General features: G+C 68.8%; 45 protein-coding genes and 1 pseudogene. 27 read left to right on the plus strand and 19 right to left on the minus strand.

Annotated features, from left to right (window positions below):
- Positions 1-100 precede the first annotated feature (100 nt).
- Entirely contained in the window at positions 101-967 is an 867-nt protein-coding gene (gene rfbA, locus LI92_RS04800) for a glucose-1-phosphate thymidylyltransferase RfbA (protein ID WP_046316533.1), read from the plus strand.
- Between the two features lie 6 nt (positions 968-973).
- On the opposite strand, the gene LI92_RS04805 is transcribed toward rfbA, so the two are convergent.
- The 8 genes from LI92_RS04805 to LI92_RS04840 form a co-directional block, all read right to left on the minus strand.
- Complete coding sequence (locus LI92_RS04805) at positions 974-2278, minus strand: pyridoxal phosphate-dependent aminotransferase (RefSeq protein WP_046316536.1); 1305 nt, start codon at positions 2276-2278, stop codon at positions 974-976.
- Positions 2279-2343: 65 nt separating this feature from the next.
- Positions 2344-5184, minus strand: a complete 2841-nt coding sequence (locus tag LI92_RS04810; protein ID WP_046316538.1) for a (Fe-S)-binding protein — start codon at positions 5182-5184, stop codon at positions 2344-2346.
- A 235-nt stretch (positions 5185-5419) separates the two neighbouring features.
- Entirely contained in the window at positions 5420-5974 is a 555-nt protein-coding gene (locus tag LI92_RS22910; RefSeq protein ID WP_152665337.1) for a hypothetical protein, read from the minus strand.
- Positions 5975-6055: 81 nt separating this feature from the next.
- Positions 6056-6424, minus strand: a complete 369-nt coding sequence (locus tag LI92_RS04820; protein WP_046316540.1) for a DUF3054 domain-containing protein — start codon at positions 6422-6424, stop codon at positions 6056-6058.
- 25 nt (positions 6425-6449) lie between these two features.
- Positions 6450-7037, minus strand: a complete 588-nt coding sequence (locus LI92_RS23660) for a hypothetical protein (protein WP_046316542.1) — start codon at positions 7035-7037, stop codon at positions 6450-6452.
- Between the two features lie 107 nt (positions 7038-7144).
- Entirely contained in the window at positions 7145-7708 is a 564-nt protein-coding gene (locus LI92_RS04830; RefSeq protein ID WP_502691399.1) for a hypothetical protein, read from the minus strand.
- Positions 7709-7800: 92 nt separating this feature from the next.
- Positions 7801-7983 (minus strand): hypothetical protein, encoded by a 183-nt coding sequence (locus LI92_RS04835; RefSeq protein ID WP_046316544.1) that lies wholly within the window; start codon positions 7981-7983, stop codon positions 7801-7803.
- A gap of 23 nt (positions 7984-8006) precedes the next feature.
- A complete protein-coding gene (locus tag LI92_RS04840; RefSeq protein ID WP_046316547.1) occupies positions 8007-9488 on the minus strand; it encodes an amino acid permease in 1482 nt (493 codons plus the stop codon).
- A gap of 168 nt (positions 9489-9656) precedes the next feature.
- Here LI92_RS04840 and LI92_RS04845 point away from each other — a divergent pair, with 168 nt between their 5' ends.
- Together LI92_RS04845 and LI92_RS24275 are read left to right on the plus strand one after the other, a co-directional pair.
- A complete protein-coding gene (locus LI92_RS04845; RefSeq protein WP_046316549.1) occupies positions 9657-10817 on the plus strand; it encodes an FAD-dependent monooxygenase in 1161 nt (386 codons plus the stop codon).
- A gap of 139 nt (positions 10818-10956) precedes the next feature.
- Positions 10957-11112: pseudogene (locus tag LI92_RS24275) on the plus strand (cytochrome P450); the annotation flags it as partial.
- A gap of 79 nt (positions 11113-11191) precedes the next feature.
- On the opposite strand, the gene LI92_RS04855 reads toward LI92_RS24275, so the two are convergent.
- Positions 11192-11680 (minus strand): winged helix-turn-helix transcriptional regulator, encoded by a 489-nt coding sequence (locus tag LI92_RS04855; protein ID WP_046316554.1) that lies wholly within the window; start codon positions 11678-11680, stop codon positions 11192-11194.
- Positions 11681-11769: 89 nt separating this feature from the next.
- On the opposite strand from LI92_RS04855, the gene LI92_RS04860 reads away from it, so the two are divergent.
- The 8 genes from LI92_RS04860 (at position 11770) to LI92_RS04895 (ending at position 19283) form a co-directional block, all read left to right on the plus strand.
- The gene (locus LI92_RS04860) at positions 11770-12960 is read left to right on the plus strand and encodes a thiolase family protein (protein WP_046316620.1); all 1191 of its coding nucleotides are present in this window, start codon (positions 11770-11772) and stop codon (positions 12958-12960) included.
- 5 nt (positions 12961-12965) lie between these two features.
- Positions 12966-13943 (plus strand): nitrilase-related carbon-nitrogen hydrolase, encoded by a 978-nt coding sequence (locus LI92_RS04865; RefSeq protein ID WP_046316557.1) that lies wholly within the window; start codon positions 12966-12968, stop codon positions 13941-13943.
- Positions 13930-14433, plus strand: coding sequence for a DUF302 domain-containing protein (locus LI92_RS04870; RefSeq protein WP_046316558.1), 504 nt, complete (start codon positions 13930-13932; stop codon positions 14431-14433). The genes LI92_RS04865 and LI92_RS04870 overlap by 14 nt, the downstream gene beginning before the upstream one ends.
- Before the next feature lie 2 nt (positions 14434-14435).
- Entirely contained in the window at positions 14436-15020 is a 585-nt protein-coding gene (locus LI92_RS04875; protein ID WP_046316560.1) for an NAD-dependent epimerase/dehydratase family protein, read from the plus strand.
- Positions 15021-15226: 206 nt separating this feature from the next.
- On the plus strand, positions 15227-17074 hold the full coding sequence (gene dnaK / locus LI92_RS04880; RefSeq protein WP_046316562.1) for a molecular chaperone DnaK: 1848 nt from the start codon (positions 15227-15229) through the stop codon (positions 17072-17074).
- A complete protein-coding gene (grpE, locus tag LI92_RS04885) occupies positions 17071-17700 on the plus strand; it encodes a nucleotide exchange factor GrpE (protein ID WP_082109560.1) in 630 nt (209 codons plus the stop codon). The genes dnaK and grpE overlap by 4 nt, the downstream gene beginning before the upstream one ends.
- A gap of 21 nt (positions 17701-17721) precedes the next feature.
- On the plus strand, positions 17722-18915 hold the full coding sequence (gene dnaJ, locus LI92_RS04890) for a molecular chaperone DnaJ (RefSeq protein WP_046316564.1): 1194 nt from the start codon (positions 17722-17724) through the stop codon (positions 18913-18915).
- Positions 18912-19283: a heat shock protein transcriptional repressor HspR gene (locus LI92_RS04895; protein WP_046316624.1), complete on the plus strand. Its 372-nt coding sequence runs from the start codon at positions 18912-18914 to the stop codon at positions 19281-19283. The genes dnaJ and LI92_RS04895 overlap by 4 nt, the downstream gene beginning before the upstream one ends.
- 73 nt (positions 19284-19356) lie before the next feature.
- Here the strand turns inward: LI92_RS04895 and LI92_RS04900 are convergent, their stop codons facing one another.
- Genes LI92_RS04900 through LI92_RS04910 form a run of 3 tightly spaced genes read right to left on the minus strand, consistent with a single transcriptional unit; the run spans position 19357 to position 22128 of the window.
- The gene (locus LI92_RS04900; RefSeq protein ID WP_046316566.1) at positions 19357-20259 is read right to left on the minus strand and encodes an aldose 1-epimerase; all 903 of its coding nucleotides are present in this window, start codon (positions 20257-20259) and stop codon (positions 19357-19359) included.
- A complete protein-coding gene (locus tag LI92_RS04905; protein WP_046316568.1) occupies positions 20256-21422 on the minus strand; it encodes an FAD-binding oxidoreductase in 1167 nt (388 codons plus the stop codon). The genes LI92_RS04900 and LI92_RS04905 overlap by 4 nt, the downstream gene beginning before the upstream one ends.
- Positions 21423-21456: 34 nt before the next feature.
- On the minus strand, positions 21457-22128 hold the full coding sequence (locus LI92_RS04910) for a GAP family protein (RefSeq protein ID WP_046316571.1): 672 nt from the start codon (positions 22126-22128) through the stop codon (positions 21457-21459).
- Between the two features lie 109 nt (positions 22129-22237).
- Here LI92_RS04910 and LI92_RS04915 point away from each other — a divergent pair, with 109 nt between their 5' ends.
- A complete protein-coding gene (locus tag LI92_RS04915) occupies positions 22238-22708 on the plus strand; it encodes a hypothetical protein (RefSeq protein WP_152665338.1) in 471 nt (156 codons plus the stop codon).
- Positions 22709-22712: 4 nt separating this feature from the next.
- Here the strand turns inward: LI92_RS04915 and LI92_RS04920 are convergent, their stop codons facing one another.
- On the minus strand, positions 22713-23330 hold the full coding sequence (locus LI92_RS04920) for a TetR/AcrR family transcriptional regulator (RefSeq protein WP_046316574.1): 618 nt from the start codon (positions 23328-23330) through the stop codon (positions 22713-22715).
- A gap of 100 nt (positions 23331-23430) precedes the next feature.
- Here LI92_RS04920 and LI92_RS04925 point away from each other — a divergent pair, with 100 nt between their 5' ends.
- From LI92_RS04925 to LI92_RS04965, 9 genes are all read left to right on the plus strand, one after another.
- A complete protein-coding gene (locus LI92_RS04925; RefSeq protein WP_046316627.1) occupies positions 23431-24177 on the plus strand; it encodes a nuclear transport factor 2 family protein in 747 nt (248 codons plus the stop codon).
- 139 nt (positions 24178-24316) lie between these two features.
- Positions 24317-26863, plus strand: a complete 2547-nt coding sequence (clpB, locus tag LI92_RS04930; protein WP_046316577.1) for an ATP-dependent chaperone ClpB — start codon at positions 24317-24319, stop codon at positions 26861-26863.
- A 157-nt stretch (positions 26864-27020) separates the two neighbouring features.
- The gene (locus tag LI92_RS04935) at positions 27021-28268 is read left to right on the plus strand and encodes a PecA family PE domain-processing aspartic protease (RefSeq protein ID WP_046316630.1); all 1248 of its coding nucleotides are present in this window, start codon (positions 27021-27023) and stop codon (positions 28266-28268) included.
- 86 nt (positions 28269-28354) lie between these two features.
- The gene (gene ttfA / locus LI92_RS04940) at positions 28355-29206 is read left to right on the plus strand and encodes a trehalose monomycolate transport factor TtfA (RefSeq protein ID WP_046316579.1); all 852 of its coding nucleotides are present in this window, start codon (positions 28355-28357) and stop codon (positions 29204-29206) included.
- A 45-nt stretch (positions 29207-29251) separates the two neighbouring features.
- Complete coding sequence (locus LI92_RS04945; RefSeq protein WP_046316581.1) at positions 29252-30028, plus strand: SDR family NAD(P)-dependent oxidoreductase; 777 nt, start codon at positions 29252-29254, stop codon at positions 30026-30028.
- Positions 30015-30563 (plus strand): orotate phosphoribosyltransferase, encoded by a 549-nt coding sequence (gene pyrE, locus LI92_RS04950; protein ID WP_046316583.1) that lies wholly within the window; start codon positions 30015-30017, stop codon positions 30561-30563. Before LI92_RS04945 ends, pyrE begins: the two co-directional genes overlap by 14 nt.
- Before the next feature lie 17 nt (positions 30564-30580).
- A complete protein-coding gene (locus LI92_RS04955; protein ID WP_046316586.1) occupies positions 30581-31474 on the plus strand; it encodes a hypothetical protein in 894 nt (297 codons plus the stop codon).
- Positions 31471-32127: a TrmH family RNA methyltransferase gene (locus LI92_RS04960; RefSeq protein WP_046316632.1), complete on the plus strand. Its 657-nt coding sequence runs from the start codon at positions 31471-31473 to the stop codon at positions 32125-32127. The genes LI92_RS04955 and LI92_RS04960 overlap by 4 nt, the downstream gene beginning before the upstream one ends.
- 78 nt (positions 32128-32205) lie before the next feature.
- Positions 32206-33306, plus strand: coding sequence for a glycoside hydrolase family 76 protein (locus tag LI92_RS04965; RefSeq protein WP_046316590.1), 1101 nt, complete (start codon positions 32206-32208; stop codon positions 33304-33306).
- Between the two features lie 20 nt (positions 33307-33326).
- On the opposite strand, the gene LI92_RS04970 is transcribed toward LI92_RS04965, so the two are convergent.
- Positions 33327-34016: a DedA family protein gene (locus LI92_RS04970; RefSeq protein WP_046316592.1), complete on the minus strand. Its 690-nt coding sequence runs from the start codon at positions 34014-34016 to the stop codon at positions 33327-33329.
- A gap of 85 nt (positions 34017-34101) precedes the next feature.
- Here LI92_RS04970 and fbaA point away from each other — a divergent pair, with 85 nt between their 5' ends.
- Entirely contained in the window at positions 34102-35133 is a 1032-nt protein-coding gene (fbaA, locus tag LI92_RS04975; protein WP_046316594.1) for a class II fructose-bisphosphate aldolase, read from the plus strand.
- 73 nt (positions 35134-35206) lie between these two features.
- Here the strand turns inward: fbaA and LI92_RS04980 are convergent, their stop codons facing one another.
- The 4 genes from LI92_RS04980 to LI92_RS04995 form a co-directional block, all read right to left on the minus strand.
- Positions 35207-36037, minus strand: coding sequence for an Rv0361 family membrane protein (locus LI92_RS04980; protein ID WP_046316596.1), 831 nt, complete (start codon positions 36035-36037; stop codon positions 35207-35209).
- A 93-nt stretch (positions 36038-36130) separates the two neighbouring features.
- A complete protein-coding gene (locus tag LI92_RS04985; protein ID WP_046316599.1) occupies positions 36131-37018 on the minus strand; it encodes a cation diffusion facilitator family transporter in 888 nt (295 codons plus the stop codon).
- A 74-nt stretch (positions 37019-37092) separates the two neighbouring features.
- Entirely contained in the window at positions 37093-37878 is a 786-nt protein-coding gene (locus tag LI92_RS04990; protein ID WP_046316601.1) for a site-2 protease family protein, read from the minus strand.
- A 50-nt stretch (positions 37879-37928) separates the two neighbouring features.
- A complete protein-coding gene (locus tag LI92_RS04995) occupies positions 37929-38513 on the minus strand; it encodes a peptidase M50 (protein ID WP_152665339.1) in 585 nt (194 codons plus the stop codon).
- 183 nt (positions 38514-38696) lie between these two features.
- Between LI92_RS04995 and LI92_RS05000 the strand changes: the two genes are divergently transcribed.
- Both LI92_RS05000 and LI92_RS05005 read left to right on the plus strand, forming a co-directional pair.
- Positions 38697-39995 carry an adenylosuccinate synthase gene (locus tag LI92_RS05000; protein ID WP_046316604.1) on the plus strand — a complete coding sequence of 433 codons (1299 nt, stop codon included), beginning with the start codon at positions 38697-38699 and terminating at the stop codon, positions 39993-39995.
- Positions 39992-40630, plus strand: a complete 639-nt coding sequence (locus LI92_RS05005) for a PaaI family thioesterase (RefSeq protein WP_046316607.1) — start codon at positions 39992-39994, stop codon at positions 40628-40630. Before LI92_RS05000 ends, LI92_RS05005 begins: the two co-directional genes overlap by 4 nt.
- A gap of 19 nt (positions 40631-40649) precedes the next feature.
- Here LI92_RS05005 and LI92_RS05010 read toward each other — a convergent pair whose 3' ends face one another.
- Positions 40650-41015 carry a DoxX family protein gene (locus tag LI92_RS05010; protein WP_046316609.1) on the minus strand — a complete coding sequence of 122 codons (366 nt, stop codon included), beginning with the start codon at positions 41013-41015 and terminating at the stop codon, positions 40650-40652.
- 150 nt (positions 41016-41165) lie between these two features.
- Here LI92_RS05010 and purT point away from each other — a divergent pair, with 150 nt between their 5' ends.
- The 3 genes from purT to LI92_RS05025 all read left to right on the plus strand — a co-directional run.
- Complete coding sequence (gene purT / locus LI92_RS05015) at positions 41166-42419, plus strand: formate-dependent phosphoribosylglycinamide formyltransferase (protein ID WP_286134867.1); 1254 nt, start codon at positions 41166-41168, stop codon at positions 42417-42419.
- Positions 42420-42462: 43 nt separating this feature from the next.
- On the plus strand, positions 42463-42867 hold the full coding sequence (locus LI92_RS05020) for a rhodanese-like domain-containing protein (RefSeq protein WP_046316611.1): 405 nt from the start codon (positions 42463-42465) through the stop codon (positions 42865-42867).
- The coding region (locus LI92_RS05025) for an O-succinylhomoserine sulfhydrylase (RefSeq protein WP_046316613.1) at positions 42864-43925 on the plus strand (1062 nt) is incomplete at its 3' end. The genes LI92_RS05020 and LI92_RS05025, both read left to right, overlap by 4 nt.

Here is a 43925-nt window from a genome sequence, read left to right on the forward strand (position 1 = left end):
TTCACCCGGCTCCGCCGCGTTCGCGATCCCCGCTGGGACTCGGGCGGGGATCCGCTTCACCCGGCTCCGCCGCGTTCGCGATCCCCGCTAAGCTCACCCCATGCGCGGGATCATCCTGGCCGGTGGCTCCGGTACCCGCTTGCATCCGATCACCATGGGCGTCAGCAAACAGCTGCTGCCGGTCTACGACAAACCGCTGGTCTACTACCCGCTGTGCACGCTGATGCTGGCGGGGATTCGGGACATTCAAGTGATCACCACGGGCCACGACGCCCCGGCCTTCCGGCGATTGCTCGGCGACGGTACGGCATTCGGCGTCGACATCAGCTACGCCGTCCAAGAGCAGCCGGACGGACTGGCGCGGGCATTCGTGATCGGCGCCGACCACATCGGCACCGACAGCGTCGCGTTGGTGCTGGGGGACAACATCTTTTACGGCGCCGGTTTGGGTACCAGTCTGCGGCGCCACCAATCACCTTCCGGCGCCGTGATTTTCGCCTACTGGATGGCCGACCCGTCGGCCTACGGGGTGGTCGAGTTCGACGCCGGTGGTACCGCGGTCTCGGTGGTGGAGAAACCGGCCACACCCAGTTCGCACTACGCGATACCGGGTCTGTACTTCTACGACAACGACGTCGTCGAAATCGCCAAGGGTCTGACGCCCTCCGCGCGCGGCGAATATGAGATCACCGACATCAACCAGGCCTACCTGGAGCAGGGCCGGCTCACGGTTGAGACGCTGGCCCGCGGCACCGCGTGGCTGGACACCGGTACCTTCGATTCCCTGCTGGACGCCGGCGACTACGTCCGCACCGTCGAACGCCGGCAGGGACTCAAGATCGGCGTCCCCGAAGAAGTGGCGTGGCGGATGGGTTTCATCGACGACGAGGCCCTGGCCGCGCGCGCCGCAGCGCTGTGCAAGTCCGGCTACGGGGATTACCTGCGGGGACTGCTGGCTCGGCCGTGACGCCGCTCAGGGCCGGTAGCTGACCAGGAAGTTGCCCAGCCGCTCGATGGCGCTGGACAGGTCCCGGGCCCACGGCAGCGTCACGATCCGCAGGTGATCCGGCGCCGGCCAGTTGAACCCGGTGCCCTGGGTGACCAGGATCTTCTCCTGCAGCAACAGGTCCAGCACCAACTGCTCGTCGCTGTCGATCGGGTAGACCTCGGGGTCCAACCGGGGGAACGCGTACAGCGCGCCGCGGGGCTTGACGCAGGTGACGCCCGGAATCTCGTTGAGCTTGTTCCACGCGATATCACGCTGCTCGAGCAGCCGCCCGCCCGGCAACACCAGGTCATCGATGCTCTGGTGGCCGCCCAAGGCGACCTGAATGGCATGCTGGGCCGGAACATTCGGGCACAGCCGCATGTTGGCCAGCAGGTTGATGCCCTCCAGGAAACTGGTCGCGTGCTCCTTGGGGCCGGTGATCGCCACCCAGCCGGAACGGTAGCCGGCCACCCGGTAGGCCTTCGACAGGCCGTTGAAGGTCAAACACAGCAGATCCGGGGCCAGGGTGGCCAGGCTGGTGTGTTCGGCGTCGTCGTAGAGGATCTTGTCGTAGATCTCATCGGCCAGCAGCAGCAGCTGGTGCTTGCGGGCCAACTCGGCGATCTGGCTGAGCACCTCGCGGCTGTACACCGCCCCGGTCGGGTTGTTCGGGTTGATCACCACCAGCGCCTTGGTGCGTTCGGTGATCTTCGATTCGATATCGGCGATGTCGGGTTGCCAGTCCTGCGTCTCGTCGCACAGGTAGTGCACCGGCGTGCCGCCGGCCAGCGACGTCGAGGCCGTCCACAGCGGGTAGTCGGGGGCCGGGATCAGCACCTGGTCGCCGTTGTCCAGCAACGCCTGCAGCACCAGCGAGATCAGCTCTGATACGCCGTTGCCGAGGTAGACGTCATCGACGTCGAAGCGGGGAAAGCCCTCCACCAGTTCGTAGCGGGTCACCACCGCGCGGCGGGCCGGCAGGATGCCTTGCGAGTCCGAGTAGCCCTGCGCGTACGGCAGCGCCTGGATCATGTCGCGCATGATCACATCGGGTGCCTCGAACCCGAACGGCGCCGGGTTGCCGATGTTGAGCTTGAGGATGCGGTGCCCCTCGGCCTCCATCCGGGCCGCCTGGGCGTGGATCGGACCGCGGATCTCGTAGAGGACGTCTTGCAGCTTGGTCGACTGCGCGAACGTACGCTGCCGTGGCTGACTGCCGGTGGCAGACCACGGCGTTTGATGCTGCAACGGATGTGCGGTCACGTTGACAATGCTCCCATAGCTGTCCAATCAAAATTTGCCAGAGAAACAAGTTGGGGCCGTATGTGCACCCATACGGCCCCAACCCGTTATCTCTAGCGTTTGCCCGGCGGTCGCGCCCCGCGCTGGATTCCCAGGCCTTTCACCGGCGGCTGCTCCTTGGGTGCCTCGGCTGCCGGAGCCGGCTCGGGCGCCGCTTGCGCAGTCTCCGGCTCGGCCGCCACCGGCGCCGCGTCGACGGCAGCGGGCTGCGCGGCCGGGGCGGCCGGGGCCGCCTTCTTGGCGCCGGGGCGACGCGCGCCCGCCGCCATACCCAGTCCCTTGACCGGTGCAGCCGGTGCCGCCGACTCGGCGGGAGCGGCGGGCGCCGCCGGTGCGGCGGACTCAGCCGGTGCGGCAGCGGTCGCCTCGGCGGCGGGTGCGGCGGCGGCCGGGGCCGCCTTCTTGGCGCCGGGCCGCTTGGCCCCACCGGCGAGACCCAATCCCTTCACCGCCGGAGCCGCGGGTGCGGCAGCGGTCGCCTCGGTCGCGGGTGCGGCGGCGGCCGGGGCCGCCTTCTTGGCGCCGGGCCGCTTGGCCCCACCGGCAATCCCGAGCCCCGTGACCGGGGCCGGTGCGGCGGCCTTGGCCTCGGCAGCCGGCTTCTCAGGCGCCGCGGTGGTCGCAGCAGCGGGTGCCGCAGCCTTCTCGGCCACCTTCTTCGGCCCGGCCGCGGCGGCCGCCGCGGCGGCGGTGCCCTTGGCCGGCAACGTCACCGTGGACATGTCCAGGGACTCCAGCAGCAGCTGGGCGATGTCGCGCACGTCCACATCCGAACGCCCGGAGGCTTCGATGCGGTCGTCGACACCGTCGCTGACCATCACCCGGCAGAACGGGCAGCCGGTGGCGATGGTGGAGGCGCCGGTGGCCAGCGCCTCATCGACGCGGTCGTGGTTCACCCGCTTACCGATGTGCTCTTCCATCCACATCCGGGCACCGCCGGCGCCGCAGCAGAAGGAGCGGTCCATGGTGCGCGGCATCTCGATCAGGTTGGCACCGGCAGCGGCGACCAGCTCACGCGGCGGCTCGTAGACCTTGTTGTGCCGGCCCAGGAAGCACGGGTCGTGATAGGTGATGTCACGCGAGACCGGCGCCACCGGAATCAGCCGCTTGTCGCGGACCAGGCGGTTGAGCACCTGGCTGTGGTGCAACACCGTGTACTCGCTGCCCAGCTGCGGGTATTCGCGGGAGATCGTGTTGAAGCAGTGCGGGCAGCTGGCGATGATCTTGCGGTCCGGCTTGTCCAGGCCGTCGAAGACCTCGTTGAGCATCTCGACGTTCTGCGAGGCCAACTGCTGGAACAAGAACTCGTTGCCGGCCCGGCGGGCGGGGTCACCGGTACAGGTCTCGCCGGTACCCAGCACCAGGAACTTCACGCCGGCAGCGGCCAGCAGCTCCGCGGTGGCCTTGGTGGTCTTCTTGGCGCGGTCCTCATAGGCGCCGGCGCAGCCCACCCAGAACAGGTACTCGAAGCCGTCGAAGCTGTCGACGTCCTGGCCGTAGACCGGAATGTCGAAGTTGAGCTCATCGATCCAGGAGGTGCGCTCCTTGGCGTTCTGGCCCCACGGGTTGCCCTTGTTCTCCAGATTCTTGAACAGCACACTCAACTCGGAGGGGAACTCCGACTCCACCAGAACCTGGTAGCGGCGCATGTCCACGATGTGGTCGATGTGCTCGATGTCCACCGGGCACTGCTCAACGCAGGCACCGCAGTTGGTGCACGACCACAGCACGTCGGGGTCGATCACCCCGCCTTCCTCGGCGGTGCCCACCAGCGGGCGGACCGCCTGCTCCGGGCCGGAGCCGCCGATACGCTCGTAGCCCTTCTCCGGCACGTGGTGCCCGGGCAGCGGCTTGGCGTCGGCCAGGTCGACCTCGCCGGTCGGCATCGGCTTCTCGTCGAGCAGGTAGGGGGCCTTGGCCATCCAGTGGTCGCGCAAGTCCATGATGACCAACTTGGGGCTCAGCGGCTTGCCGGTGTTCCAGGCGGGGCACTGCGACTGGCAGCGACCACACTCGGTACAGGTGGCGAAGTCGAGCATGCCCTTCCAGGTGAAGTCGTCGATCTTGCCGCGTCCGAACACCGCGTCTTCGGGCGGGTTGTCGAAGTCCAGCGGCTCGCCCTGGTACTCGATCGGCAGCAACGGGCCCAGGGCGTTGGGCAGGCGCTTGAAGGTGACGTTGATCGGGGCCAGGAAGATGTGCAGGTGCTTGGAGTGCAGCACGATCAGCAGGAAGCCCAACGCAACACCGACATGCAGCAGCAGTGAGACGGTCTCGATGGTCTCGTTGGCCGACAGGCCCAGCGGCGCCATGATCTTGCCCATGAGGTGGGACAGGTAGGCGGCCTTGCCGTAGGGCAGGCTGCCGGTGTTGGCGGCGGCCCCGCGCAGCAGCAGGAACGTCCACACCACGTTGAGGATCATCACCAGGATCAGCCACGCGCCGCCGTTGTGCGAGCCGTAGAACCGCGAGGACCGGCCATGCTCGGTCGGGTTGCGCAGGATCCGGATGATCATGAAGACGAAGATGGACAGCGTGACCGCGGTGATGAAGAAGTCCTGCATGAAGCCCAGCACGTCCCAGCGCCCAATCAGCGGGATGGCGAAGTCGTGCTGGAACATCTGCCCGTAGGCTTCGATGTAGACCGTGATCAGGACGAAGAACGCCCACATGGTGAAGAAGTGGGCGATACCCGGGATCGACCACTTCAGCAGCTTGGCCTGCCCGGCGACCTCACGGATCTGCGTCTCGATCCGGTCCCTGATGTCCGAAGTGCGCTCAGGTCCGACCTTCTGACCGGATTTGACCAGGTTGAACAGCCAAAGTACCCGGCGTGCGGCCAGCGCACCCACAAACGCCGTCATGGACAGGCCGACCACCAGCCTGATCAGCATCTGGGTATTTTCGGTCACGGAGAGCCTCTCCCATCCACAAGTTACCGGCGAGTAACTTCATCATAGTTACTGATTAGTAACTTACCGCCAATCGTGCGCAGGGCCAGTTCACGCCCTGCTCGGTGCTCGCTCATAGTGCCACCTCGGGGTCGCTCAGCGCGACAAAGGCTGGCCTAACTGTATCGGCCGACGACCGTTCCGACGGGCGATCGCGGGTGGGCAGCCGACGCGGTATTCAGCGGCCGGGCAGCGGGATCACGATCACCGGCGGCTGCCGTGTGGTGGTGGGCGTCGCGGGTGCGGTCGTGGTGTTCGGCGCAGTGGTGGTGCCGGGAGACTCGGTGGTGGTCGGCGGCCCGGTGGTGCTGCTGGTGGTGGTCGGCGGTTCGGTGGTCGTCGGCGGCGGGGAAGGCGGCGCCTCGGTCTCCGGGGCGGGTGGCACGCCTGCGCCCGGCGGGGCGCCGGGCGGCACCCACTGCGGGGCCGGGGCGGTGGATTCCCCGGCGGGGGCGGTGGTTGTCGGCGTGGCCGGAGCCCCCGGTTCGGATTGCCTGTGCACCAGGCGGACCATGCTCCACACCAACAGGGTGATCAAGATCGCAGTAAGCGCGCCCAAGCCGACCAGCGCGACCGGCCGCAGATACCACGGGGTGGGTGGTGGCGCTGACCGGTCGCGCTGGCGGTACTGGCTGTCGTAAGCCGGCTCGCCGTAGTGGCCGTAGTGGCCGTTCCCGCTGTAGTCGGCCATCTGAGTCGGCTCATGGTGCGGGTCGTCCGGGGCTCGGCTCACACCCGTCGAGGGTAGGCGCCACGTCTGACGAAATGCCGCGCCAGCACCTGACGGCAAGCTGTGCGACCTGGGGAAACCGCCTTAGCGGGCGACGCGGCGCCGCCGGGCGGCAACGAAGACGGCTCGCCAGCCGAGCAGGAACACCGCGGTCACCGTCGAAGCGACCAGGATGAAACTCTTGGCCACGCCGGCTGAGGTCGCTTCGCGCAGCAGCATCCCGACCAGCACCGTCGAGACCCAGACGGTGACCCCGGTGGGCCACACGGCGGTGGGCCTGCGCCAACCGCGGCTGAGCAACCAGCCCAGCACCGTGCCGCTCAGAAAAGGCCAGGTAGTGGTCGCCAAGCCGGTGATGGTCAGACCCTCGTCGTGGCTGCGGCGGCCCAGCGCGCAGAAGATCAGCACGGCCACCACATCCATGCCGAGCCAGGCCGGCTTCTGCGGTTGCATGCGGCGAGAGTACCGGGGAGCCGGCCTACCGGTGCGGCGGCAGGGTGATCACCGTCGGCAGATCGGGCAGCTTGGGCACCGGCGGGATGGTGATCACCGACGGCAACGCCGGCAGGCGCGGCCGGTAGCGGTTCGGCGGCTCTTCGGGAGGCGGCGCCTGCTGCGCCGGAGGCTGCTGGGGCGGCGCCTGCCGGGGTGGGGCCGGCGGCGCGGTGGTGGGGGCGCTCGACGGCGTGGTGGTGGCGCTACCGGTGGTGCTGGTCGCGCTGCTGGTGGTGCTCGACGAGCTGGTGGTCTGCGGGGTCGTGGTGCCGCCGGGGCCGCGACTGGTCAGCTGGATGATTCCCCAGATCACCAGCCCGAGCATCACCAGGATGAGCCCGAACCAGGCGATCAGCACCGAGCGGCGGCGAAACCACGGCAGCGCCGGCGGCGCCGCGAAATCGGTGGTCGGCGCCGCGGGCTGCTCCTCGAAAGGGTTGTAGGCGGCGGCGTACTGGGTGGGCGCACCACCGCTGTGATGGCTCGGATTGGCGGGGGGTGGCCCGGGGCGGGGGCCCATGGGCGCCGGGGGCGGTCCGGGCGGCTGCGGGCCGCGTTGACCGACGGGCATGGACCGAGTCTGGTCCTCGCTGGGTCTGCCGGAACCGCCTGAAGATCCGATGCGCACCATTTCACCGATCGTAACGGAAAGCGCTGGCAGGCGACGTGGGCGAGAATTCAGAACGTCTCGACGTTGTCGATGCTGACCACCATCCCGTGGCCGGTGCGGTCGTTGGTGAAACGGGTGCCGTCGATATCGGCGTTGATCGTCCAGCCCTGCGCCCGGTAGGCCAGGTAGTCGATGGTCACGACCGGAATGTCGCCCAGGTTGCCCAGCACCCACTGCACGGTGCCGTCGGCGCTGACGCTGACGCCGTTGGCGTGCTGCCCGTCCTTGAGGGGGGAATTGGTGAACTCCGCCTCACAGTCGACTTGCGGTGATGAGATCTGGCAGCGGGTCCGCCCGGATTTCGTCTCGATGAAGACGTAGCCGTTGTCGTCCGGCGGCAGTTCGATGGCATCGGCCGGCTGGTTCGGCGTCGCCGAGGGGGACGGGCGCGGGGGGCTCGACGGCGTCGTGCTGGTCCGGGGCGGCCGCAGTGACGGTTCCGGTGGACCACCGCCGCCCGGCGACGCGGTCGGGTGACCGTCGACGGTGGTGCTGCAACCCGCCAGCAGCAGTGCGGTCGCCAGCGTCAGCTTTGCGACCGTCGGGGGCTTCGCCTGCTCTGGTGCTCGCACTCATTCCCTCGCTGCCATGTATTGCGGCTCAGCGTACGCACCCCGTGACTCCCGTGGCCACAGTGACGCGCGGTGCCCCGGTGGCGCGGGGGTCAGGAAAGGTCGCGGAAGGCCAGTGCCGCACCGATGGCCGCCAGCACCGCCGCGAGGGCATAACCAGCCATCGACCACCAGCCGGCGTGCAGGGCCGCGGCGATGGCGACGATCGCGATGGCGCTGAAGACCAGCACCATTCCGTACAGCGGGGGCTTGGCTGCGTAACGGTTGCGGGTCATGGGATCGGGCCTTACTACTCGTCCTACTCGTCCGAATCGGGCGGCACGGCCGCGGGCCGAGCCTGATCGTGCTCCGGCGCTGCAAGCGTGGCGGCGGCCTGGACCCGACCGCGCACCAGAAACCAGCCACCGAACAGGGCCGGGGTGCCGACCAGCAGCACACCCCAGACGAACGGGCCGCTGCGCTGGTCGAACAGCATCAGAACCAGCACGCCGGCCAGGAACGCCAACGTCACATAGCCGCTGTAGGGCGCCAGCGGCATCCGGAACGCCGGCCGCTGCATGACGCCGGCCTTGGCGAGTCGGTGCAGCCGCAGTTGGCAGGCCACGATCGTGGCCCAGGCCGCCATCACCCCGACCGCGGCGATGTTGAGCACGATCTCGAATGCCTGCCCGGGGCGCACCGCGTTGAGCGCCACGCCGAGCAGGCCGACCCCGCTGGTCAGCAGGATGCCGCCATAGGGCACCCCGTTCTTCGACATCTTGGCGGTGAACGCCGGGCCGCTGCCGTTGACCGACATCGAGCGCAGAATCCGCCCCGTGGAATACAGCCCCGCGTTGAGGCTGGAGAAGGCCGCGGTCAACACCACCACGTTCATCAGGCTGCCGGCCCCGGTGAAGCCCACCTTGGAGAAGAAGGTGACGAAGGGGCTCTGGTGCTCCTTGAACGCGGTGTAGGGCAGCAGCAGCGCCAGCAGCAACACCGATCCCACATAGAAGATCGCAATGCGGGCCACCACCGAGTTGATCGCCCGCGGCATGATCTTCTCGGGTTCGGCGGTCTCCCCGGCCGCGGTGCCCACCAGCTCCACCCCGGCGTAGGAGAACACCACTCCGGAGGTCACCAGCACCAGGGGCAGCAGGCCGGTGGGCAGCAGCCCGCCGTTCTCGGCCAACAGGTGCAGGCCGGTTTCCTGGCCGTCGACCTGGTAGCGGCCGCCCAGGAAGATGGTGCCGACCACCAGGAACGTCAGCAGCGCGACGACCTTGATCAGCGCCGCCCAGAACTCCAGCTCACCGAAGAGCTTGACCGAGATCAGGTTCATCGACAGCACCGCCAACAGGGCGATCAGGGCCAGCGTCCACTGCGGCACCACCCCGAACAGGTGCCAGTAGTGGAAATAGCTGGCGATCGCGGTGGTGTCGACGATCCCGGTCATCGACCAGTTCAGGAAGTAGAGCCACCCCGCCACGTAGGCGGTCTTCTCCCCGAAGAACTCGCGCGCGTAAGACACGAACGATCCCGACGTCGGCCGGTGCAGCACCAGCTCGCCGAGCGCGCGCAGGATGAGGAAGGCAAAGCCGCCGCACACCGCGTAGACGATGAACAGGCCCGGGCCGGCCGAGGCGAGCCGGCCGCCGGCGCCGAGGAACAGCCCGGTGCCGATGGCGCCACCCAGGCCGATCATCTGCAGCTGCCGGGGGGTCAGGTCTTTGTGGTAGCCCTCGTCCTCGCGGGCCAGTGCGGCGGGAGAAGCCGGCTGCGGGGCGGGGGAAAGTGACATCGCTGCGAGGGTAACGCACGGGGATTGCCGATCCGGATCAAAACCGTGGTCACGGGCACCGCGGCCCCGGCGCCCCCTGCCGCAGCAGGCCTGAGCCCGGATGCCATGGTGATCTGGTCAGGAGGTGCACATGGGTGCGATCAGGTGCGGAGCTGCGGGGTCGGACTCATGAGGCGGCGCATCGCCGTCGTGGGTGCCGGCGTCGCCGGGCTTGCGACCGCGGTCGGGCTGCACCGCGGCGGACATGACGTCACCGTCCTCGAACAGCGCACCGACACCTCCTCAGGCGCCGGGATCAGCATCTGGCCCAATGCGCTGGCCGCGCTGGACCAACTGGGCCTCGGCGATGCGGTCCGCGCGGCGGGCGGGCGGATCACCGCCGGGGCGGCCCGCTGGCACGACGGGTCCTGGCTGCGCCGCCCGGCGGCCGAACGAATTGTCCGGGCACTGGGGGAACCGCTGGTGGTGGTACAGCGCTGCGTGCTGCGCGACATCCTCGCCGAAGCGTTGGCCGCGGACAGTCTCCACTACGGCCTTGCCGCCACCGGCGTGTCGATGACGGGAGACGGTGTAGCGCTACAACTCTCAGATGGCACGGTGGGCACATTCGATGCCGTCGTCGGCGCCGACGGCACCCATTCGGTGCTGGCCCGCCACCTCAACGGTCCACTGCGCCGGCGCTACGTCGGCTATACCGCATGGCGTGGAATCGCTGCCTACACCCTGGATCGCGACCTGGCGGGGGAAACCATGGGCCCCGGAGTCGAAACCGGGCATGTGCCGATGGGGCCGGACCTGACCTACTGGTTCGCCACCGAGCGAGTCCCCGAGGGGCAACGAGCGCACGAGGGGGAGCTGGCCTACCTGCGCGCCAAGTTCGCGCAGTGGTGTGAACCCATGCCGAGCATCCTTGCTGCGACATCGCCGGCTGACGTGTTGCGTGACGACCTCTATGACCGCGAGCCCGCCCGTCACTGGGCGCGCGGTCCGATCGTGCTGGTCGGCGACGCGGCCCATCCCATGCGTCCGCATCTCGGCCAGGGCGGCTGCCAGGGCTTGGAAGACGCCGCCATCTTGGCCGAGTTCGTCGACCGGGCACCCGATCTGCCCACCGCGTTCGCCCGCTTCGTCGCGTTCCGCCGCCCGCGGGTGACACCGCTGGTCCGGGAGTCGGCGTGGTTTGGCAGGGCCGTCAATGCGCGGCCCGACTTTCTGAGCGCCGTGGTCAGTCGTGCCAGCGGTCTCATTCCAGAAGCCCTGTTGACGAGGCACCTGGCAACAGTCGCCGCGGGGTCGGCGTTTGTGCTGCCGCCGGCGGGCGCGCCGTAATGAGGCCAGGTCTGTGGCTCCGGTGGGCGCTGTTGCAGGGGTTTGCGCGTGCGCTTCTTGCGGTGCAGGCGCGGCGCGGCGACCCGATGGCGCGCCTGCTCGTCGGCCCGCGGCGTGGCGGCGACCCCGAGCCCCTGACCGAACAGATCCCCGGCTGCCCAATCTGGCGGAGCCGCCCTCGATGCTGGCGGTCGATCCGCCCGACCACACGCGCTACCGGCGAGCGGTGGTGCGCGCGTTCACGCCCCGTGCGATCGACACCTTGCGGACCCGGATCGTCGAGATCACCCATGAGCGCGCCCACGCCGCGTGGGCCGGCCACCCTGCACGGTTTCCGGCACATCCCGGCGACCGTCTGATCTCTCGCCCGGGTGTCATTGAGGATGTGACACCTGCGACCTGACCAGCCGTGCGCCCAGTTCGCCGGGTTCGATGCGGTGACCTTCGGTGCAGCGGATCTCGACCTGGGCGTCCGCGCCGCAGTCCAGATGCGTCAGACGCAGCCGCCCCCTATCGGGCAGATGGCGTTGTCCCCACTGGAACATGGCCCAGACCACCGGCATGAAATCAGTGCCGGCGTCGGTCAGCACGTACTCGTCGCGGCTGCGCTGGCCGGGCTCACGGTAGGGCCGGCGGGCCAGCAACCCGAGTTCGACAAGTTCCGCGAGCCGGGTCGCGGTGGCTGCTTTGGTGATGCCGACCCGGGTCGCGAAGTCGTCGAAACGGGTGGTGCCGTAGTAGGCCTCGCGCATGATCAGCATCGCGGACTTGGTGCCGACCACCGCCATGGTCTTTTCCACCGGGCACTCACCGATCGCCGACCAGCTGTCGCGGTCTGCCAGCTGTCCCTGCAGGAAATTCATCGCAGTCCACCTCCCTGAGTTGACTCTACTATACCCAGGGTGTATAGCTGAGTATAGGGAACAATACTTAGCTGGCCAGGAGGGTCATGATGGCCGAATATCAAGGTCGCGACGCCGTCATCGTCGGCGCCGTTCGCACTCCGATCGGGAGGGGCAAGCCCGGCGGCGCCCTCCACGAGGTCCTGCCTGCCGACCTGCTGGCGCACAGCCTGCGAGAGCTGGTGCAGCGAACGGGAATCGATCCGATTCAGGTCGACGACGTCATTGCCGGCGCCGTCACTCAGGTAGGCGATCAGGCCCTCAATATCGGGCGCAATGCGCTGCTGGGTGCGGGCTTCCCGGAGTCGGTTCCCGGCACCACGATCGATCGACAGTGCGGCAGTAGTCAACAGGCGATCAGCTTCGCCGCCCAAGGTGTGGTGGCCGGCGCCTACGACGTCGTCATCGCCGCAGGAGTCGAGTCGATGAGCCGCGTACCTATGGGGGCTTCGCTGCTGCCGGGCAGTCGTCCCCTTGGTGAAGCGGTGACCCGGCGCTATCCGGAAGGTCTGGTGCCGCAGGGCATCAGTGCCGAGCTGATCGCAGCGCGCTGGGGTTTGTCCCGGACCGAACTCGACGAGTTCTCCGCCAACAGTCACGAGAAGGCGGCGCGGGCCACCAAGGACGGGCTCTTTGATGACGAGCTCGCTCCGATCGCAGGCCTGACCACTGACGAGATCATCCGGCCCGGAACCAGCGTGGCCACTTTGGCAGGGTTGAACCCGGCGTTCTACGACGAGGCGATGAAGGCGCGCTTCCCGCAGATCAATTGGGATATCACCCCCGGCAACTCGTCACCGCTGTCGGACGGCAGTGCAGCGGTGTTGATCACCAGCGGCGAGTTCGCCCGAAAGATGGGGCTGCGACCGCTGGCGCGCATCCACACCAGCACGGTCGTCGGGTCGGATCCGCTCTACATGCTGACCGGGGTGATTCCGGCCACGGAGAGGGTATTGCGCCGCGCCGGCCTCAGCCTGTCCGACATCGATCTGTTCGAGGTCAACGAGGCGTTCGCCCCCGTCGTACTGGCGTGGGCAAAGGACGCCGGTGCAGATCTGGCCAAGACGAACGTCAACGGCGGAGCCATCGCGATAGGGCATCCGTTGGGCGCCAGTGGCGCGCGCCTGATGACAACCCTGGTCCACGCGTTGCAGCACAGCGGAGCACGTTTCGGCCTGCAGACCATGTGTGAGGGCGGCGGGATGGCCAACGCCACCATCATCGAGCGGATAGAGGGCTGACGACCATGAGCACGATTCGAGCAGCGGCGGTGCAGATCAGCCCGGTGCTGTACAGCCGCGAAGGGACCGTCGAACGGGTGGTGGCCAAGATCGGGCAGCTGGCCCGCCACGGAGTGCAGTTCGCGGTCTTTCCGGAGACGGTGATCCCTTACTACCCCTATTTCTCGTTCGTCCAGCGTCCGTTCGAGATGCGCCCGCACCACCTCACCCTGATGGAACAGGCTGTGACCATCCCGTCGGCGGAAGTCGATGTGATCGGAGCAGCGGCGCGGCAGGCGGAAATGGTCGTCTCGATCGGCGTCACAGAACGTGAGGGCGGTTCCCTGTACAACACCCAGCTGCTGTTCGACGCCGACGGGACCCTGCTGCAGCGTCGCCGCAAGATCATGCCCACCTATCACGAGCGGCTGCTCTGGGGGCAGGGCGACGGCAGCGGACTGCGTGCAGTCGACAGCACGGTCGGGCGGGTGGGGCAACTGGCCTGTTGGGAGCACTACATGCCGCTGGCGCGCTACGCCCTGATCGCCGACGGGGAACAGATCCACTCGGGCATGTGGCCGGGATCGTTCGCCGGCGACCTGTTTGCCCAGCAGCTCGAGACCAGCGTGCGCAACCACGCACTCGAGTCGGCGGCATTCGTCGTCAATGCCACTGCTTGGCTGGACGCCGATCAACAGGCGCAGATCATGGCCGACACCGGATGTCCGATCGGGCCCATCTCGGGCGGCTGCTTCACCGCGATCATCAGCCCGCACGGCGAACTGCTCGGCGAGCCGTTGCGCTCCGGTGAGGGCGAGGTGACTGCCGACCTGGACTTCTCGGTGATCGATGCCCGCAAGTCGCAGATGGACGCCCGCGGCCACTACAGCCGCCCGGATCTGCTGAGCCTGCTGGTGGATCGCACCCCACGGGTACCTGTCCGGGACCGCGTCGACGAACACGCAGGCACCGAGATCGAGGAGGTGGAGCGTGTCGCAGTGTGATCCGCAGGAACTGCGCTTCTCCGGCGTCCAGCTGCGGTACCCGAGCACGAAGAGCTACGAAGAGCTGGTTGCCGCGCTGCTTGCTGACGTCGGCGAGCGGCCGGTTCCCATCGACGATCTTGCCGGCGATTTCGCCAGTTGGGAGTCCTACCGAAGCGAGGTCGAATCGCACGTTGGTGCAAGCGGATTCATGTTGTTCACGACGTTCGACCATGGCGGCTGGATCCACAAGGCCGGGATCGACCGCAAGGTGCTGCGGGTGATCATCGGCAACCCGCTGATTGCGATCACGATGTTGCGCCACGATGTGACCGCGGGTCTGTTCGCGCCGGTGGAACTGTTGCTCGTCGGCGAGGAGGACGGCCGCAGCAGTTTGACCTATGTCAAACCGTCGACACTGATGGTCGTCGAACCCAATCCTGCCCTGCTTGCGGCCGCCGAAGAACTCGACACCAAGCTGGCCGCTTTGGCGATGAAGGTTTCGGGATGACAATGCGCGTCTTCTTTGCGGGTGCTTCGGGTGTGATCGGGAGTCGGCTCGTGCCGATGCTCGTCAAAGCGGGCCATACCGTCGGCGCTATGACGAGGTCGGCTGAGAAGGCCGATCGGCTGGCCGCAATGGGTGCGCAGCCGATCGTCTGCGACGTCTTCGATCGTCCGGCGCTGACCCGGGCCGTGCGTGGGTTTGCGCCGGACGTATTGCTGCACGAGCTGACCGACCTGCCCGAGCATCTGGCCGACCTGCCCGAGGAGTCGCTGCTCAACGCCCGTATCCGGGCCGAGGGCACCCGCAATCTCATCGACGCGTTGGACGGCCTGCGCCCGACGAAGGTCATCGCCCAAAGTGTGGCGTGGACTATGCGCCCCGGCCCGGAAGCCGAGGCGGTCGCGCTGCTCGAAGAAGCGGTGCTCGCGGCCGACGGCGTGGTCCTGCGTTACGGATTGTTCTACGGACCCGGTACCTATTACCAGGGCGAACTGCCGCCGCAACCGCGGGTGAACATCCACACCGCCGCCGCGCGGACATTTGACGCCCTCGGTGCTCCCGCGGGCATCCTGACGGTTGTCGACGACTGAGTCGGCTGTTCCGCGCCAGCGATCCCTCGGTGCCTCTTTGCTGCCACCGTGTTCATTCGGGAACAAACTGGGAACCCGACCCGTTGACCCCAGCAAGAAGTTGAGTTAGAAGCACTCAAGTCCAATTGACAGCGAGACTGTCGAGGAGCATTCTTGAGCGCAGTCCGCTCAGACTAGGGATTATCGTCTACCAGGGAGGAACCACAATGGCTCGTGCGGTCGGAATCGACCTCGGGACCACCAACTCGTGCGTCGCAGTGCTGGAGGGCGGGGACCCCGTCGTCGTAGCCAACTCGGAGGGCTCGCGCACCACCCCGTCGGTCGTCGCGTTCGCCCGTAACGGCGAGGTGCTCGTCGGCCAGCCCGCCAAGAACCAGGCGGTCACCAACGTCGACCGCACCATCCGCTCGGTCAAGCGCCACATCGGCTCGGACTGGAAAGTCGAGATCGACGGCAAGGACTACACCGCGCAGGAGATCAGCGCCCGCGTGCTGATGAAGCTCAAGCGTGACGCAGAGGCCTACCTCGGCGAGGACATCACCGACGCCGTGATCACCGTGCCGGCCTACTTCAACGACGCTCAGCGTCAGGCCACCAAGGAAGCCGGTCAGATCGCCGGGCTGAACGTGCTGCGCATCGTCAACGAGCCGACCGCGGCCGCGCTGGCCTACGGCCTGGACAAGGGTCACAAGGAACAGACCATCTTGGTGTTCGACCTCGGTGGCGGCACCTTCGACGTCTCCCTGCTGGAGATCGGCGAAGGCGTGGTCGAGGTGCGGGCCACCTCCGGTGACAACCACCTCGGTGGCGACGACTGGGACGACCGCGTCGTGGACTGGCTGGTCGATAAGTTCAAGGGCACCTCGGGCATCGACCTGACCAAGGACAAGATGGCCATGCAGCGCCTGCGCGAGGCTGCCGAGAAGGCCAAGATCGAGCTGTCGAGCTCGCAGAGCACCTCGATCAACCTGCCCTACATCACCGTGGACGCCGACAAGAACCCGCTGTTCCTCGACGAGCAGCTCACCCGGGCGGAGTTCCAGCGGATCACCCAGGACCTGCTGGACCGCACCCGCAAGCCGTTCCAGTCGGTGATCAAGGACGCCGGTATCTCGGTGTCGGAGATCGACCACGTGGTGCTGGTGGGTGGTTCCACCCGGATGCCCGCGGTCACCGACCTGGTCAAGGAGCTGACCGGCGGCCAGGAGCCCAACAAGGGCGTCAACCCCGACGAGGTTGTCGCCGTGGGCGCCGCGCTGCAGGCCGGCGTGCTCAAGGGTGAGGTCAAAGACGTTCTGCTGCTTGACGTCACACCGCTGTCGCTGGGTATCGAAACCAAGGGCGGCGTCATGACCAAGCTGATCGAGCGCAACACCACCATCCCGACCAAGCGCAGCGAGACCTTCACCACCGCCGACGACAACCAGCCGTCGGTGCAGATCCAGGTCTTCCAGGGTGAGCGTGAGATCGCCTCGCACAACAAGCTGCTCGGCTCCTTCGAGCTCACCGGCATTCCGCCGGCCCCGCGCGGTGTCCCGCAGATCGAGGTCACCTTCGACATCGACGCCAACGGCATCGTGCACGTCACCGCCAAGGACAAGGGCACCGGCAAGGAGAACACGATCAAGATCCAGGAAGGCTCCGGCCTTTCCCAGGAGGAGATCGACCGGATGATCAAGGACGCCGAGGCGCACGCCGAGGAGGACCGCAAGCGGCGCGAAGAGGCCGACGTGCGCAACCAGGCCGAGTCGCTGGTCTACCAGACGGAGAAGTTCGTCGCCGAGCAGCGCGGAGCCGAGGGCGGCTCCAAGGTCCCCGAGGACACCCTGGCCAAGGTCGACGCCGCGATCGGCGACGCCAAGAAGGCGTTGGAGGGCACCGACATCGGCGCCATCAAGTCGGCGATGGAGAAGCTGGGCGTCGAGTCCCAGGCCCTGGGCCAGGCGATCTACGAGGCCACCCAGGCTGAGCAGGCCGCCGAGGCCGCAGGCGACTCCGGTGGCGACGACGACGTCGTGGACGCAGAGGTGGTCGATGATGGAGACACCAAGTGAGCCCCGAGGGCGCCGCGAACGGCTCCGACGTCCCGCCGGAGACCATCACCGTCACCGATAAGCGGCGTATCGACCCCGAAACCGGTGAGGTGCGGGAGAGTTCCTCCGGACCGGCCCCCAGTGGGCCGGCTCCGGAGGAGCCGCCCGTCGACGAAGACCAGGACGACCCGCTGGCCGAACTCACTGCGGACCTGCAGCGCGTGCAGGCCGACTTCGCCAACTACCGCAAGCGGGCGCTGCGCGATCAGCAAGGTGTTGCCGATCGCGCCAAGGCCACGGTGGTGACCGAACTGCTCGGCATCCTCGACGACCTGGATCGCGCCCGCAGCCACGGTGACCTGGAATCGGGACCCCTCAAGGCGATCGCCGACAAGCTGACCAGCGTGCTCACCGGGTTGGGCCTGTCGTCGTTCGGCGCCGAGGGCGACGAATTCGACCCGCAGCTGCACGAAGCGGTCCAGCATGAGGGTGACGGCACGCACTCGGTGATCGGCACCGTCCTGCGACGGGGCTACAAGCTCGGCGAGCAGGTGTTGCGACACGCGATGGTCGGTGTCATCGACACCGTCCCGGACGCCGAATCGGGCGGGGCCGTTGTCGACGGCGACAACGCTGACCAGAATTGACAGGTAAGGAGGTGACGCGGAATGGCTCAGCGTGAATGGGTCGAAAAAGACTTCTACAAAGAGCTGGGCGTCTCCTCCGACGCCAGCGAGAAAGAGATCAAGAGCGCCTACCGCAAGTTGGCCTCCGAACTGCATCCGGACCGCAACCCCAACAACCCGGCGGCCGCGGAGCGATTCAAGGCGGTCTCGGAGGCCTACAGCGTCTTGTCCGATGAGGCCAAGCGCAAGGAATACGACGAGACGCGACGGCTGTTCGCCGGCGGCGGCTTCGGCCGGCGCTTCAACGGCGGCGGCTTCGGCGGTGGCAACTTCGACCGGTTCTCCACCGGCGGCGACGGCAGCGAGTTCAACCTCAACGACCTGTTCGGCGCCGCCGGTCAGACCGGTGGGGCCAACATCGGCGATCTCTTCGGCGGCCTGTTCGGGCGCGGGGCCCAGCAACGGCCCAGCCGGCCGCGGCGGGGAAACGACCTGGAGACCGAATCCGAGCTCAGTTTCCTCGAGGCCACCAAGGGCGTGGAGATGCCGCTGCGGCTGACCAGTGCCGCACCGTGCACCAACTGTCACGGCAGTGGCGCCCGGCCGGGTACCAGCCCGCGAGTGTGTGTGTCCTGCAACGGATCCGGGGTGATCAGCAGTAACCAGGGCGCATTCGGGTTCTCCGAGCCGTGTACCGAATGTCGCGGCAGCGGCTCGATCATCGAACACCCGTGCTCGGAGTGCAAGGGCACCGGGCGGGCAGCCCGGACCCGAACCATCAACGTGCGGATTCCGCCGGGCGTCGAAGACGGCCAGCGGATCCGGCTGGCCGGCCAGGGCGAGGCCGGCCTGCGCGGCGCCCCCTCGGGCGACCTCTACGTGACGGTGCGGGTCCGCCCGGACAAGGTCTTCGGCCGCGACGGCGACGACTTGACGGTCACCATCCCGGTGAGTTTCGCCGAACTGGCCCTGGGCACCACCTTGTCGGTGCCGACCCTGGACGGCAAAGTCGGTGTGCGGGTTCCCAAGGGCACCGCGGACGGCCGGATCCTGCGGGTCCGGGGCCGCGGCGTGCCCAAGCGCGGCGGCGGCCACGGCGATCTGCTCGTCACCGTCAAGGTTGCGGTTCCCCCCAATCTGGAGGGCGCGGCGCAGGCGGCGCTTGAGGCGTACGCGGCGGCGGAGCAGGCCAGTGGGTTCGACCCGCGGGCCGGATGGGCGGGGAACCGGCCATGAGCAAATCGGAGAACTCGCGCACCTTCTTGATCTCGGTGGCCGCGGAGTTGGCCGGGATGCACGCACAGACGCTGCGCACCTATGACCGCATCGGGCTGGTCAGTCCCCGGCGCAGCTCCGGCGGCGGGCGCCGCTACTCCGAGCGCGACGTGGACATGCTGCGCGAGGTGCAACGGCTCTCCCAGGACGAGGGCGTCAACCTCGCCGGGATCAAGCGCATCATCGAGCTGACCAATCAGGTGGAGGCGCTGCAGTCGCGGATCAAGGAGATGTCGGCCGAGCTGGAGATGTTGCGCTCCAAGCAGCGCCGGGAGCTTGCCGTCTTGCCCAAGAGCACCGCCGTGGTGGTCTGGCAGCCCCGCAGCTAGCGATTTCCCCGCTGACTCTGCGCCCACCAGGCAATCCACTCGCACATCTGCCGGGTACGCGCAGAGTCAATGCTCAGGCGAGCCGGATCGAGAACTGGGCCGCGCCGGGTTGGCCCGAGCGCGCCACCGCGTAACCGCCGCGGCGCAGCGCGTCGGTGGGCGCGGCCATCGGCTCGAAGCAGACCACGTCGTCGGTGGCCGGCGCATAGATCTGCGCCGCCGGATACCCCGCGTCGAAACACACCTCCACGCGGCGTCCGCCGCCGGAGACCGCGAACACCGATCCCGGCTGCACCTCGTCGAAACCATGGTCGAAGACCTGCTCGCCCAACAACTGGGTGGTCGCCGGGTGTGCGGCGACCGCCCCGGTGGGGATGCCGTGCCGGTCCACGATCCGGGACCGCATCGCCGGGGTCTGGATCAGCCACTGTGATCGGGGCACGTCGGGAAGCTGCAGATAGGGGTGGAAACCGAAGCACAGCGGCACCGCCGTGTCACCGGTGGCGGTGACCGTGGTGCGCACCGTCAAGGTGCGGTCCGCCAGTGTCACCGCCAGCTCCAGCAGGTGCGGGAACGGAAACGACGCGAGCAGATCCGGGCGCGATCCGACGTCGAGCTGCGCCGTCAGCGCCGACGCCGACCGAGCGGTCACCCGCCATCCCGGCTCGCCGGCCAGAATCCCGTGGATCGGGGCGCCGTAGTCGTCGGTGTGCACCCCGCCGGCCCCGGGGACCAGCGTCACCGTCGTATCGCCCACCCGGTAGGTGTTGGCGCTCAGGCGATTCGCCCATGGATACAGCAGCGGGATGCCCATGGTCTTGTACTCGGTGATATAGGCGGCAACACCTCGGAGTTGGCCGAGCAGTTCCACGCCGTCGTCGGCCAGCGAGGTGCCGATCATGCCGGCGTGCGGCAGGAAGGTCGCCGTCAGCGGCGACGACGGATCCGACAGGACGCAGGCGGCGAGATCGGTCACGCCGACAGGGGGTCGTGTTGAATGCGTTGCGGGGGAGTTCCTTTGGCGATGAGGGCGGCCACGGTCGCGCGCGTCATCTCCGGGCCGCCGCAGACCAGGATCTGCCGATCGCCCCAGTTGCCGTAACGGGTGACCACGTCTGCCAGTCGCCCGGTCTGGCGCAGATGCAGTCCGCGCGGCGGGGTCACGTCGGGATAGTCTGCGGCCCAGTCGGGGTCGCGCGGGTATTCCGACACCGGGGTCACCGACAGCCAGGGATTGTGCGCCGCGATCTGCCACAGGGTGGGCAGATCGTAGAGCTCGCAGGGATAGCGGCCGCCGAAGAACAGGTGCACGCGCGGATTCTCGCCCCAGCGGGTCAGGTCCATGATCATCGACCGCAGCGGCGCCAGGCCGGTGCTGCCGGCCACCATCAGGACGTCGCCGCCGCCTCGGTCCACGTGCAGGCCGCCCAGCGGGCTGGACAGGCGCCACCGGTCGCCGGGCCGGGTCTCGTTGACGATCGCGGTGCTGACCAGTCCGGCCGGAACCGCCCGCACGTGAAACTCGATCGCCCCGGTTTGGTCGGCCGGAATGCTGGGGCTCAGGTAGCGCCACGACCGAGGGCATTGCGGTACCTCGACTTTGACGTATTGGCCGGGGTGGTACGGCATCGGCTGATCCAGCTGGAGCCGGATGACGGCGATGTCGCGCGACACCCGCAGGTGCTCGATGACGGTGCCGTCCCACCAGGCCGGACCTTCTTCGGCATCGGCGGCGCCGCCCATCACGCCGATGATCAGGTTCAGCGCCTCGCGGGCGGCTTCGTCGACGGCCGCGGTCCAGCGGTCGGCCAACGCCTCCCGCAGGGTGGCCAGCAGCACCTGGCCCACGCTCTGGTAATGGTGTTGGGTCACACCGTACTTGCGGTGATCGCGGCCCAGTTGAGCCAGGAAGGACACGGGTGGTTGCGCCCGTTGGGCGAGGAATTCGCCCAGCACCCAGCTCATGGCGTGGGCGAAGGCGTCCCGCTGGGGGCTCAGGTCGGCGGGGAACAGGTCGCGGACCGAGGGGTCGGTGCCGAACCATCGGTTGAAGAACTGGGCGACGACACCGGAAGCGTCGCACGGCGCAGCGAACGCGTCATGCAGAACGCGCAGCGCATCGCGGTCGTCCAGGCCCACGGCGCGATCTTAATGGCGCCGGGGGGGGCGCCGGTCAGAGCGCGTGAATCCCGTTGTAGACCACCATCGCACCGATCAGGATCAGGATCACCGCGACCAGTGCGGCGTGCTGGCGCTCCATCCAGTCTTTGAGCCGGTGCAGCGCCGGATCGAGCCGGTCGCTGGCGGCCACGTAGCCCAGAATGGGAATCAGCACCGAGGAGGCGGAGAGCGCGACGAAGAATGCCGCCATCGGCCAGCTGTCCTCGGCGGCCAGTCCGGCGCTGCCGATGGTCAGGCCGGCGGCGGCGCACATGAACAACACCTCTGGCCGGACGACGGCCAGTACCGCGCCCATCAGGCCGGCGCGCAGCGGTGCCATCGTGGTGAAGGAGCGCATCCAGCGGGGCATTTCGCTGTGCCCGTGCCGGGCCGTCCACCGGTAGAGGCCGAACCCGATCAGCGCCGTACCGACGACGATCCGCAGCCACGACGCCCAGCCCGGCGGCGTCCTCTGCAGACCGCCGGCCAGGCCCGAAGCCGCGACGAACGCGGCGGTCAGAGCCGCCAGAGCGGCCAGCCATCCGAGCGCAAAGGCCAGGCCGGTCTTCCGCGGGCGCGCGGTGTGCAGCACGAGCACGGCCGGGATGACGGTGATCGGGGACAGCGCCACCACCAGGGCAAGGGGTATCAGGGCAGTCCACACCGAAGCCAGGCTGGTCGTCATAGCTGCACCGTAGCGGACCGGATCGGACCGGCCGTGCACCGCGGGCGCGCCTTGCCATATACCCCTACGGGGTATAGGTTCAGCGTGGCAACCTTGGGGAGGGTGGGATATGTCAGCTACGCCGCAGCGAGACCCGGCCGATTCGGCGAAGCCTGCCGGACGCAGATTCGGGGTGGCGGGCGCGTTCGCCGCGCTGACCTGCACGCTGGCCTGTTGTCTCCCGGCGGTCCTGGCCGCAGTCGGCGCCGGAGCCTCGGCGGCGGCCGGCGCCGGCCACGGCGCGCACGACGGCGCGCGGCCCCGGGGATCGGGTGGCGCTGCGCTCGAGGCGTTACATCGGATCAGCCCCGTCCTGCTGATCGTGTCGATCGTGTTCGTCACGGTCGCGCTGGCCCTGCGGCGTCGGGCTGCCGCGCTGCCCGCGCTGATCGTCGGGGTGGCGCTCTACCTCAGCGTGCACGGCCAGTCGGATCCCACCGTCATGTATGCCGGGATGGCATTGGGTTACGCCGCCTGGATCGCGCTGTTCTGGTGGAGCCGGCCGCCGGCCGGTGCCCGATCGTGCGAGACATCGGTGTGAGACCTCAGCGTCCTGAATCGCCGGTTCCGGCCAGGCCCGCCAGCACCAGTGCGGTCGCGAAGGCGACCAGCTCGGCACGGCTGGCCCGCAGCCGGCCGTCGGCCCAGTCGAGAACCAGCGCGGTCAGGGCTCCCGACAGTGCGCTGGCGTGCATGGCGCGGCTGGTGGGGTTGCCCGGCGGGTCGGTGACGCCCGCGGAACCGGCCAGCTCGGTCAGGAGCCCGGGCAGGACATCGGCCCGGTGGGCGGCGAGCAGATTGCTGGACTGCGGCTCGCGCAACAGGATCCGCAACCGCCGGGGATCTGCCTCGAAGTAGCCGGCGGCAGCGTCGACCGCCGCCGCGACGGGAGATTCCGGGTCGGTGGCGCCGGCGACGGCGTCCAGCAGTTCGGCGTTGCAGCGATCGTAGACCGACAGCATCAATTCGTCTGTGTCGCTGAAACTTTCATAGAAGTAGCGCGGGCTCAGCCCGGCGTGCCGGCAGACCGCCCGCATGGTGACTCCCGAGGCGCCCTCGGTGCCCAGCAGCTCGAATCCGGCCCGCATCAGTTGCGCTCGGCGGAGCTGGGCCCGGTCGTCATGAGTCTGGCCGCGCCATACTCGCGGCGCCGTCGTGTCCATTGGGCCACCCCATCCGCTTGAGAATCACTTGATTCTACTTCCCCTGCCTGCTTTGATTGCGGGAATCAGGTGATTCCAATACGGCGGGAAGGTGGGTGGCATGTTCGACGAGGCGCTGTTCAGGGAGGCCATCGCCAAACCGAGACTGCGTCAGCCACTACCGGAATACCTGCCCGGAAACCGGGCCGGCGGCAAGGTCAAGGTGCTCACCGAGCCCGAGCTCAACGCCATGACCGAGCAGTGGTTCCTCGACCTGGACCGCAAGATCGCGCACTACGCCGAGCGCGGGATCGACGTGGCCTTCGCCGCCGAATGGGCCAAGAAGTATTGGTGGAGTTGGCTGATGCGGGACATGTCGCTCAACCACGAGCTCTACACCCCGGACCTGCGCTACAAAGACCCCACCACCTTCGGCCGCATCATCGTCGGGCTCGAGGAGTTCGAGCGCTACAACTTCTCCTTCCTCGACGCCATCCCGGACTGGCGCTACGACCCGCTGCCCGGGCAGGTCTACTTCGACGTCACGCCCGAGGGCGAGACGCGGGTGATCGTCCGCTACATCGGCAGCGGGCACTTCAGCGGCACGCTGCGCTTCTACCCCTACGACGAGTCGGCTCCGGCGATCCACGGCGTCGGCACTTTCGTCCAGTGCACCGCGGTGGATCGCTACCACTTCAACGCCGACGGGCTCATGTACGAGGGGGAGACGCTGTTCGACCTGCTCGACGCCACCCAGTCGGCCGGCGTGCTTCCCTCGGACGACAGTTGGCTCTTCCGCGCGCTGATGGGAGCCTCGCGGTTGCCCCGGCTGGTGCAGGATGCCCGTCGCGCGCTGCGTCTTGGCTGATCAGGCGGGGTGAGTTGACGCTCAGGAAAATTTATTAGACCTGAGCGGAACAGACTCAACCTTGACGGCGTTGGAAAACACGACAAGCATTTTCGGCGGGCGTTTGTGAGGCCCGTCACTGACCCCGAATGGAGGTGTCGTGGACTCTTTCAACCCGACCACCAAGACGCAGGCAGCCCTGACCGCCGCATTGCAGACGGCCACCGTCGCCGGCAACCCCGAAATCCGGCCTGCGCACCTGCTGCAGGCCCTGCTGACCCAGAACGACGGCATCGCGGCGCCGCTGCTGGAGGCGGTCGGGGTGAACCCCGCGACGGTCCGGACCGAGGCGCAACGGCTGATCGACCTGGCGCCGCAGGTCACCAACTCCAACACCCAGCCGCAGCTGTCCCGCGACGCCCTGGCGGCGATCACCGTTGCCCAGCAGCTGGCCACCGAACTCGACGACGAGTACGTCTCGACCGAGCACCTGATGGTGGGCCTGGCCACCGGTGACTCCGATGTCGCCAAGCTGCTGACCGGCCACGGCGCCTCTCCGCAGGCATTGCGCGAAGCGTTCGTGAAGGTGCGCGGCAGCGCGCGGGTCACCAGCGCGGACCCCGAGGCCAGCTACCAGGCGCTGGAGAAGTACTCCACCGATCTGACCGCACGCGCGCGTGAGGGCAAGCTGGACCCGGTGATCGGGCGCGACACCGAGATCCGCCGGGTGGTGCAGGTTTTGAGCCGGCGCACCAAGAACAACCCGGTGCTCATCGGTGAGCCCGGCGTCGGCAAAACCGCGATCGTCGAGGGGCTGGCGCAGCGCATCGTCGCCGGCGACGTTCCCGAGAGCCTGCGCGACAAGACCGTCGTCAGCCTGGACCTGGGTTCGATGGTGGCGGGCGCCAAGTACCGCGGCGAGTTCGAAGAACGCCTCAAGGCCGTCCTGGACGAGATCAAGGAGTCGGCCGGACAGATCATCACGTTCATCGACGAGCTGCACACCATCGTGGGCGCCGGTGCCACCGGCGAGGGCGCGATGGACGCCGGCAACATGATCAAGCCGATGCTCGCGCGCGGCGAGCTGCGGCTGGTGGGCGCGACCACGCTCGAGGAGTACCGCAAGTACATCGAGAAGGACGCCGCCCTGGAGCGCCGTTTCCAGCAGGTGTACGTCGGCGAACCGTCGGCGGAGGACACCATCGGCATCCTGCGCGGCCTCAAGGACCGCTACGAAGTCCACCACGGGGTGCGCATCACCGACTCGGCGCTGGTCGCCGCGGCCACGCTGTCCGACCGCTACATCACCGCCCGATTCCTGCCGGACAAGGCCATCGACCTGGTCGACGAGGCGGCTTCGCGGCTGCGCATGGAGATCGACTCCCGGCCGGTCGAGATCGACGAGGTCGAGCGCCTGGTGCGGCGCCTGGAGATCGAAGAGATGGCGCTGAGCAAAGAGGAGGACGAGGCCTCCAAGGACCGGCTGGTCAAGCTGCGCGCCGAATTGGCCGACCACAAGGAGAAGCTCGCCGAGCTGACGGCCCGGTGGCAGAACGAGAAGAACTCCATCGACGTGGTCCGCGAGCTCAAGGAGCAGCTCGAGGCGTTGCGTGGCGAGTCCGACCGTGCCGAACGCGACGGCGACCTGGCCAAGGCCGCCGAGCTGCGCTACGGCCGGATCCCGGAGGTGGAGAAGAAGCTCGACGCCGCGCTGCCGGTGGCTCACGCTCAAGAAGACCTCATGCTCAAAGAAGAGGTCGGCCCCGACGACATCGCCGATGTGGTGAGCGCCTGGACGGGCATCCCGGCAGGCCGACTGCTGGAGGGCGAGACCGCCAAGCTGCTGCGGATGGAGGACGAGCTCGGCAAGCGGGTCGTCGGTCAGCGCAAGCCGGTGCAGGCGGTCTCGGACGCGGTGCGGCGCAGCCGGGCCGGTGTCGCCGACCCCAACCGGCCGACGGGCTCCTTCCTGTTCCTGGGCCCGACCGGCGTCGGCAAGACCGAGCTGGCCAAGGCGCTGGCCGACTTCCTGTTCGACGACGAACGGGCCATGGTCCGCATCGACATGAGCGAATACGGCGAGAAGCACTCGGTGGCTCGCCTGGTCGGCGCGCCTCCCGGTTACGTCGGTTACGACCAGGGCGGTCAGCTGACCGAGGCGGTGCGCCGCCGGCCCTACACGGTGGTGCTGTTCGACGAAGTCGAAAAGGCGCACCCGGACGTGTTCGACGTGCTGCTGCAGGTCCTCGACGAGGGCCGGCTCACCGACGGCCAGGGCCGCACGGTGGACTTCCGCAACACCATCTTGATCCTGACGTCCAACCTGGGTTCGGGGGGCACCGACGACGAGGTGATGGCAGCGGTGCGGTCCGCGTTCAAGCCGGAGTTCATCAACCGGCTCGACGACGTGCTCATCTTCGAGGGTCTCAACCCCGAGGAACTGGTCCAGATCGTCGACATCCAGCTGCAGCAGCTGGCCAAGCGCCTGGCGCAACGGCGGCTGACGATCGAGGTCTCCTTGGAGGCCAAGAAGTGGCTGGCCCGCCGTGGCTTCGACCCGGTCTACGGGGCGCGCCCCCTGCGCCGGCTCATCCAGCAGGCCATCGGCGACCAGCTCGCCAAGATGCTGCTGGCTGGCGAGGTGCACGACGGCGACGTGGTGCCGGTCAACATCAGCGCGGACGGCGAGTCGCTGATCCTGGGCTGAGCCCATCCAGACGGCACGGCCCCCGGAGACGATCCGGGGGCCGTGACGTAGGACGCTTGCTTTGCAGGTGCGGTGTACTGGCTGATCGGTTAGCCTTGCCGTTACTGAGAAATTGCCGCGAGTTTCGGGTAGTGGGCGTTCTATCGGAGGGGTGATCATGGCAAGTCGTCGCCATCGGCTGGTGGGTGCCGTCGGCGCCGCGGGCGCATTGCTGGCGCTGAGCACGCCGGCCCCCGCCGCTCACGCCGACTGGGACGACCTGCTGCAGCCCCTGATCGACGCGATCAGCTGGGTAGACCCGGGTATCGCCGCCGACACCGATCCGGGTTCGGCCCTGGCCTCACTGGACACCCTGTTCAACGGCTGGTACCAGGACCTGGTCTACAACCCGCTGAACAGCATCGCGCCGTGGCTGTTCGGCCCGGATGTCGCCGGCAGCGCCGCCGACTACGGCCCGGACACCCCGCTCGCCGATCTCCCCACCAGCTTCACCGTCCCGATGGACGTCAACCTGGTCACTCAGCCGGTCATCAACGTCTCCGTCGGCGGCGGCCCGGAGCCCGAGGTCCTGGTCGACACCGGCGCCGCCGGGCTGGTCATGCCGATCTGGAACATCAACCCCTTCGGCATCACCGGCCTGCCGACCGGCTTCAACATCGGCCAATTCGGCGGCTACCTGAACTACTTCTACCTGGAACTGCCCACGACGGTCACCTTCAGCGGCTTCGATCAGGACGGTGTCGCGGGTACGGTCACCGCCGACACCTCGGTCGCCGCGGTGCTGTTCGCTTTCCCGGCGGACTTCAACATCTTCGGCCCGTGGTCCATCCACGACTACCTGGCCGGATCCTCCACCGGCATCTTGGGCATCGGGCCCAACGCGCTCGGCCCCACCCCCGACCACATTCCGACCGCGGACCTGCCCGGCGAGCTGGGTCGCGGTGTGCTGATCGACCAGCCCGGCGGGGAACTGGTCTTCGGGGCCAACCCGCTGGACGGCGGGATCGCCGTCGAGGGTGCGCCGTGGTCCACCCTGTACGTGAGCCTCAACGGCGCCACGCCTCAGGCGGTCAACGGCGTGATCGACTCCGGCGGGGTGTTCGGAACCATGCCGGCGTCGGTGCTGAGCAACGCAGGTATCACACCGACGTCCACCGGTACCCTCCCGGACGGGACGCTGATCCGCGTCTTCACCCCCGGCGGTCAGCTGCTCTACTCCTACACCGTGAGCTCGTCGACCTACTCGAACAACCCCGTTGACGCCTCGACCCGTGGCCCGGTGGTGATCAGCGGCACCAGCATGAACACCGGTAACCTGCCGTTCGCGATGGAGCCGATCTACGTCTCCTACGACACCGGGCAGACCATCTTCGGCGGCGTCGCGCCGGGCACCCTGGAATTGTGACGTTGACCTGTTGGAACAGTGCTGATACACGGTTGTGACCTGCGAGCATTCTCGGTTCGGGCCCGAGAGCAGATACGCTAGGCACAATGGTCCCGCTTTGGTTCACGCTGTCCGCGCTGTGCTTCGTCGGCGCGGCGGTACTGCTGTACGTGGACATCGACCAGCGGCGCGGCCGCAGCCGGCGCCGTAAGTCCTGGGCACGGTCGCACGGCTTCGACTTCGAACCGGAATCCACCGAGATCCTGCGCCGCTGGAGCCGCGGCGTGATATCGAGCGTGGGCGGCGAGGCGCCGGTGCGCAACGTGGTGCTCGGCCAGATCCGCGGCGAGGCCGTCTACATCTTCGACCTCGACGAAGTGGCCACGGTGATCGCCCTGCATCGCAAGGTCGCCACCAACGTCGTGGTCGATGTGCGGCTCAAGGGCCTCAAGGAGCCCCGCGAGAACGACATCTGGCTGCTCGGGGCGATCGGCCCCCGCATGGTGTACTCCACCAACCTCGACGCGGCACGCCGGGCCTGCGACCGGCGGATGGTCACCTTCGCCCACAGCGCTCCCGACTGCGCGGAAATCATGTGGAACGAGGAGAACTGGACGCTGGTGAGCATGCCCATCACCAGCACCCGCAGCCAGTGGGACGAGGGCCTGCGCAGCGTCCGCCAGTTCAACGACCTCCTGCGGGTGCTGCCGCCGGCCCCGCGCCGCCAGGCCGCTGAGGCCGCCCCGAGCCGCCGCAACGGCCAGCCCAGCCGCCCGCTGGGACCGCCGAGCGCCGAGGCAGCCGACGACAATGCCGCCGACCAACCCGCATCGCGGGCGCCCGCGTCCGCTCCGGGCGAGCCGGCGCCGCGCCGCCGGGCGAGCCGGGACGCCGCCTCGGACGGGCGTTCGGCCAAGGGCGGTCACAACGTGCGACAGACCGCGCACTATCAGCGCTGACGGCCGACGCCGGTAGATACCGGCGGCTTGGTTACGCTGACGGGCATGTCTCGCCCCGTCGCCGTGGTCACCGGGCCCACCTCTGGGCTGGGCGCCGGCTACGCGCGCCGCTTCGCCGCCGACGGACATGACCTGGTGCTGGTCGCCCGCGATGTCGAGCGCCTGGAAGCACTGGCCGCCGAGCTGCGCGACGCTCACGGAGCCGCCGTCGAGGTACTGCCCGCGGACCTGGCCGAGGCCGCGGGGCGCGCGCGTGTCGCCGAGCGCCTGGCCGCCGGGGTGCAGGTATTGGTCAACAACGCCGGATTCGGCACGGCCGGGGAGTTCTGGACCGCCGACCCTGCGCTGCTGCAGGCGCAGCTGGACGTCAACGTCACCGCGGTGATGCAGCTGACCCGGGCCGCGCTGCCCGCGATGATCGACAAGGGCGCCGGCCGCGTCATCAACATCGCCAGCGTCGCCGGGCTGCTGTCGGGACGCGGCTCGACCTACTCGGCATCCAAAGCCTGGGTGGTGTCGTTCACCGAGGGGCTGGCCGGGGGCCTGCACGGCACCGGCGTCGGCATCCATGTGGTCTGCCCCGGATACGTCCACACCGAATTCCACCAGCGGGCCGGCATCGACATGGCCACCCTGCCGTCGTTTCTGTGGATGGAGGTCGACGACGTGGTCGCGGGGAGTCTGGCCGACATCGCCCGGGGTGAGGTGGTCAGCGTCCCGGGCCTGCAGTACAAGGCATTGGCAGGCGTCAGCCGACTGGTTCCGCGCGGGCTGTCGCGGACGCTGACCAACAAATTCGGGAGGGGCCGTGGCCGCACTTAACAAGGACGAACGTGACGAGCTGGCCGCGCTGGTGCGCAAGCTGTCGGTGGTGCACGGCCGCGTGACGCTGTCCTCGGGAGCCGAAGCCGACTACTACGTCGACCTTCGCCGTTCCACCCTGCACCACCGCGCCGGTGCCCTGATCGGACGGCTGGTCCGTCAGCTCACCGATGACTGGGACTATGTCGCGGTGGGCGGCCTGACCCTGGGCGCCGACCCGGTGGCGACCGCCGTCATGCACGCCCCGGGCCGCCCGATCGACGCATTCGTGGTGCGCAAATCGGTGAAAACCCATGGCATGCAGCGCCTTATCGAAGGATTCGACGTCGCCGGCCACCCGGTGCTGGTGGTCGAGGACACCAGCACCACCGGCGGGTCGGCGCTGACGGCGGTGCGGGCGGTGCGGGAAGCCGGCGGTCACGTGGTGGGCGTGGCCACCGTGGTCGACCGTGCCACCGGAGCAGCCGAGGCCATCGAGGCCGAGGGCGTGCCCTACCGCAGTGTGCTCGGACTGGCCGAGCTGGGGCTGGACTGAACGCACCGAGGACGGTTGTGCGGAGTCTGATCGCGCTGGTGTCGGCGCTGGCCGTTGCCTGCGTCGCGGCCTGCGGGGGCTCGGAACCGGCCGGCCCCTACGGCGCTCAAGGCACCCGGCTGGGTTCGCCGCTGACCTTCCTCGGCTGGGAGATCACCCTGTCGAACCTGCGCTGGGAAGTCGACTACGCCCTGATCGACGTCAAGGCCGAGGTCGCCGAGGAGCACGGGGCCCACGCCGCGCCCGGCGATCTGCGGTTCGGGGTGTACGGCACTCCCTCGCACCCGATCGAGGCCACCGGACTGGGCAGCTGCAAGCTGCTGGGCGAGCTGGTGCCGGCGCCGCTGTCGGCCCCGCAACCCGATCGGCTGAGCGGCACCGTGTGCCTGGGTCCGCTCAAGGAACGCAGCGCCCTGCGCGGGATCTACCTCTATTCGCCCGGCGACCGGATCAAAGACACCACGGTCGCCTACGCCGCCGCCTTCCCGGTGGGGCTGGCGCCGGTCAACCCCGCCGACACCGGTCTGCTGCTCACCGCCCAGGGCGTGGCCGCCTACCGCGCCGACGGCGTGCCGCTGGCCCCGACCGCCCTGGGCGACCCGAAGGCGTTCACCGGCAACGGCTACATGGTGTTGAGCCTGACGGCCGACGCGGTGCCCGGCCAGTACCGTGACGAGGCAGTAGCGCGGGGCGGGCCGCTGATGCTGGTCGCCGGGCCGTCGACACCGATGCCCGGGTTGGGGCCGGACTGCCTGGCGGTCGGGTCATCGGTGCTGATCCTGCCGGAGGCATCGCTGAACTCAGTACACGTCCCCGCCGCCTTGTGTACGCACGGCGAGATCAACGCCGCGCTGCTCTACCCCTCGGTCTCGGTGGTGGGCACGCATGCCGCCGTGTGGACCACGGCATGACCGAGGGCTCGGATGGGCCCGGCCCCACCGAGTGGTTCTCGCCGGCCAACGGGGTGGGTCCGTGGCCCGGCCCGCTGCCCAGCGACCCGCGGTACGACCCGGAGCTGCTGCGCGACGGCGATGGCCGCAACGTCGTCGATGCCTACCGCTACTGGACCCGCGAGGCGATCATCGCCGACATCGATCGGCGGCGGCATCGGCTGCACATCGCCATCGAGAATTTCGGGCACGACGCCAACATCGGCTCGGTGGTGCGCACCGCCAACGCCTTCGCCGTGCACACCGTGCACATCGTCGGCCGCCGTCGCTGGAACCGGCGCGGCGCCATGGTCACCGACCGCTACCAACGACTGCTGCATCACGACACCGCGGCTGACCTACTGACTTTCGCCGCACAGCACGGGCTGACCGTGGTAGCGGCGGACAATGTCGCCGGGGCGGTGCGGCTTGAGCAGACCGCGCTGCCACTCGACTGCCTGCTGGTCTTCGGCAGCGAAGGACTCGGCATCAGCGACGAGATGCGCGCCGGCGCCGACCTCACGGTGGCCATCGCGCAGTTCGGGTCGACCCGCAGCATCAACGTCGGGGTGGCCGCCGGGATCGTGATGCACGCCTGGATCGCCCAACACGGAGACCTCGACCGCGCCTGGTGATCGGGGCCCGGGCCTCACGAGCCGTACTCGGTTAACTCGGGAGATCCTCGCTCGGCTTTTGCGGCAAGATCAACGGCTATGGACCACCTCTGGGCAAACCGTGCCGCCAGCGCCGAAGCCGCGGTCACCGCACGTCACCTCAGGCCGCTGTGGCACCTGCCCGGCACCCAGCTCGGCGTCGTGGCCTGGCCGCCGATCAAGCGCGCCCCGCATTGGCACTACTGGTGGCAGGCGCATCTGCTGGACTGCCTGATCGACGCCCAGCTGCGGGATCCGCAGCCCGAACGGGCCACCCGCATCAAGCGGCAGATCCGGACCCACCGGTTGCGCAACGTGGGCCGCTGGACCAACGCCTACTACGACGACATGGCCTGGCTGGCACTGGCGATCCAGCGGGCGGCCACAGTCATCGGCGTGGACCGGCGCCGCGCCTTGGGCACCTTGACGCGCCAGTTGACCGACTCCTGGATGCCCGAAGCCGGCGGCGGCATCCCGTGGCGCAAGGACGAACAGTTCACCGAACCGTTCTTCAACGCGCCGGCCAACGGCCCCGCCGGAATCTTCCTGGCCCGCGAACCGGGGTGGCTGCCTCGCGCCGTGGAGATGGGCGACTGGATTGATGCCACGCTGATCGATCCGGAGACCCACCTGGTGTTCGACGGCATCCGCGGCGGCTCGTTGGTGCGGGCGCAGTACACCTACTGCCAGGGCGTGGTGCTGGGGTTGGAGACCGAACTGGCCGCACGCACCGGTGCACCGCGACACGCCGAGCGGGTCCACCGCCTGGTGGCCGCGGTGCGTGAGCACATGGCACCCGGCGGGGTGATCAAGGGTGCCGGTGGCGGCGACGGCGGGCTGTTCGCCGGGATCACCGCCCGCTACCTGGCATTGGTGGCCACCGCGCTGCCCGGGGACAGCGCGGCCGACACCGAGGCACGCGACACCGCGGCACAGCTGGTGTTGTCGTCGGCGAAGTCGGCGTGGGACTACCGGCAGTCGGTGAACGGACTACCGCTGTTCGGTGCGTTCTGGGACCGGGCCGCCGAGGTGCCCCGGGGCGACGGCGCGGTGGCCACCTCGATTGCCGGCGCGGTGTACGAATCCGAGGTCCCCGAGCGGGACCTGTCGGTGCAGTTGGGCGGTTGGATGCTGATGGAGGCCGCGGCAAGTCTGCGTTGACTCTGCGCTGACCAGCCGCCCTACTCGGAGTTCTGCGTGGTGAGCGCAGAGTCAGCGTCACCCGAGGGGGCCCTGCGCCGGGACAGATACGCCTTGACCCCCGAGTAGATCGCCGGAAGCAGCGAGACGAACAGAATCCCGATGATGATCAATTCCAGGTGGTCGGTGATACCCGGCACCTTGGTGCCCAGCCAATACCCCGTCAGGGTCATCCCGGCGCCCCACAGGACGCCACCGACGATGTCGAACGCCAAGTAGACCGGGTAACGCATGTAGGACACGCCGGCGATCGCCGGGACGAACGTCCTGGCGAACGGTACGAAGCGGGCCAGGATGATCGCGGCCGGGCCGTACTTCTCGAAGAAGGCGTGCGAATCGGTCACGTAGTGCTTCTTGAAGAAGCGGGAGTCCTCTTTTTTGAACAGGGCCGGGCCCAGGCGGCGGCCGATGAAGTAGCCGGTCTGGTCGCCCAAGATCGCCACGATCGCCACCGCGGGAGCCAGGACCCAGATGTCGGGGTTGCCGGCGGCGGCCAGCAGACCGCCGGTGACCAACAGCGATTCGCCGGGCAGCAGAGGAAACAGCAGGCCGGTTTCGACGAAGACGATCACCAGGATGGCCGGCAGGACCGCGTGCTCGAACAGGCCGCCCTGCCCGATCCAGTACATCGGGTCCAATATGTGGGGCATCGCCGCCACCGTCATGCTCATGAGGCCCCAACATACCGGTGTCGTGGGAGATTAACCGTTGGGGATACTGGGGGGACACCGTTTGCACCCAGGAGGAGAGAGTTCCATGCCCATCGCCACCCCCGAGGTCTACGCCGAGATGCTGGCCCGCGCCAAGGAGAACTCCTACGCGTTCCCGGCGATCAACTGCACATCGTCGGAGACCATCAACGCGGCGATCAAGGGCTTTGCCGACGCCGGCAGCGACGGCATCATCCAGTTCTCCACCGGCGGCGCGGAATTCGGCTCCGGTCTGGGTGTCAAGGACATGGTGACCGGGGCGGTGGCACTGGCCGAATTCGCCCACGTCATCGCCGCCAAATACCCCATCAACGTGGCCCTGCACACCGACCACTGCCCGAAGGACAAGCTGGACGGATTCGTGCGGCCGCTGCTGGCGATCTCGGCTGACCGGGTCAAGGCCGGCCAGAACCCGCTGTTCCAGTCCCACATGTGGGACGGCTCGGCCGTGCCGATCGACGAGAACCTGACCATCGCGCAGGAGCTGCTGGCGCAGGCGGTGGCCGCCAAGATCATCCTCGAGGTCGAGATCGGCGTGGTCGGCGGCGAAGAGGACGGCGTCGAAGCCGAGATCAACGAGAAGCTCTACACCTCGCCGGAGGACTTCGAGAAGACCGTCGCCGCCCTCGGCGCCGGCGAGCAGGGCCAGTACCTGCTGGCCGCCACCTTCGGCAACGTGCACGGCGTCTACAAGCCGGGCAACGTGGTGCTTCGCCCGGACATCCTGGCCGAGGGTCAGAAGGTCGCGTCGGCCAAGCTGGGCCTGGCCGAGGGCTCCAAGCCGTTCGACTTCGTCTTCCACGGCGGCTCGGGTTCGCTGAAGTCCGAGATCGAGGAGGCGCTGCGCTACGGGGTGGTGAAGATGAACGTCGACACCGACACCCAGTACGCGTTCACCCGGCCGGTTGCCGCGCACATGTTCACCAACTACGACGGTGTGCTCAAGGTGGACGGCGAGGTCGGCAACAAGAAGACCTACGACCCGCGCAGCTACCTGAAGAAGGCCGAGGCGTCCATGACCGAGCGCGTCATCGAGGCCTGCAACGACCTGCACAGCGCCGGCAAGGCCCTGGCCTGAGTCGTTGACTCTGCGTCCACGGCGGGGAAGTTCGAGTACGCCCCCGCCGTAGGCGCTGAGTCAACGAACGTCATCAACTGCCGTGCGACTGGCAGATCTTCCACTGGTCGTCACGGAACTGCAGGTCGAAGCTGCGGGTTGAGCGCACCCGCGGCTCGTAGGCCATGAACGCGGTGACGTTGGCCTCGGCGTGGCCGTCGTTGACCACCACCTCGTCGATGCTGGCGACCACCGGGTACTGCTTGGCCGCCGCGATCCGACGGTAGGTCTCGTCCCAGACCTTCTGGTCGTAGTTGACGTAGCGGTCGCGGATGTCACCGCAGGTGAGACTGCGCAGCGCCGCCAGATCGCCGTTCTGCGTGGCGATGTCGAAACTTTGGATCGTGGACCGGACGTGTTCCTCCTGCGAGGCCGCCTGGCGGGTTTCGCGGGTCAGCCACAGCGTGCCCAGCACGGCGATCACCGCGAGCGCCAGGATGATCAGGATCACCGCCATCACCCAGCCCCAGCTGCGCGAGACGGTGCTCGGCAGCTTGGTGCCGACCCGTGCCGGAATCTGTTGCGGTATCGCCTTGCCCGCGTCATCGCTCTGCTGAGCGATCAGTTCGGTCTCGGCATCGTCCACCGACGGGATGACTTCGGTGTGCCCGGCGTCGAACCCGGGAGCGGTGAACCTGCGCTCCGGTGAACCGTCGGTGCCGGGCGTGGCCTCGGTGGCGATCACCTCGGTGACAGCCTCGGCGTCGGACTCTGCGGCCGGCTGTGCACCGTCGGCGATCTCGTCGTCCGCCGCGGCGACGGGATGGGCTTCGGTGACCTGCTCGTCACCGTCGGGCTGCTCGCTGGAAGCGGCGGCGACACCCTCGGTCGGTTCGGTGTTGTCCGATTCCGGTGGGTTCGGCATGAGTGGCTATGTCCTCCGGCTCGTCGGAATCCGCTGACGCTATGGGGAAGCTTACTGACCGAACCTGACGGGCTCTCAAAGCCGCGCGCGGCGTCAGCGCCCGAACGGGCAGCGCACACCCTGGCCGGCGGGCTCCACCTGCACCGTGGCGTGGGTCAGGCCGCGGGCGGCCAGGACGGCCTGTGCGTCAGCCAGCACCCGGCCCGGATCAGCGCCGGCGCCCAGGTGCGCGGTGGCCATGTCCTGTCCCGGAACCAGCGTCCACACGTGCAGATCGTGAACGTCGGTGACACCGTCGATGCCGGCGAGTGCCGCGCGGAGTTCCGCGACGTCGATGTGGCTCGGTGAGGCCTCCGAGAGAATGCGCAGTGCCGCCCCCGCCAGGGCGAACGCGCGCGGCAACACCCACAGCGCGACGAAGACCGCGACCACCACGTCGGCGTAGGGCCACCCGGTGGTGAGGGTGACCACCCCGGCGATCAGCACACCCACGCTGCCGACGGTGTCGGCCAGCACCTCCATGTACGCGCCGCGCACCGCCAGACTCACCGTGGAGTGGGACCGCAACAGCGCGGCGACCCCGAGGTTGACGACCAGGCCGGCCAGTGCCACCACGATCATCGGCACACCGGGCACGTCGGGCGCGGTACCGATGCGGCGGATCGCCTCGGTGAGGATGAACGTCGCCACCCCGATCAGCAGCACCGCGTTGGCGACCGCGGTGAAGACCTCGGCGCGGTGCCAGCCGTAGGTGTGCGACGCCGGTGTGCTGCCGCGCCGGGCCAGCATCACCGCCGCCGCCCCCATGAACAGGGCGGCCAGGTCGGTCAGCAGATGGCCGGCGTCAGCCAGCAGCGCCATCGAATTGATCAGGATCGCGGTGGTCAGCTCGACGGCGAAGAACGCAGTCAGGATCGCGGCGCCGATGACCATCCGCGACAGTCGGGTGTCGGTGGTGGTGTGCTCGTGACCAGAGCCCATGGGAGGTGAATATAGGCGGGCGGGCCCGCCGCCGGGTGAAGTCGGGTTGCGGCCGCCCGCGATGCCGGGCCCTATCAGAACCAGGCGTTCCAGAACTGGGTCAGGCTCAGCCCCCACGAGACCAGCAGCCGCGGCACGGCGAAGAGGTCGAAGAACCACAACACCAGTGCGAAGAACTTCTGGCTCAACGCCGGAGAGGCGAACAGCAGCACCACCAGCGCCAACAGGCCCCACTGCTGGAACGGTGCCACGGCGCGGCGGGTCGCCGGACTCAAGTGCGGCTCCAGCGCGCCGTAGCCGTCCAGCCCCGGCACCGGCAGCAGATTGAGCACCAGCGCGGTCACCTGCAGGAAGCCCAGAAACGCCACCCCGGACCAGAACACCGGATGAGCGGGGTCGTAGAGCGCGCGCGTGACGCCCAACAGCAGCGCCGCGAGCAGCAGATTGGCCGCCGGGCCCGCCAGGCTGACCAGGCTGCGCCGCCGCGGCGTCATCGCCGATGTCTGAACGTAAACGGCCCCGCCCGGCAGCCCGATCCCGCCCAGCGCGATGACCAGCAGTGGCAGCACCAGTGAGAGGCCGGGATGGGTGTATCGCAAAGGGTTGAGGGTCAGATAGCCGCGCATCTCCGCACCGCGGTCACCGAACCGCCAGGCGGTGTAGGCGTGGCCGAACTCGTGCAGGCACAGCGAGACCAGCCAACCGGCGATGACGAGCACGAACACCCCGGCGTAGGCCGGCGGCCCGATCTCCTCGCCCGCCCGCCAGGCCAGTGCGCCGCCGACGGCGGCCAGCGCCACCAGACCCAGGAACACCGGGCTGGGCCGGACCGCCCGGCCGCGCAGGGGTTGCACGTTCACCGCCCGAACCTATCGACTTCGCCGGAGCGTCGCCGGCCCGGCCCGCGCGGTCATCGCACGAGCAGCCAGTCCTCGATGTGGCGGTAGAAGGTGGATCGCTTCACGGTACGGCTGCCACAGACCCCGTCGCGTACCACCAGCGCGCCGGTGGTGCCCAGCTGTGCCGCCCGGCCCGCCACCCAGTGCCGTACCCGGCGGCGCCGGGGCAGCACCGCGGCGCGCACACCCGGGGCGGTGCCGGTCGGCTCGATCACCACACCGGCGACGTCCCCGTCGAACAGGGCGGTGTCATCGACGATGCCCTCCCCGTGCAGCACCTCGGCGCCGTCCACCGGCAGCCAGCGCGCGGTGCCCACCAGGACGGTCCCGGCGTCGTCACGGACCAGCGGCACCGGCTGGGCGGCGCCCCGCAGGGCCCGCCGCGCGGCCCGCCATCCCGCCGGCAGCCGGTAGGCCGCGGTTGCCGGTGTCCGGCCCCTGGGCGCATACCCCACCTCGACGTCGAGCCGGTCGGTGCGCAGCAGCCGGGTCGCCAGGCGCGCCAAGTCGGCGTCGGCGCCCACGACCACCAGCCGGCGGTACCGGTCGATGGCCGCGTCGAAGTCCTCGCGGCCGCCACCGTCGCCGAACCGCATGGTGGGCAGCCCCCGCAAAGGGCGCGGCAGCGGCCGTCCGTCGAACACTAAGACGGCGGTTTGCGGCGCCGTCACAGGCGCTCCGTGCCGTTAGTGGTGTTCAACACGCTCCTCGTGAATCGCTTCAGATAGGCTCAGTCCCCGGCTGGACCACAGTAAGCCAAGACAGTTAGCGAGAAATCCATGCCGGCAATCGTCGTCATCGGCGCCCAATGGGGTGACGAGGGCAAAGGGAAAGCGACCGACCTACTCGGCGAACGAGTGCAGTGGGTGGTGCGCTACCAGGGCGGCAACAACGCCGGCCACACCGTGGTTCTGCCCACCGGGGAGAACTTCGCACTGCACCTGATCCCCTCAGGGGTGCTGTCGCCGCACGTCACCAACGTGATCGGCAACGGTGTGGTGGTCGATCCGGGTGTGCTGCTCGAGGAGCTGGCGGGCTTGGAGGGCCGCGGCGTCGACACCTCCCGGCTGCTGATCTCCGCCGATGCGCACCTGCTGATGCCCTACCACGTCGCCATCGACAAGGTGACCGAGCGCTACATGGGCAGCAAGAAGATCGGCACCACCGGTCGCGGCATCGGCCCCTGCTACCAGGACAAGATCGCCCGGATCGGGATCCGGGTCGCCGACGTGCTCGACCAGGAGTCGCTGGCCGCCAAGATCGAAGCCGCCCTGGACTTCAAGAACCAGGTGCTGGTCAAGATCTACAACCGCAAGGCGCTGGAGCCCGAGCAGGTCCTCGAAGACCTGCTGGAGCAGGCCGAGGGTTTCAAGCACCGGATCGCCGACACCAGCCTGCTGCTCGGCGCCGCGCTGGACCGCGGCGAGAACGTGCTGCTGGAAGGCTCGCAGGGCACCCTGCTCGACGTCGACCACGGCACCTACCCCTACGTGACGTCGAGCAACCCGACCGCGGGCGGGGCAGCCGTGGGTTCGGGTGTCGGGCCGACGCGCATCACCACGGTGCTGGGCATCCTCAAGGCCTACACCACCCGGGTCGGTTCGGGACCGTTCCCCACCGAGCTGTTCGACGCCCACGGCGAGTACCTGTCCAAGACCGGCGGTGAAGTCGGGGTGACCACCGGGCGCCGGCGTCGGTGCGGCTGGTTCGACGCGGTGATCGCCCGCTACGCCACCCGGGTCAACGGCATCACCGACTACTTCCTGACCAAACTCGATGTGCTCTCCAGCTTGGAGACGGTCCCGGTCTGCGTCGGCTACACCGTGGACGGCAAACGCACCGACGAGCTGCCGATGACGCAGGAGGAGTTCGCCCGCGCCGAGCCGGTCTACGAGGAACTGCCTGGCTGGTGGGAGGACATCTCCGAGGCCCGCACGTTCGAGGAGTTGCCCGCCAACGCACGCGACTACGTCTCGCGGGTCGAGGAGATCGCCGGTGCGCAGATCTCCTGCATCGGGGTCGGTCCCGGCCGGGAACAGACCATCGTGCGCCGCGACGTTGTCAGGGATCGGGCGTGAGCGAGCCGCGGCCGGAGGATCTCGACCCCGACTACGCCACCCACGGGGGTTTCCCCGACTACGCGGTGGTCGACCCGAGCCCGGGTTTCGTCCGGTTCCTGACCACCATGCGGCGGCTGCAGGATCTGGCGGTGTCCACCGACCCCGACGACAGCACCTGGGACGACGCCGCCGATCGTGCCGAGGCGTTGGTGGGGCTGCTGGAGCGGTTTCCGGCGCCCGAGGGTGTGGCCCCGGCTGGGCGGGCGCCTTCCCTGGAGGGCATGGGCAGCCTGTTGATGCCGCCGTGGCGCATCACCCGGTTCGACCCCGACGGTGTCTCGATGTCCGGGTCGTTCAGCCGCTTCCACGTGGGCGGCAACTCCGCGGTGCACGGCGGTGTGCTGCCGCTGCTGTTCGACTGGATGTTCGGGATGGTGGTACACGCCGCGAACCGGCCGATCAGCCGGACAGCGTTCCTGCATGTCGACTACCGCAAGGTCACGCCGATCAACACCCCGCTGCTCGCGCACGGCCGCATTGAGCGCGCCGAAGGGCGCAAGGCGTTCATCGGTGCCGAAATCACCGCCGCCGACGGCACCGTGCTGGCCGAGGCGCAGGGGCTGATGGTACGGCTGCTGCCGGGGCAGCCGTAGTGATGCGCAGCGCTCGGCTCTAGCGCCGGGCGCTGCGCTGCGGGCCGCTGAGCGTCATCGCCGCGAACAGCGTCAGCAGCGACGCGGCCGGCACCGTGTTGGCGATGCTGTCACGGACCCGGATATGCGCGCCGAAGGCAAGGACGAAGTACAGCGTCAACGCGGCGGTGGTCAGCCGTGCCAGCCGCGGAAACCGGTGGACCGACAGCAGCCCGACCGCCGCAGCGGCCTTGACGACCGGCAGGATCGGCCGGATCTCCTGCGGGCATCCGACGGTGTCGAGTGCTGTGGTGATGAACGGTGCCGGGATGGCGCACAGCGCCGCGTCGGCGGCTTGCAGGGCGGCCAGGCCCGTGTAGGTCCGCGGTGACGTCAGCACACTCATGGGACCGACTCTAGGCCTGGACGGTAAGGCCCGGCACCCCTGCGCGCAGCAAACAACCGGTCCGTTCCCGCAGGTTCGCCGGCGCTGCAGCACCGTCGGCGTTCCCCCTATCCTGGAGCGGCATGCAACATTGCTGGGGAGGGGGTGGCGGTGACGAGCGAGGCGGGCGAGATCGTGACCGAGCGGCTGGCCGCGGACGGTCCCAGCCGTACCAGGGTGGCGTTGCTCGGGTCCGGTGATCTCAGCCGTGAACTGGTCCGGGCGCTGCAGCGTCTGGGTGCCGAGGTGATCGCCGTCGACCGCTACGCCGATGCCCCGCTGCACGGGGTTGTCGATCGCACGGTGGTGGTCGACCTGGGCGACAACGACGAACTGGCGGCGGCCATCCGGTGGCTGCAGCCGAAATATGTGGTGGTGGGCTCGGAGGTGGTGGCCACCGATGCGCTGACCGCCGCCGTCGACACCGGCTTCACCCAGCTGGTGCCGGACATCCACGGGGCCCGGCTGGCCGCGGACCCCGAGCGGATGCGGCGGCTGGCGTCCGAGGAACTGGGCCTGCCCACGCCGCCCTTCTGGTTTGTCGGATCGGTTGAGGAACTGCGGGCGGTGGCCGAGCAGGCCGGCTATCCCATGTCGGTCAAACCGGTGGGCGGTGCGCTCGGGGAGGGCCGCTCGGTGATGGTGCGGGACAGCGATATCGAGCCGGCCTGGCAGCGTGCCGTGGCGGCCTGCGCCCCGGACGTACCGCCGCGGGTGTTGGCCGAGACGGTGGTGGAGGCCGACAGCGAGGTCACGCTGCTGGCGGTGCTCCGCGACGGCCACGACGGACCCGCCCTGGACTTCTGCGCACCGATCGGCCATCGCAGCATCGAGGAGCCGAACGGGCAGCTGACGGTGGAGTTCTGGCAGCCGCACCCGATGAGCCCCGTGGCCCTGGATGCGGCCAAGTCGATCACCGCGCGGGTCGCCCGGGCGCTGGGTGGCCGCGGCCTGTTCGGGGTGGAACTGCTGGTACACGGCGACGAGGTGTACTTCGGCGGGGTCACGGTGCGCCCCTACGATGCCGCGCTGCTGACGTTGCGCACCCAGCGGCTCTCCGGTTTCGAGCTGCAGGCGCGCGGGATCTTGGGCATGGTGACCGACACCATCATGGTCTCACCCGGCGCCGCCCGGCTGATCTACTCTCGCCACGGCGCCGGCACCGCGGCCGTCACCACTTCGGACAGCGTGGCGGTGGTCGCCGATGCACTCAGCGTGACCGAAAGTGACGTTGTGCTGTTCGGTCACCATGAAGGCCACCCCCGCCGCCGGCTGGGCTTGGCGCTTGCCACCGGGCCAGACGTCGCGGTCGCGCGCGACCGCGCGGCGCGGGTGGCCACCGTGCTGGGCTCGCTCTGGCCCTGACCCCCCGTGGCGGGAAACCGCCCCAGGTGCGACACTTCCGCAGGTGAGCTACGCAGGAGATATCACGCCCGAGCAGGCCTGGGAGATACTGCGCGACGACCCGGCGGCGACGCTCATCGACGTGCGGACCGACGCCGAGTGGCGCTTCGTGGGGCTACCCGACCTGTCCGCGCTGGGCCGCGAGGTGCTCTGCATCGAGTGGGTCCACTCCGACGGCACGCCCAACCGCGACTTCTCCCGCCAACTGGCGGCGCGGGTCACCGGCGGGCCCGCGATCTTCCTGTGTCGCTCCGGCAACCGCTCCATCGGGGCCGCTGAGACGGGTACCGCGCTGGGGCTGACCCCGTCCTACAACGTGCTCGACGGTTTCGAAGGCCACCTCGACGAGCAGGCTCACCGGGGCGCAACCGGCTGGCGGGCGGTCGGGCTGCCCTGGACGCAGTCATGAGCGAGCCCGGCCCCGCCCGCTCGGTCCGGCAGCCCAAACCGCTTCCCGAGGGAGTCAGTGCGGCCACCCTCGGCGTGCGCGGCGGCCTGCTGCGCACGCAGTTCGAGGAGACCGCCGAGGGACTGTTCCTCACCTCGGGGTATGTCTATGAGTCTGCGGCCGCTGCGGAGCGGGCATTCACCGGCGAAGTGGACCGCTTCGTCTACTCCCGCTACGGCAACCCGACGGTGTCGATGTTCGAGGAGCGGCTGCGGCTGATCGAGGGGGCGCCGGCGGCCTTCGCCACCGCCAGTGGCATGGCCGCGGTGTTCGTGGCGCTGGGCGCGCTGCTCAAGGCCGGTGATCGTCTGGTGGCCGCGCGCAGCCTGTTCGGGTCCTGCTTTGTGGTCTGCAACGAGATTCTGCCCCGCTGGGGGGTCGAGACCGTCTTCGTCGACGGCGAGGATCTGGCGCAGTGGGAGCAGGCGTTGTCGGTGCCCACCGATGCGGTGTTCTTCGAGACGCCGTCCAACCCGATGCAGTCGCTGGTGGACATCGCCGCGGTCACCGAGCTGGCTCATGCCGCCGGCGCGAAAGTGGTGCTGGACAACGTGTTCGCCACGCCGCTACTGCAGCAGGGGTTCCCGCTGGGGGTGGACGTCGTGGTGTATTCGGGCACCAAACACCTCGACGGGCAGGGGCGGGTCCTGGGTGGGGCGGTCCTGGGCGACCAGGACTACATCGACGGCCCTGTGCAGACCCTGATGCGTCACACCGGCCCGGCGCTGAGCGCCTTCAACGCGTGGGTCCTGTTGAAAGGCCTTGAAACGCTGGCTGTTCGGGTCGACTACGCGAACTCTGCGGCGCTGAAGATCGCGCAGTTCCTGGAGCAGCATCCGGCGGTGCGCTGGGTGCGTTACCCGTTCTTGGCGTCGCACCCGCAACACGATTTGGCGCGCAAGCAGATGTCGGGCGGCGGCACCGTCATCACTTTCGAGCTTGACAGTCCTGACAGTGCTGCCAAGCAGCGGGCCTTCGAGTTGTTGGACAAGCTGAAGCTGATCGACATCTCCAACAAC

It is taken from the genome of Mycobacterium sp. UM_Kg1 (assembly GCF_000972925.1).
GTDB classification, from domain to species: domain Bacteria; phylum Actinomycetota; class Actinomycetes; order Mycobacteriales; family Mycobacteriaceae; genus Mycobacterium; species Mycobacterium hiberniae.

Bases quoted from the DNA above. Each gene is read 5' to 3' on its own strand.
- LI92_RS04875 (WP_046316560.1), top strand. From the start codon at position 14,436: ATGCGCGTCTTCTTTGCGGGTGCTTCGGGTGTGATCGGGAGTCGGCTC.
- LI92_RS04985 (WP_046316599.1), bottom strand. From the start codon at position 37,018: ATGGGCTCTGGTCACGAGCACACCACCACCGACACCCGACTGTCGCGG.
- LI92_RS04960 (WP_046316632.1), top strand. From the start codon at position 31,471: ATGACCGAGGGCTCGGATGGGCCCGGCCCCACCGAGTGGTTCTCGCCG.
- LI92_RS05010 (WP_046316609.1), bottom strand. From the start codon at position 41,015: ATGAGTGTGCTGACGTCACCGCGGACCTACACGGGCCTGGCCGCCCTG.
- LI92_RS04980 (WP_046316596.1), bottom strand. From the start codon at position 36,037: ATGCCGAACCCACCGGAATCGGACAACACCGAACCGACCGAGGGTGTC.
- LI92_RS04910 (WP_046316571.1), bottom strand. From the start codon at position 22,128: ATGACGACCAGCCTGGCTTCGGTGTGGACTGCCCTGATACCCCTTGCC.
- dnaK (WP_046316562.1), top strand. From the start codon at position 15,227: ATGGCTCGTGCGGTCGGAATCGACCTCGGGACCACCAACTCGTGCGTC.
- fbaA (WP_046316594.1), top strand. From the start codon at position 34,102: ATGCCCATCGCCACCCCCGAGGTCTACGCCGAGATGCTGGCCCGCGCC.
- LI92_RS04995 (WP_152665339.1), bottom strand. From the start codon at position 38,513: ATGCGGTTCGGCGACGGTGGCGGCCGCGAGGACTTCGACGCGGCCATC.
- dnaJ (WP_046316564.1), top strand. From the start codon at position 17,722: ATGGCTCAGCGTGAATGGGTCGAAAAAGACTTCTACAAAGAGCTGGGC.
- LI92_RS04935 (WP_046316630.1), top strand. From the start codon at position 27,021: ATGGCAAGTCGTCGCCATCGGCTGGTGGGTGCCGTCGGCGCCGCGGGC.
- LI92_RS04840 (WP_046316547.1), bottom strand. From the start codon at position 9,488: ATGTCACTTTCCCCCGCCCCGCAGCCGGCTTCTCCCGCCGCACTGGCC.
- LI92_RS04835 (WP_046316544.1), bottom strand. From the start codon at position 7,983: ATGACCCGCAACCGTTACGCAGCCAAGCCCCCGCTGTACGGAATGGTG.
- LI92_RS04820 (WP_046316540.1), bottom strand. From the start codon at position 6,424: ATGCAACCGCAGAAGCCGGCCTGGCTCGGCATGGATGTGGTGGCCGTG.
- LI92_RS23660 (WP_046316542.1), bottom strand. From the start codon at position 7,037: ATGCCCGTCGGTCAACGCGGCCCGCAGCCGCCCGGACCGCCCCCGGCG.
- LI92_RS04845 (WP_046316549.1), top strand. From the start codon at position 9,657: ATGAGGCGGCGCATCGCCGTCGTGGGTGCCGGCGTCGCCGGGCTTGCG.
- LI92_RS04895 (WP_046316624.1), top strand. From the start codon at position 18,912: ATGAGCAAATCGGAGAACTCGCGCACCTTCTTGATCTCGGTGGCCGCG.
- LI92_RS04970 (WP_046316592.1), bottom strand. From the start codon at position 34,016: ATGAGCATGACGGTGGCGGCGATGCCCCACATATTGGACCCGATGTAC.
- LI92_RS04810 (WP_046316538.1), bottom strand. From the start codon at position 5,184: ATGCTGATCAGGCTGGTGGTCGGCCTGTCCATGACGGCGTTTGTGGGT.
- LI92_RS04945 (WP_046316581.1), top strand. From the start codon at position 29,252: ATGTCTCGCCCCGTCGCCGTGGTCACCGGGCCCACCTCTGGGCTGGGC.
- LI92_RS04965 (WP_046316590.1), top strand. From the start codon at position 32,206: ATGGACCACCTCTGGGCAAACCGTGCCGCCAGCGCCGAAGCCGCGGTC.
- LI92_RS04920 (WP_046316574.1), bottom strand. From the start codon at position 23,330: ATGGACACGACGGCGCCGCGAGTATGGCGCGGCCAGACTCATGACGAC.
- LI92_RS04925 (WP_046316627.1), top strand. From the start codon at position 23,431: ATGTTCGACGAGGCGCTGTTCAGGGAGGCCATCGCCAAACCGAGACTG.
- LI92_RS04860 (WP_046316620.1), top strand. From the start codon at position 11,770: ATGGCCGAATATCAAGGTCGCGACGCCGTCATCGTCGGCGCCGTTCGC.
- LI92_RS04855 (WP_046316554.1), bottom strand. From the start codon at position 11,680: ATGAATTTCCTGCAGGGACAGCTGGCAGACCGCGACAGCTGGTCGGCG.
- rfbA (WP_046316533.1), top strand. From the start codon at position 101: ATGCGCGGGATCATCCTGGCCGGTGGCTCCGGTACCCGCTTGCATCCG.
- ttfA (WP_046316579.1), top strand. From the start codon at position 28,355: ATGGTCCCGCTTTGGTTCACGCTGTCCGCGCTGTGCTTCGTCGGCGCG.
- LI92_RS04865 (WP_046316557.1), top strand. From the start codon at position 12,966: ATGAGCACGATTCGAGCAGCGGCGGTGCAGATCAGCCCGGTGCTGTAC.
- LI92_RS05000 (WP_046316604.1), top strand. From the start codon at position 38,697: ATGCCGGCAATCGTCGTCATCGGCGCCCAATGGGGTGACGAGGGCAAA.
- LI92_RS04915 (WP_152665338.1), top strand. From the start codon at position 22,238: ATGTCAGCTACGCCGCAGCGAGACCCGGCCGATTCGGCGAAGCCTGCC.